The organism is Methanospirillum stamsii (assembly GCF_003173335.1).
Classification (GTDB): Archaea; Halobacteriota; Methanomicrobia; order Methanomicrobiales; family Methanospirillaceae; genus Methanospirillum; species Methanospirillum stamsii.
The window spans coordinates 1-53,001 of the sequence record NZ_QGMZ01000021.1; the positions used below are offsets into that span (position 1 = coordinate 1).

The 53,001-nt window shown below is 41.0% G+C and carries 53 protein-coding genes and 1 pseudogene; 35 read left to right on the forward strand and 19 right to left on the reverse strand.

What is annotated here, in order from left to right:
• The first annotated feature begins 321 nt into the window (after positions 1-321).
• The 3 genes from DLD82_RS11070 to DLD82_RS11080 all read left to right on the forward strand — a co-directional run bounded on the left by DLD82_RS11070 (position 322) and on the right by DLD82_RS11080 (position 4,343).
• Complete coding sequence (locus DLD82_RS11070; RefSeq protein ID WP_109941189.1) at positions 322-3,387, forward strand: PAS domain S-box protein; 3,066 nt, start codon at positions 322-324, stop codon at positions 3,385-3,387.
• 469 nt (positions 3,388-3,856) lie between these two features.
• Entirely contained in the window at positions 3,857-4,165 is a 309-nt protein-coding gene (locus DLD82_RS11075; protein WP_109941233.1) for a nucleotidyltransferase family protein, read from the forward strand.
• Positions 4,155-4,343: a HepT-like ribonuclease domain-containing protein gene (locus DLD82_RS11080; protein ID WP_109941190.1), complete on the forward strand. Its 189-nt coding sequence runs from the start codon at positions 4,155-4,157 to the stop codon at positions 4,341-4,343. The genes DLD82_RS11075 and DLD82_RS11080 overlap by 11 nt, the downstream gene beginning before the upstream one ends.
• Before the next feature lie 50 nt (positions 4,344-4,393).
• Here DLD82_RS11080 and DLD82_RS11085 read toward each other — a convergent pair whose 3' ends face one another.
• The gene (locus tag DLD82_RS11085; RefSeq protein WP_109941191.1) at positions 4,394-5,242 is read right to left on the reverse strand and encodes a hypothetical protein; all 849 of its coding nucleotides are present in this window, start codon (positions 5,240-5,242) and stop codon (positions 4,394-4,396) included.
• 162 nt (positions 5,243-5,404) lie between these two features.
• Between DLD82_RS11085 and DLD82_RS11090 the strand changes: the two genes are divergently transcribed.
• Entirely contained in the window at positions 5,405-6,034 is a 630-nt protein-coding gene (locus DLD82_RS11090) for a type 1 glutamine amidotransferase family protein (protein WP_109941192.1), read from the forward strand.
• A gap of 252 nt (positions 6,035-6,286) precedes the next feature.
• Here the strand turns inward: DLD82_RS11090 and DLD82_RS18625 are convergent, their stop codons facing one another.
• Positions 6,287-6,445, reverse strand: coding sequence for a hypothetical protein (locus tag DLD82_RS18625; RefSeq protein ID WP_181391387.1), 159 nt, complete (start codon positions 6,443-6,445; stop codon positions 6,287-6,289).
• 309 nt (positions 6,446-6,754) lie between these two features.
• On the opposite strand from DLD82_RS18625, the gene DLD82_RS11095 reads away from it, so the two are divergent.
• From DLD82_RS11095 to DLD82_RS11105, 3 genes are all read left to right on the forward strand, one after another.
• The gene (locus DLD82_RS11095) at positions 6,755-7,090 is read left to right on the forward strand and encodes a nucleotidyltransferase family protein (protein WP_109941193.1); all 336 of its coding nucleotides are present in this window, start codon (positions 6,755-6,757) and stop codon (positions 7,088-7,090) included.
• A 363-nt stretch (positions 7,091-7,453) separates the two neighbouring features.
• Positions 7,454-11,824 (forward strand): PAS domain S-box protein, encoded by a 4,371-nt coding sequence (locus tag DLD82_RS11100; RefSeq protein ID WP_109941194.1) that lies wholly within the window; start codon positions 7,454-7,456, stop codon positions 11,822-11,824.
• A gap of 125 nt (positions 11,825-11,949) precedes the next feature.
• Positions 11,950-15,021: a PAS domain S-box protein gene (locus DLD82_RS11105; protein ID WP_109941195.1), complete on the forward strand. Its 3,072-nt coding sequence runs from the start codon at positions 11,950-11,952 to the stop codon at positions 15,019-15,021.
• 34 nt (positions 15,022-15,055) lie between these two features.
• Here the strand turns inward: DLD82_RS11105 and DLD82_RS11110 are convergent, their stop codons facing one another.
• Positions 15,056-18,523 carry a PAS domain S-box protein gene (locus DLD82_RS11110; RefSeq protein ID WP_109941196.1) on the reverse strand — a complete coding sequence of 1,156 codons (3,468 nt, stop codon included), beginning with the start codon at positions 18,521-18,523 and terminating at the stop codon, positions 15,056-15,058.
• Between DLD82_RS11110 and DLD82_RS11115 the strand changes: the two genes are divergently transcribed.
• Together DLD82_RS11115 and DLD82_RS11120 are read left to right on the forward strand one after the other, a co-directional pair.
• Entirely contained in the window at positions 18,505-18,987 is a 483-nt protein-coding gene (locus tag DLD82_RS11115) for a helix-turn-helix domain-containing protein (protein ID WP_181391388.1), read from the forward strand. The two genes, DLD82_RS11110 and DLD82_RS11115, sit on opposite strands and share 19 nt — an antisense overlap.
• A gap of 23 nt (positions 18,988-19,010) precedes the next feature.
• A pseudogene (locus tag DLD82_RS11120) lies at positions 19,011-19,538 on the forward strand (IS630 family transposase); the annotation flags it as partial.
• Here the strand turns inward: DLD82_RS11120 and DLD82_RS11125 are convergent.
• Complete coding sequence (locus tag DLD82_RS11125) at positions 19,512-20,084, reverse strand: response regulator (RefSeq protein WP_109941199.1); 573 nt, start codon at positions 20,082-20,084, stop codon at positions 19,512-19,514. The pseudogene DLD82_RS11120 and the gene DLD82_RS11125 sit on opposite strands and share 27 nt — an antisense overlap.
• 327 nt (positions 20,085-20,411) lie before the next feature.
• Between DLD82_RS11125 and DLD82_RS11130 the strand changes: the two genes are divergently transcribed.
• Both DLD82_RS11130 and DLD82_RS11135 read left to right on the forward strand, forming a co-directional pair.
• The gene (locus DLD82_RS11130) at positions 20,412-20,837 is read left to right on the forward strand and encodes an HI0074 family nucleotidyltransferase substrate-binding subunit (RefSeq protein WP_109941200.1); all 426 of its coding nucleotides are present in this window, start codon (positions 20,412-20,414) and stop codon (positions 20,835-20,837) included.
• Complete coding sequence (locus tag DLD82_RS11135) at positions 20,824-21,126, forward strand: nucleotidyltransferase family protein (protein WP_109941201.1); 303 nt, start codon at positions 20,824-20,826, stop codon at positions 21,124-21,126. Before DLD82_RS11130 ends, DLD82_RS11135 begins: the two co-directional genes overlap by 14 nt.
• Before the next feature lie 324 nt (positions 21,127-21,450).
• Here the strand turns inward: DLD82_RS11135 and DLD82_RS18255 are convergent, their stop codons facing one another.
• Complete coding sequence (locus DLD82_RS18255) at positions 21,451-21,630, reverse strand: hypothetical protein (RefSeq protein ID WP_146199766.1); 180 nt, start codon at positions 21,628-21,630, stop codon at positions 21,451-21,453.
• 144 nt (positions 21,631-21,774) lie between these two features.
• On the opposite strand from DLD82_RS18255, the gene DLD82_RS11145 reads away from it, so the two are divergent.
• The 4 genes from DLD82_RS11145 to DLD82_RS11160 all read left to right on the forward strand — a co-directional run bounded on the left by DLD82_RS11145 (position 21,775) and on the right by DLD82_RS11160 (position 24,232).
• A complete protein-coding gene (locus DLD82_RS11145) occupies positions 21,775-21,999 on the forward strand; it encodes a hypothetical protein (protein WP_146199767.1) in 225 nt (74 codons plus the stop codon).
• A 77-nt stretch (positions 22,000-22,076) separates the two neighbouring features.
• Positions 22,077-22,316 (forward strand): hypothetical protein, encoded by a 240-nt coding sequence (locus tag DLD82_RS11150; RefSeq protein WP_109941204.1) that lies wholly within the window; start codon positions 22,077-22,079, stop codon positions 22,314-22,316.
• 3 nt (positions 22,317-22,319) lie between these two features.
• Positions 22,320-22,733 (forward strand): type II toxin-antitoxin system VapC family toxin, encoded by a 414-nt coding sequence (locus tag DLD82_RS11155; RefSeq protein WP_109941205.1) that lies wholly within the window; start codon positions 22,320-22,322, stop codon positions 22,731-22,733.
• 164 nt (positions 22,734-22,897) lie between these two features.
• Positions 22,898-24,232 carry an ATP-binding protein gene (locus DLD82_RS11160; protein WP_181391389.1) on the forward strand — a complete coding sequence of 445 codons (1,335 nt, stop codon included), beginning with the start codon at positions 22,898-22,900 and terminating at the stop codon, positions 24,230-24,232.
• Positions 24,233-24,327: 95 nt separating this feature from the next.
• Here the strand turns inward: DLD82_RS11160 and DLD82_RS18630 are convergent, their stop codons facing one another.
• From DLD82_RS18630 to DLD82_RS11170, 3 genes are read right to left on the reverse strand one after another with little or no spacing between them, the layout of a single operon-like run.
• The gene (locus DLD82_RS18630) at positions 24,328-24,501 is read right to left on the reverse strand and encodes a hypothetical protein (protein WP_181391390.1); all 174 of its coding nucleotides are present in this window, start codon (positions 24,499-24,501) and stop codon (positions 24,328-24,330) included.
• Positions 24,502-25,053, reverse strand: coding sequence for a hypothetical protein (locus DLD82_RS11165; RefSeq protein ID WP_109941207.1), 552 nt, complete (start codon positions 25,051-25,053; stop codon positions 24,502-24,504).
• Positions 25,054-25,087: 34 nt separating this feature from the next.
• Positions 25,088-25,591, reverse strand: coding sequence for a hypothetical protein (locus DLD82_RS11170; protein WP_109941208.1), 504 nt, complete (start codon positions 25,589-25,591; stop codon positions 25,088-25,090).
• A 413-nt stretch (positions 25,592-26,004) separates the two neighbouring features.
• Between DLD82_RS11170 and DLD82_RS11180 the strand changes: the two genes are divergently transcribed.
• The gene (locus tag DLD82_RS11180; protein WP_109941210.1) at positions 26,005-26,247 is read left to right on the forward strand and encodes a hypothetical protein; all 243 of its coding nucleotides are present in this window, start codon (positions 26,005-26,007) and stop codon (positions 26,245-26,247) included.
• Positions 26,244-26,513 (forward strand): type II toxin-antitoxin system VapC family toxin, encoded by a 270-nt coding sequence (locus DLD82_RS11185; protein ID WP_109941211.1) that lies wholly within the window; start codon positions 26,244-26,246, stop codon positions 26,511-26,513. Before DLD82_RS11180 ends, DLD82_RS11185 begins: the two co-directional genes overlap by 4 nt.
• A 63-nt stretch (positions 26,514-26,576) precedes the next feature.
• Here the strand turns inward: DLD82_RS11185 and DLD82_RS11190 are convergent, their stop codons facing one another.
• Positions 26,577-28,493: a tetratricopeptide repeat protein gene (locus tag DLD82_RS11190; RefSeq protein ID WP_109941212.1), complete on the reverse strand. Its 1,917-nt coding sequence runs from the start codon at positions 28,491-28,493 to the stop codon at positions 26,577-26,579.
• 99 nt (positions 28,494-28,592) lie between these two features.
• On the opposite strand from DLD82_RS11190, the gene DLD82_RS11195 reads away from it, so the two are divergent.
• A complete protein-coding gene (locus tag DLD82_RS11195; RefSeq protein WP_245920422.1) occupies positions 28,593-30,323 on the forward strand; it encodes an ATP-binding protein in 1,731 nt (576 codons plus the stop codon).
• A gap of 30 nt (positions 30,324-30,353) precedes the next feature.
• Here DLD82_RS11195 and DLD82_RS11200 read toward each other — a convergent pair whose 3' ends face one another.
• Positions 30,354-30,485: a DUF45 domain-containing protein gene (locus tag DLD82_RS11200; RefSeq protein WP_109941214.1), complete on the reverse strand. Its 132-nt coding sequence runs from the start codon at positions 30,483-30,485 to the stop codon at positions 30,354-30,356.
• Between the two features lie 271 nt (positions 30,486-30,756).
• On the opposite strand from DLD82_RS11200, the gene DLD82_RS11205 reads away from it, so the two are divergent.
• The gene (locus tag DLD82_RS11205; protein WP_109941215.1) at positions 30,757-30,999 is read left to right on the forward strand and encodes a hypothetical protein; all 243 of its coding nucleotides are present in this window, start codon (positions 30,757-30,759) and stop codon (positions 30,997-30,999) included.
• Positions 31,000-31,225: 226 nt separating this feature from the next.
• A complete protein-coding gene (locus DLD82_RS19585; protein WP_369333093.1) occupies positions 31,226-31,405 on the forward strand; it encodes a type II toxin-antitoxin system VapC family toxin in 180 nt (59 codons plus the stop codon).
• Positions 31,406-31,429: 24 nt separating this feature from the next.
• Here DLD82_RS19585 and DLD82_RS11220 read toward each other — a convergent pair whose 3' ends face one another.
• A complete protein-coding gene (locus tag DLD82_RS11220; protein WP_146199768.1) occupies positions 31,430-31,723 on the reverse strand; it encodes a hypothetical protein in 294 nt (97 codons plus the stop codon).
• Between the two features lie 512 nt (positions 31,724-32,235).
• On the opposite strand from DLD82_RS11220, the gene DLD82_RS11225 reads away from it, so the two are divergent.
• The gene (locus DLD82_RS11225) at positions 32,236-32,493 is read left to right on the forward strand and encodes a nucleotidyltransferase family protein (RefSeq protein ID WP_245920423.1); all 258 of its coding nucleotides are present in this window, start codon (positions 32,236-32,238) and stop codon (positions 32,491-32,493) included.
• Positions 32,494-32,829: 336 nt separating this feature from the next.
• Here DLD82_RS11225 and DLD82_RS18950 read toward each other — a convergent pair whose 3' ends face one another.
• Positions 32,830-33,039: a hypothetical protein gene (locus DLD82_RS18950; RefSeq protein WP_219968361.1), complete on the reverse strand. Its 210-nt coding sequence runs from the start codon at positions 33,037-33,039 to the stop codon at positions 32,830-32,832.
• 143 nt (positions 33,040-33,182) lie between these two features.
• Between DLD82_RS18950 and DLD82_RS19450 the strand changes: the two genes are divergently transcribed.
• Positions 33,183-33,275: a hypothetical protein gene (locus DLD82_RS19450; protein WP_342764572.1), complete on the forward strand. Its 93-nt coding sequence runs from the start codon at positions 33,183-33,185 to the stop codon at positions 33,273-33,275.
• Between the two features lie 98 nt (positions 33,276-33,373).
• On the opposite strand, the gene DLD82_RS11240 is transcribed toward DLD82_RS19450, so the two are convergent.
• From DLD82_RS11240 to DLD82_RS11250, 3 genes are read right to left on the reverse strand one after another with little or no spacing between them, the layout of a single operon-like run.
• Positions 33,374-35,569, reverse strand: coding sequence for a DEAD/DEAH box helicase (locus DLD82_RS11240; protein WP_245920424.1), 2,196 nt, complete (start codon positions 35,567-35,569; stop codon positions 33,374-33,376).
• Positions 35,570-35,587: 18 nt separating this feature from the next.
• On the reverse strand, positions 35,588-36,916 hold the full coding sequence (locus tag DLD82_RS11245; RefSeq protein WP_109941220.1) for an ATP-binding protein: 1,329 nt from the start codon (positions 36,914-36,916) through the stop codon (positions 35,588-35,590).
• The gene (locus DLD82_RS11250) at positions 36,913-39,813 is read right to left on the reverse strand and encodes a tellurite resistance TerB family protein (protein WP_109941221.1); all 2,901 of its coding nucleotides are present in this window, start codon (positions 39,811-39,813) and stop codon (positions 36,913-36,915) included. Before DLD82_RS11250 ends, DLD82_RS11245 begins: the two co-directional genes overlap by 4 nt.
• A 245-nt stretch (positions 39,814-40,058) precedes the next feature.
• Here DLD82_RS11250 and DLD82_RS18635 point away from each other — a divergent pair, with 245 nt between their 5' ends.
• The 4 genes from DLD82_RS18635 to DLD82_RS19365 all read left to right on the forward strand — a co-directional run bounded on the left by DLD82_RS18635 (position 40,059) and on the right by DLD82_RS19365 (position 43,063).
• The gene (locus tag DLD82_RS18635) at positions 40,059-40,196 is read left to right on the forward strand and encodes a hypothetical protein (RefSeq protein WP_181391391.1); all 138 of its coding nucleotides are present in this window, start codon (positions 40,059-40,061) and stop codon (positions 40,194-40,196) included.
• Positions 40,197-40,346: 150 nt separating this feature from the next.
• Positions 40,347-42,023 carry an AIPR family protein gene (locus tag DLD82_RS11255; protein ID WP_109941222.1) on the forward strand — a complete coding sequence of 559 codons (1,677 nt, stop codon included), beginning with the start codon at positions 40,347-40,349 and terminating at the stop codon, positions 42,021-42,023.
• 229 nt (positions 42,024-42,252) lie between these two features.
• The gene (locus DLD82_RS11260) at positions 42,253-42,462 is read left to right on the forward strand and encodes a type II toxin-antitoxin system HicB family antitoxin (RefSeq protein WP_109941236.1); all 210 of its coding nucleotides are present in this window, start codon (positions 42,253-42,255) and stop codon (positions 42,460-42,462) included.
• A 469-nt stretch (positions 42,463-42,931) separates the two neighbouring features.
• Positions 42,932-43,063 (forward strand): hypothetical protein, encoded by a 132-nt coding sequence (locus DLD82_RS19365; RefSeq protein ID WP_281268005.1) that lies wholly within the window; start codon positions 42,932-42,934, stop codon positions 43,061-43,063.
• A gap of 187 nt (positions 43,064-43,250) precedes the next feature.
• Here DLD82_RS19365 and DLD82_RS11265 read toward each other — a convergent pair whose 3' ends face one another.
• A complete protein-coding gene (locus DLD82_RS11265; RefSeq protein WP_219968363.1) occupies positions 43,251-43,874 on the reverse strand; it encodes a KilA-N domain-containing protein in 624 nt (207 codons plus the stop codon).
• A gap of 249 nt (positions 43,875-44,123) precedes the next feature.
• Here DLD82_RS11265 and DLD82_RS11270 point away from each other — a divergent pair, with 249 nt between their 5' ends.
• On the forward strand, positions 44,124-44,408 hold the full coding sequence (locus DLD82_RS11270) for a nucleotidyltransferase family protein (RefSeq protein WP_109941223.1): 285 nt from the start codon (positions 44,124-44,126) through the stop codon (positions 44,406-44,408).
• A gap of 138 nt (positions 44,409-44,546) precedes the next feature.
• On the opposite strand, the gene DLD82_RS11275 is transcribed toward DLD82_RS11270, so the two are convergent.
• The 3 genes from DLD82_RS11275 to DLD82_RS11280 form a co-directional block, all read right to left on the reverse strand.
• Positions 44,547-45,782, reverse strand: a complete 1,236-nt coding sequence (locus DLD82_RS11275) for an RNA-binding domain-containing protein (protein WP_109941224.1) — start codon at positions 45,780-45,782, stop codon at positions 44,547-44,549.
• Between the two features lie 259 nt (positions 45,783-46,041).
• Positions 46,042-46,290: a DUF3467 domain-containing protein gene (locus tag DLD82_RS18265; protein WP_146199769.1), complete on the reverse strand. Its 249-nt coding sequence runs from the start codon at positions 46,288-46,290 to the stop codon at positions 46,042-46,044.
• 4 nt (positions 46,291-46,294) lie between these two features.
• The gene (locus DLD82_RS11280) at positions 46,295-46,756 is read right to left on the reverse strand and encodes a PadR family transcriptional regulator (protein ID WP_109941225.1); all 462 of its coding nucleotides are present in this window, start codon (positions 46,754-46,756) and stop codon (positions 46,295-46,297) included.
• A gap of 116 nt (positions 46,757-46,872) precedes the next feature.
• Here DLD82_RS11280 and DLD82_RS11285 point away from each other — a divergent pair, with 116 nt between their 5' ends.
• From DLD82_RS11285 to DLD82_RS18955, 8 genes are all read left to right on the forward strand, one after another.
• On the forward strand, positions 46,873-47,415 hold the full coding sequence (locus DLD82_RS11285; protein WP_109941226.1) for a hypothetical protein: 543 nt from the start codon (positions 46,873-46,875) through the stop codon (positions 47,413-47,415).
• A 186-nt stretch (positions 47,416-47,601) separates the two neighbouring features.
• Positions 47,602-47,760: a hypothetical protein gene (locus DLD82_RS18640; RefSeq protein WP_181391392.1), complete on the forward strand. Its 159-nt coding sequence runs from the start codon at positions 47,602-47,604 to the stop codon at positions 47,758-47,760.
• 274 nt (positions 47,761-48,034) lie between these two features.
• Positions 48,035-48,367 carry a hypothetical protein gene (locus tag DLD82_RS11290; RefSeq protein WP_109941227.1) on the forward strand — a complete coding sequence of 111 codons (333 nt, stop codon included), beginning with the start codon at positions 48,035-48,037 and terminating at the stop codon, positions 48,365-48,367.
• Positions 48,364-48,651, forward strand: coding sequence for a hypothetical protein (locus DLD82_RS11295; RefSeq protein WP_109941228.1), 288 nt, complete (start codon positions 48,364-48,366; stop codon positions 48,649-48,651). The genes DLD82_RS11290 and DLD82_RS11295 overlap by 4 nt, the downstream gene beginning before the upstream one ends.
• Positions 48,648-51,806: a hypothetical protein gene (locus tag DLD82_RS11300; RefSeq protein ID WP_109941229.1), complete on the forward strand. Its 3,159-nt coding sequence runs from the start codon at positions 48,648-48,650 to the stop codon at positions 51,804-51,806. Before DLD82_RS11295 ends, DLD82_RS11300 begins: the two co-directional genes overlap by 4 nt.
• Positions 51,803-52,129 carry a hypothetical protein gene (locus DLD82_RS11305; protein ID WP_245920425.1) on the forward strand — a complete coding sequence of 109 codons (327 nt, stop codon included), beginning with the start codon at positions 51,803-51,805 and terminating at the stop codon, positions 52,127-52,129. The genes DLD82_RS11300 and DLD82_RS11305 overlap by 4 nt, the downstream gene beginning before the upstream one ends.
• Positions 52,130-52,222: 93 nt before the next feature.
• A complete protein-coding gene (locus DLD82_RS11310; RefSeq protein ID WP_109941231.1) occupies positions 52,223-52,468 on the forward strand; it encodes a hypothetical protein in 246 nt (81 codons plus the stop codon).
• 208 nt (positions 52,469-52,676) lie between these two features.
• A complete protein-coding gene (locus tag DLD82_RS18955) occupies positions 52,677-52,973 on the forward strand; it encodes a hypothetical protein (protein ID WP_109941232.1) in 297 nt (98 codons plus the stop codon).
• Positions 52,974-53,001 lie beyond the last annotated feature (28 nt).

Below are 53,001 nucleotides of genomic sequence, written 5' to 3' on the forward strand. Positions count from 1 at the left end.
CCATATTTCTCCATGATTATAAAATTTTGATGCCATCCATACCTGGCATCCGGTAATCAGAACTGGGTGTATCATAAGATAATAAGGCTCATGAAAAGAGCAATAACCCATTAGATTTTTTGGTAAACATTTAATTAGAGTGATGAAGTATAGAGATACATTCCACAATTGGACCGGAATAATACCACCACGATTACATTAGTTTATCACATCCCTGTACCTACAAAAAAGAAGCAGAATATCCGGATTATTCTCCCATCCGATAGTAGTCTGGATGTATGGCCGAACGGACAGACAATGCAGGTATAATCGAATCAAAACATGATATCAATTATCTATGCAGATGATAAAGTTGGCCTGCTCCGCTTAGGGAAACAAATCCTGGAGCAAAATGATGAATTTTCCGTTGATACCTGCATAACGATACAGGAAAGCCTGGAAAAGATTATCCATCATACCTATGATGTTATCATATCCGGATTTTCGAAACCTGGCATAGACGGGATTGCACTTTTAAGAGCAGTCAGGGAGAGGTCAAGCATCCCGTTCATCTTTCTGAAAAGCCCTGATAATCGAGAAGACCTCCTTGAGATATTCCGAAGTAATGCAGATATTTTTCCCTGGAAAGAAGGCGATGAGGAATCACTGTTCCTCATCCTAGCCCTGAAAATCAGACAATTAGTACAGAGAAATCAACCGGAAATCAGCGTGAGTGGTCTTAAATCCGAAGTAGAGACACTCAGGCACCGGGGGGCAATGCTTCGCATTCTCAATGAGATTATCTCTGAGGTAAATAATGCTCAAACTATCTCAGATCTCCTGGAAAAGGTCCTTGATAAGTCAATTCGTCTCTTAAACTTTGATGCAGGGGGGATATATTTCGTAGACACTGATTCACGGACGGCTCATATTGTTCATTCACAAAACCTCCCTTCCGGGTTTATTGCAGAAGTTGATGATGTATCAATCGATAAAGAACCCTATAAGACGATGTTTGTGAGAAATCAACCCCTTTTTATCGAAAATTACGCCCGGGTAAGCCCGGAGCGTTCACAGAAATATGGATTGTGCTCAATTGCAACGCTCCCCCTCATGGCAGAAGGAAAAGCCATCGGGGTGTTAAATATTGCCAGTTTTAGACGATATCTCATCAGTGATGAGGAAAAGGAGACACTCATCTCAATAAGCAGGGAACTAGGCAGTGCGATAGGGCGGCTTTTTGCCGAAGAAGAAAAAATTAAGGGTGCACAAAATATCAGAACCCTGTTTCAGTCAATCGATGATATTATCTTTGTTATCAACCTGAAAGGAGATATCGTAGCCATGAATACCGCTGCAGAGGAGAGATTATCCTATTCAAAACAGGAACTCATCGGCAGGAGTATTCTTACCATTCTTGATCCCGAAAAAAGAGAAGAAGCACTCAAATTCTATGACAAACTGATCGATGGAACCGGGAAGGATAATTCCATCCCGATCATTTCAAAGAATGGTGCCCGTATCGAGGTAGATACAAAGATTACACGGGGAAAGTGGGATGACCAGGATGTTCTCATCGGGGTGAGCAGGGATGTCACCGAACGCAGGCAATTTGAGGAAGCATTACAAAAGAGCGAACGCCAGTTAAATGAAGCACAACATCTCGCAAAGACCGGCAGCTGGGAACTGGACATCCCTGCAAACTTTCTTACATGGTCTGAAGTCATCTTTGAGATATTTGAAATTGATCCGCTTCAATTTGGTGCATCATATGAGGCCTTTTTAAACGCCATACATCCGGATGACCAAAAAGCAGTAGACGATGCCTATTCTGATTCATTACAAGAGAAAACACCCTACCAGATTGAACATCGTCTGCTCATGCCGGATGGCAGGATTAAATATGTTCAGGAACGATGCGAAACAAAGTATGATGATTCCGGAAAACCCCTGTCATCCCTCGGAACAGTCCAGGATATAACCGAACTCAAAGAGACAGAGAAGGCTCTCAGGCTATCCCAGGAAAAATATTCAAAATTATTCCTTTCCAGTCCGGATGCCATCATCATTTCAGATCTTGATAGTGGGAGAATCATTGAAGTAAATGAAGCATTTTCGCTGAACATGGAGTATACTCCTGATGAATTAAACGGAAAGAACACCATAGAACTTGGTATATGGGGCACAAAGGAAGAACGGGATAAATTAATTTCCCTAATAAAAAAACAGGGCAGAGTAAGAGGATTTGAAACGATTACCCATGCGAAATCAGGAAAGCGCTATTTCGTATCGATTTCTGCTGAAACAATTGCAATAGAAGGTAATAGGTTTCTTATCAGCACCATACGTGATATAACGAAGCGGAAACAACATGAGATAGCTCTGAAAGAAAGTGAGGAGAAATACCGGAATGTTGTTGAACAGGCCCGGGACGGTATCGTTATTGTTCAGGACCTCAATCTGGTATTTTCAAATGAAGCATTTGCCCGAATGACCGGATACACGATTAAAGACCTTACCGGACTTGATTTTCGAACGCTCTTCCCACCAGATAAACAGGAAAAGATTGCAGAGGTAATACAGAACAGACTGGCAGGAGAGTCATTACCCGGAATGTATGAAACAACTCTCCTTCGATCCAATAACTCTGAAATTCCGGTTGAGGCGATTGGAGCATTCATTACATATCATGGTGCTCCTGCAGATCTTATCATCATTCGGGACATTAGTGAGCGAAAAAGACTAGAAATTTCTCTCCTGGAAGCATTGCAAAAACTCAAAATTCTTACCGGAATAACAAGGCATGACATCATCAATGATTTGAATATCATCACCGTATCACTGGATTTAGTGCTTGGCATGGACATGTCACCACAGCAGCAGGAATATATTACCAATGCTCTTACTGCAGGAGAGACCCTGAAAAATACCATCGAATTTACCAGGGAGTATGAGGACTTCGGATCTCTGTCCAGCAGGTGGGTACACCTTGCATCTATCGTCGATGCTGCACGATCTGATGTGTATCTCGGAGAAATAACGGTTGAAATTTCTATCTCTTTGGACATTGAAATTTTTGCAGATCCCATCATCCAGAAAGTCTTTTCCACGTTATTTGATAATTCTATCAGACATGGCACTACCATCTCTGCAATCCGGGTAAAAGCACAGAAACAGAAGAAAAACCTCGTTATCGTCTATACTGATGATGGGATAGGAATTGAAGAGAAGGATAAGGAGAATATCTTCAAGCACGGGTTTGGAAAAAATACCGGAGTGGGGCTTTACCTTGTCAGAGAACTTCTATCCATCACCGGACTTAAAATTAGTGAAACAGGAAAACCAGGGGAGGGTGTCAGATTTGAAATTGTTGTCCCGAATGGAACATTCAGATTTCAAAAGCATTAACTACCGAGGTTATAAAGTATTGCCAAAAACTCTCCTGGTCACGATAATATAGAAATTACGTGCGAATACTCGATTTGTGGCCCTCATTTTTCCCAAATCGAACTATCTGCACAATAAAAGACTCCCGGATGATAATCAATGAACTCACGTTAAAATCTGGAGGCAATAAATGTAACCTGGACTCTGTAAGTTTTGCGAAGGAACCATGATAGAAAGAAAAACTACAATACACTGCCCATGTTCCGGATCAAGTAATCATTATTAAGGATGTGGCTGTTTATATGTACAAACGATGTGGGATAACAAAGGTTTTCTTATAATGTCTCATATCAAACCGATAAAATCATGGATGATGGTTATGTCGGAACAATTTATGTCTGCCCTTTTACAACATGAAAAATCGAAATTTCTGCCATATTTTACTGATTTGAATGAAAACGTATTATAGCAAAAAATACCTTAAATGCTTATGAAATTATCTGAAATTCCATCTGATATTCATTCAAAAATTATCCCGCATTATCACATTACTACGATATGGATCTTCGGTTCAGCAGTCCGTGATGATTTCTCTGATGAAAGTGACATAGACATGGTTGTAGAATTCGAGCCTGATGCACCAATAACCCTACTTACTCTTGCCTCATTACAGAGCGAACTGGAGAAGTCGTTCGGAAGAAAGGTGGATTTAATCACCCGGAAAGCAATCGATGATTTTATGAACCCAATTCTCAAGCAAGAGGTATTATCATCTATGGTGAAAATGTATGGAACGTGATATTTCACTCCTTGTTGATATCAAAACGATGTGTTCTGATGCCATCTCCTTTCTTGGAGATCGAAGTAAAGAAGAGTTACAACAGGATCGGCAATTACAGTATGCCCTCATCCGGTGCCTGGAAGTGATTGGTGAAGCAGCAAAACTGATATCACCAGATACAAAAAAAAATTTCTAAATGATAAACTCATTTACCCTGCCGGACAATACATCATTTACAAAAAAAGTTTAAAGGGATTCTGCACTCGTGTTTGAGGCACAATATAAGCAATCTTCACAATGTCCTTCTTTATATGGCTCAGTTGGATCCGGATTCTCTTTTATAAATTCTGCAAGTTTCTTTACCCCGACATCTGTTGACATAAGCCCGGCACCGGAGATTATATACTCATGACAAAGGTTTGGATCATCACAGAGCTCGGTTCCATGAACCCCGATATACCATTCAGACTGATTGACCTTCAGCCCACAATCACACACAGCATAGGGAGATGCCAGACGGTCGGTGGAAATATCAGCATTGATATCCTGGGGCAAAACCGTACAGGGAGCATCCCAGCAATCTGCCCAGACGCCTTCTCCGGTCTCATTCATACATGGTTTCAGATACACGTCTCCGGAATAACCATAGGGAGTATTGTTCGGATCAATCTCATTCTTTGGAAGCGGAGCTGCATGGGCGAAAGAATACGTGGAGGTAATCTGTCCGACTGAATACCCGGCCTTTATCATCCAGTCACCATACTCGTCCATGTAAATACCGACCGGCTCCCAGGTATCACAGGATTTGCCAATTGACGGACCCTTCTCTACCGTACAGGAACACCGCATCTTCGTTGGATCATCCTGATCTGGGACACAAAATGCAGTATTACACAGAGCATACGGCTGTGTGCATATACTGGAAAATAATCCTTCCTCTTCATCAGAAGATGAAGACACATCAGCATTCTCATCGAGACTTTCATCCACACTCTCATTAACACTCTCATCATCAGTTTCTTCCGCACACACAACGGAAAAAATACCGAAAAAAAGCAATACACCTAAAAATAAACAAGCGGTAATGTATTTCATAGTCAAACCTCAACCAGAAGAGGTAATAAGCAATCTTCTCACGTACTATAAAAAATATCGCAACTGAGTTTTTCATAATCCGGATGAAGAATGAGCGGGAAAAATACCTGTAAGAGATTCAAATGAGCAATATTAACAACAAACAGGTATGACTAAGTAATAATGACTCCTCTTGTTTACCTCTATGTCCATGATACCATGGCAGACTGGGAACCGGCTTTTCTTCTCCCTGAACTTGTATCAGGCCGGTTTTTTAAAGATCCGGACCAGCGGTACCAGTCCCGTCTCTGTGGCCGGACATTAGATCCGATAACCACCATGGGAGGAATCAAACTTGTCCCGGAGATAACATTCGGCGACATACAGCCGAAACAGGGCAACGTCCTCATCCTTCCCGGATCAAATACCTGGATGGATCCGGTGCAGGACCAGGTGCTTGAAAAAGTCAGGGGATTTCTTGAAACTGATATTTTAACCGGTGCAATCTGCGGAGCCACCATGGGACTTGCACGAGCCGGACTCCTCAATAACCGGCCACATACCAGCAATGACCTTGCAGTGCTCAAAACCTATTGTTCCGGATACACCGGAGATGAGTATTACATCTCAAAACCTGCAGTCACCGACGGGAATCTCATTACCGCATCCGGTTTTGCAGCGGTTGAGTTTGCCTATGAAATACTGAAAAAACTTGGAGTCATGCGGGAAGAAACAATTACCGCATGGTACAATCTGAACGTCCAGAAAAAACCTGAATACTTTTACCAGCTCATGGATTCACTGAAAAAGTAAGTCCTACCCCCGGGAGAATCCTACGGCATTATATATCATATTAAAAATATCCGTAATTCTTTCATAATCAGGAAGAATAGGATTATTTTAAATAATTTTTAAATTCTTCTACTGGAATTGTTTTTGGTTTAAAGAAACGTACTTTTTCAAGTTCATGAGGTATCCGGTAATTTTGTAGAGTTTTAATAATAGTTAGATACGAATGTTTTTCAATACAATCAAAAAATACACACGTGTCAAGAAAAACTGATTTTACCATTGAATGGATTTGAGGCGATTCATCTTGTCATCAAATTCTTCTTTTGTCACAACGATTGCAACCATGCCTCTCTGTGTTGCTCCTCCATATGGCAGCATACCTCTTTTATACGGTTTACCAATATTTTCTTTGGGATCAACCTCTCCGGACATATATAATAATTGCAATTATCTGACATGAAAGTAACTCAGAAATAACAAAAAATACTATTACCAGATTATGAATTCACTCGGAAAGTAAACCCTAACCCCTGGAATTCAGCAATGACCTAATATGCCATTGAATTCCATACGATGATAGACAATTATATAGAGAGATCTCTGTAAGATGCGACATAGGATTTTAAAAGCAATCCCAACGAGGTATTTCACATACGAATCAAAGGAAAACTATCTGTAATCCTTCCCATTTATGAATATTCGAAGATGAAGGAGGATCTTCACAAAACCTAAAGGAGAAATATGACCGCAATCCAGATACATTCAGCCCTTCCTTCTATTATTGACCAGATTACCTATAATTTTGCCCCGACAAGTATCATTCTCTTTGGAAGTTATGCACTTGGGTATCAACAGAAAGACTCAGACCTTGACATTATGGTGGTGCCCCCATACAAAGGAAAAAGTCTGGATAAATCAGTAGAGATACTATCATCGCTTTATCCTTATCCTGATGTTCCAGTCGACCTGATTGCCATAAGTCCGGAAGAGATGTCCAGAAGATATCATGAAGGAGATCCTCTCATCCGTGAAGTATGTACATCCGGAGTGATTTTATATGAACAAGACGGCCCTTGAATGGCAGCAAAAAGCAAATAATGACCTCCTAACAGCAGAGCGGAGATCATCGTCTTAGATAATCCAAATTATGAGTAATAATTTTTAACCGGCCATCTGATTACAGGATTTGACCCTTCACCAAACACCTCTTTCCTCCCGGACACCTCACAGGCATGACAACTCTTAAGCAAAACAGCCATCAGGTTTTTTACCTATAAATATCAATATCCCAGATACCGGAGATCTAAAACCCCACGAACCAGTATCTGTAATTATTAAAATTTTAAGATACATCAAGAGGAGAGCCAGAAATTACAGAATAACAAAACCTTCAGAACAGTCATTGACGAGTATTTATAATTTTTTGTTCAGGCTGGTTACATGACCGATGAAATACGGGTTCTCTATGTCGACGATGAAGAATCACTCCTTCATATAGGCAAAATATTCCTGGAACGACAATCCGGATTAAAAGTAGATACATCAATCTCTGCCACACAGGCACTTCACCTCCTTGAAAAAACCAGATTTGACGTCATCGTCTCCGATTACATGATGCCCCGGATGGATGGTATAGAATTTTTAAAAAAAATACATACATTACACCTCGATATTCCGTTTATCCTGTTTACCGGGAGAGGCCGCGAAGAAGTCGCAATAGAGGCTATCAACAACGGTGCTGATTTCTATCTCCAGAAGGGAGGAGATCCCAAAGTTCAGTTTGCTGAACTTGATCACAAGATTCACCAGGCAGTAGCCAGAAAACGAACCGAACATGAACTCATTGAATCAAAAAAACAACTCTCTGATATCATAAACTTCCTTCCGGATGCAACGTTTGCCATCAACCGGGATGGCATCATCATCTCATGGAACCGGGCCATTGAAGACCTGACCGGACTCTCTGCTGACCAGATGCTTGGAAAAGGCAATTATGAATATGCTCTGCCTTTTTACGGGGAAAGACGGAAGATCCTCATAGACCTTATCTTCGAATCTGAGGATAAGATAGCACAAAGATACTCCCATATCATCAGACAAAAAGACCAATTAATAGCAGAAACTACACTTAACCTGCAGGAAAGGGGAAGGGCCACATTTGCATTAAAAGCAAGCACACTCTATGATAGTTCAGGTGAGATTGTCGGAGCCATCGAATCAATCAGAGACATAACCGAACAGAAACAGGCAGAAGAAAAACTCCATAATGCATATGAACAGATAGCACAGCGGGAAGAAGAACTTCACTCCCAACTGGAGATGCTTGCCGAAAGTGAGAAGAAGACCCGGGAAAGTGAGACAAAATTTCGTTCAATATTTGAAAAATCCCTTGATGCATTCATGCTCACCGAAGATGGCCGTCTGGTAGATTGTAATGAAAAAGCCCTCCATCTCTTTGGATACCACGATTATGAAGAGATGAAAGATATGCAAAGTTTTGAAGCTTCTCCAAAATTCCAACCGGACGGAGAAGATTCAAAAACAGGGGCTGAAAAACACATTCAAAAAGCCTTTGAACTCGGAGAGGATAAATTTGAATGGATCCATAAAAGAAAGGACGGGAGCACATTTCCCGCAGAAGTTCTCCTCTTTTCCTTTGAAATAAATGGAAAGAAGTATCTTCAGTCATCTATCCGGGACATAACCGAACGAAAACTTGCAGAGATTGCTATTCAGGAGAATGAAGAAAACTACCGGAACGTGATTGAATATTCTCCATTCGGGATGCATTTTTACGAACTCTTAGATAATGGCGATCTCATCTTCACCGGTGCAAACCCTGCTGCTGATACCATCCTGGGCATGGATCACAGCCTGCTTATCGGAAAACCATTGGAAGAGGCATTTCCTGGTCTTGTGGACACACAAATACCAAAGAAGTATCGCCAGATAGCAAAAGAAGGCGGATTCTGGCATGATGAACAGACATATTCTGATTCAGGGGAGATTCATGGCTCATATACCATGCAGGTCTTTCAGATTCAGCCGGGAATAATCGTCGCTGCCTTTTTTGACATCACCGAACTGAAACGGGCAGAAAACGCATTAAAAGAGAGTGAAGAAAAATATAGAAAACTCTTTGAAGAGAGCAATGATGCCATCTTTATTGCTGATACCACCACCCGAAAATTTACCGATTGCAACCGGAAGGCCGAACTATTGACCGGATATTCCAAAGAGACCATCCTTTCCATGGTTGTAGATGAACTGCACCCTGAAGACCTCCGGCCGGAAATCATCCATGCATTCAAAAAATTCGTGGATGGATATACCGAGAGTATTGAATCATGTATTCTTACCCGTGAAGGCAGTGCGGTTCCGGTATCAATTAATGCCTCAGTGGTTGTTATTGGAACGAAAAAATATCTCATCGGAATAACACGGGACTTAACCCTGCAAAAAGAGATAGAGAATGCCTTCCGGGAAAAAACCATTGAAGTTGACAAATTCTTCAACATCAGTCTTGACCTCTTCTGCATTGCTGATACCAATGGAATATTTCACCGGTTAAATCCTGAATGGGAGAAGACTCTTGGGTATAATCTCTCCGAACTAATGGGAAAGCGATTTTTGGATTTTGTCCATCCGGATGATATACAAAAGACAATTGACCAAGTTTCAGATTTACGTGATCAAAAGGAAGTAGTCAATTTTGTAAACCGGTACCGGCACAAAGACGGTACATACCGATGGATTGAGTGGCGATCTGTTCCACGAGGGGAGCGGATTTTTGCAGCAGCCCGCGATATAACCCACCATTACCTTGAAGAATACTACATGGCAGGTCTGAATTCACTCAAACAGGATCTGCTTGTTATGCAATCCCTCGATGAAAAACTGAAAAAGATAACGGAATGTTCAAAAACCCTGTTTAATGCAGATTGTGCCAGGATATGGATTGCAAAACCTGGCGACCGCTGTAATGAGGGATGTAATTACTCAAAACCTCCGGATACCAGTTGTGATATCTCTGTTTCATGCCTCCACCTGGTTGCTGATTCGGAAAAGGACACCTGCCTGACCAGAAAAGATGACCGGATACCGTTTGGTGTATCCATAATAGGAAAGATAGCAACCGGCACCTCCCCTTCCATTATCATCCCGGACGTGAGCAATTCTCCGCCGGAGTTGGAATCAGACCTGACCGGAATGCCTGAACATACTTCGTTTGCAGGATTTCGGCTTCTCTCATCAGACGGAAATCTTCTCGGCGTACTTGGTATGTTTAGTAGTGAGGAGATAAGCGAAGAAAAATCCGTCTTTTTACACAATCTCGCATCCACAACGTCCCAGGTGATACAGACATCACAAGCGGAAGACGCCCTTCGTGAGAGTGAAGAAAAATTCAGACAACTCATAACGCTAGCTCCTGTTCCCTTCTGCCTGGTAACTTCAGGAGATATGATTGAGTACTGTAACGAACGTTTTGTTAAAACCTTTGGGTACACGGTTGATGATATCCCCACCTTACACAACTGGTGGGAACGTGCATATCCTGATGAAGTATACCGCCAGGAAGTCATGAATAATTGGATATCCCGGGTAAAGGAGGCATCTAAAGAGGGAGGTGACATTGAATCTTCAGAATATTATATCACCTGCAAAGACGGCACGACAAAAAATGTCCTCATCGGCGGAATAGCAATTGAGAACATGTACCTGGCCGCTTTTATCGACATTACCGAGCAAAGACAGGCTGAAGAAGCACTCAGGGATAGTGAATCACGATACCGGACCATTATTGAAAATATGCAGGATGCATTTTTCAGGATTGATAAGAATAGCCGGATTATTATGATAAGTGGATCTGCAGCCCGGATGCTTGGGTATGGATCAGAAGATGAACTGCTCGGCCTTTCGGTGTTATCAATCTGGCATAATCCTGATGACCGGAAACGGTTCATAAAAACCATGAAAGAGAATAATAACGTAGTACATGACTATGAAGCAGATTTTGTCAAAAAAGACGGGACCAGATTTCCAATCTCGATGAGTGCCCATATCAATTATGATAGTCAGGGTAACTTTACCGGAACCGAAGGACTCGTTCGTGATATCACCGAACGGAAAAAGGTTGAAGAAGCCCTGTTACTTACCAATAAAAAACTGAATCTTCTTTCAAGTATCACAAGGCATGATATCAACAACCAGCTCCAGATCCTATTAGGATATCTGGAGATTTCAAAATCATACCTCTCTGAACCTTCAGAACTTAAATCGGTCATTGCAACAGAGGAGAGGGTTGCTCATACCATAGCACGTCAGATAAGGTTTACCAAAGACTATGAAAACATGGGAGTTGCACTCCCTCTCTGGCAGAACGTGGCACTAATTATTGCAGATGTGATAAAAGATCTGCCAATCAGGGATATCAGTATCACCGTCGAAGAAAAAACCCTTGAGATCTTTGCAGATCCCCTCCTTGAGAAGGTTTTTTACAATCTCATAGAAAATGCCCTGAAATACGGCGGAGATACCATGACAGAGATCCGTATTTTCAGCAGACAGGAAAGAAATTCCCTGTATCTATTTGTAAAAGATAACGGATCCGGAGTTACTCCGGATGATAAACTGCAACTTTTCACCAAGGGATTTGGTAAAAATACCGGGCTTGGCCTCTTCTTATCAAAGGAGATCCTGACCATTACCGGTATCAGCATTACCGAGAACGGTATCTTTGGAGAGGGTGCCCAGTTTGAGATTTTGGTACCGGAAGGAGGATTTCGCATCCTTCGGATGAAAAACACATAGTCACTAGCAGCACACCCGGTTTTTTCCGAAAAACTGGCATCGGACTGACTGATTTTTCTTTATCAACAGGGGTTAAAACCTAAAAGTTTAACACCTTATATGGAGAGCTATATCATATCACACTCATGCCAGACTCCCCCCTTTCTATTCTCTATGTGGATGATGAATCTCTGAATTTGATTGCAACCAAAGAATATCTGAAGTCACGGGGATTCATTGTAGATACTGCACAGTCCGGAACTGAGGCGCTTTTAAAGACAACCGAGCACCAGTATGATGCCATCATCTCCGATTACCAGATGCCAGGCATGGATGGTATCGGACTGGTAAAGGAGATCCGGAGCAGGGGGCTGGAAACTCCGTTTTTACTATTCACCGGACGGGGAAGAGAAGAGGTTGTCATAGAGGCAATAGACAGCGGGGTGGACTTTTATGTTCAGAAAGGAGGCAATCAGGCCTCACAATTCAAGGAACTGATCCATAAGATTGGGATTGCCGTCCAGAAAGTCCGTGATAGCAGAGCTCTCCAAAAGAGTGAACTGAGATTTCGTTCGCTCATTCAAAACTCATCAGACATTATCAGAATTCTTGACCGGGACGGAATTATCCGGTTTGACTCTCCATCCTCTGCAAAAATCCTCGGGTACCCGGAAGGCTCGCTCATTGGCAGATCTGCCTTTGATTTTATTCATCCGGAAGACCGGGAACAGGTCTGGTCGGACTTTCAGGATGTCTGTAATGACAGAAATAACCATGAACCTACAGAATACCGTCTGAAAAAAGAAGATGGAACATATCTCTATGTTGAATCGGTCGCTCTATCTCTCCTTGATAACCCGGAGATACAGGGTATTGTAACAACCACCCACCCCATTCATTCCCTGAAAATGGCTGAATTCAGGATGAAAAAGGTAACTGACGATCTTGCAGCAGCATATGAGGAACTGGCATCGAATGAGGAGGAACTCAGGGTAAGTTTTGAAATGCTGAAAGAGCAGGAACTGGCCCTTTCAGAGAGTGAAAGTAAATTCCGGAACATGGCTGAGCGATCCTCTGACCTGATAATCCTCATTGATAAAAACTTCCTCCCCGTTTATATCTCCCCTTCCGCCCCCTCGATTATCGGGTATGAGTTGGATGATTTTATCGGAAAAACTGCATCGTACTGGGCACAGACAATATTCTCCCCAATGGGCCCGGAATTTCTCAATTATGCCCACCGGACCATGAAAGGGGAATCTTTCTCAAACCTTGAGCTGAAGATCCGAAAAAAAGACGGCTCACTCGCATATATCAGTGGAAGTGCAGTTCCAACCGTTCACGAAGGCATCATTACCGGAATTCAGATATCAATGCGGGATATCACAAAGGTTAAAACTGCCGAACTGGCACTCCGGGAGAGTGAAGAAAAATTCCGCCGTTTTGCCTCCAATGCCCGCGACATCATCTTCCGGATGTCACTACCGGATGAAAATTACGAGTATGTAAGTCCTGCATTAGAACAACTCACCGGTTATACTCCGGAGGAATTCTACGAAAACCCGGCATTATTTAGCACCCTGATTCATCCGGACTTTACAGAGTATGTAGAAAAACAGAAAAGAGATCTCCGGAACGGTCAGGTGCCTGCTACGTATGAGTTCAGGATAACTGACCGGTCAGGAAACACCCGGTGGTTAAACCAGAGAAATGTCCTTGTCACGGATAGCCAGGGAACTCCGGTTGCCCTTGAAGGCATCGTAACCGATGTCACCATACAGAAAAACACCGAGTTAAAACTCCGGAGAAGTGAACAACGGTTCCTTGCAACAACCATCAATGCCGGATTCTGGGTTTGGGAAGTGGATGCAGACGGGACATATACCTACTCAAGTCCTGCAGTGGAAGCAATCCTGGGGTTAAAACCGGAGGAGATTGTCGGAAAAGTCCGGTTTTTTGAACTCTTTGAACCATCTGTACTGGAAGAACAGATTGAAGTTGCCAAAAAATTATTCGGCTCACAAAAACCCTTCTCAGATTTTATCAATCTGAACCAGCATAAAAATGGGAAAACCATCATCCTGAAGACCAGTGGCACACCGGTGTTTGATGAACAGGGAACCTTTACCGGATATTGCGGGGTTGACCAGGACATAACCACAGAAAAGGAGGCAGAAGAAAAGATACGGGAGAGTGAGGCACGGTACCGGTTACTTGCAGATAATGTCCATGATGTCATCTGGACTACCGATGAACGAATGAGAATCACCTACATCTCACCTTCTGTCACCGACTTACTTGGGTATACTCCTTCTGAAATGCAGAAGTTGCGATTTAAAAACATTCTCTCCCCCCAATCCTATGAACGGATAGTCAGTCATCATTATTTGTGGATGGACCAACTTATGGACAACAAACGCGTTCCTGACAAAACAGTTGTAGAATTAGAGTTCATCCGCAAAGATAAGACCCGTGTCTGCACAGAGATAATGATACGGCCGGTCTATTCAGGAGATCTCTTTTCAGGCTTTGTCGGTGCTGCACGGGACATAACACGAAGAAAGCACACTGAAAGAGCTTTAAAGGTTGCAAATCACCAGCTCAGCCTGCTGACCAGCGTCACCAGGCACGATATCCTCAATAAAGTCTCGGTAATTTTTAGTTATCTCTCTCTTGCTGAACTTGAATACCTGAGTCCAAAAACTGCTGATTACCTTCGGATTATTACCATGGCTACCGAAGATATTCAGTCGAATATTGAATTTACCCGGGTGTACCAGGACTTAGGCTCACAAGAACCCCAGTGGTTTATCCTTGATTCAGTGATGCCAAGGTCGGTCCCGCCAGTCTCTATTCATTACACAACAGAACTTCACCAATTCTCGTTATATGCAGATCCCATGCTTGAAAAAGTCTTTTTTAACCTTCTCGATAATTCCATCAGGCATGGAGAATCGGTATCTGACATCCAGGTTTCAGCACATGATTCAGAACAGGGGCTTATCATCACCTGGGAAGACAATGGAACCGGCATCCCATTTGATCAAAAAGAAGAGATTTTTGAACGCGGTGTCGGGAAAAATACCGGATTCGGACTGTTTTTGGTCAGAGAGATATTGCTTCTTACCGGCATTACCATACAGGAGACCGGAGTTCCGGGAAAAGGAGCCAGGTTCGAGATAAAGGTACCAAAAGGAGTATACCGGATAATTTCATAACTCCCCTGCCAGGTGAGTGTTAACAGGCTAATGGTTACTGGGTTATCCGGTACGACCCGGAGGGGACTACTATCTCAAATCTTGCCCCTTTTCCATATGTTCCGGTCTCTTTTATGGTGATGTTTGTGAGCGATAAAATTTCCCGGACCAGAAACAGACCATGACCGGTGTTCTTTCCATACCCCCTCTCAAATATTCTCTCTTTTTCTTCGGGGAGGATTCCAACTCCGTTATCTTCATAGATGATAGTCAGTGATTTATTTCTCTCTTGTGAAAAGACAGATATTTCAGTTACATGCTCACCATGTCTGATTGAATTGTCGAGTAAATTATAAAAAACCCGCTCCAGCATGGGATCTGAAAACAAGGATATCCCGGAGGTATTATCAGAAAAATGAACCGTATCAGGCACTGATGATATGGGAAGAATTGATGAGAGAGAGAACCAGAGAGGTTTTTGTGATCCGAGATCCTGGTAGACCCGTGAAAATTCAATCTGTGTCTGGATTTTTTTAATCACCTCAGTCATCTTCTGCACATACTCTAATATTGCAGGATTATCAGATTCCATCTCCAAAAGCCGGAGATATCCATAGAAAACAGATATTTTATTCAGAATATCATGCCGTGTTATGCTTGAGAGAAGGTTTAACTGACGATTTGCATTTAAAACCGCCTCTTCGATAATTTTTCGTTCGGTGATATCCTGGTTGGCCCCGTGCGTCTTTACCAGGTTCCCATGTTCATCAAAAACCGCCCTGACCCTGACAGAGATATTACGAACCTCACCATCCCTCCTGATAATCTGGTGCTCAAAATCAGAGATAAAATCAGGATCAGAGGCCTCTAACGTCCTGCGGGCCTCCTCAAGTAATTTTTGAATGTCAGATGGATAAACAAATTCACGGGTATACCTTTCAGCAGTCATTTCATACCCGCCCTCTCTCTCTGCCGTAGTTCCATACATTGCATAAAACCGGTCATTCAGGGTAAAAAGCTGTGATGCAATGTCATACTCCCAGCTTACAAGATTTGCCATCTCCATCGTTTCGGCAAGTCTTTTTTCGTTTTCTATGAGAACCCGTTCAATTTGTGACCGCTCAATGTCTGCTCCGGCTTTTCCTGCAATGATATCAATGATCTCCTGAACCGAAATCCCCGGATTTATTGGACTGTATGAGAGGATACACAAAACTCCAATGATATCACCCTCCGAATTTTTCAGCGGTGCTCCGATATACCCCCTGAAATCCCGGTTTATTATCGCCCTAATCTCAGGATAGACTTCTGTGACATTGTCAGGATAAAATGCAAAACCTTCACTAATGGTATCGACACATGGAGTGCCCTCAAGCCGGAATGTAAAATTATCAATCTTCTTCCCTTCAAAAATCATCGAAAGGGCTTTTACATACTTTCTATCCGGGGAAAGCTCACCAATCATGACACAATCGGCAAAAAGCCATGTACTGATACTTGACACAATCCGATCCAGAGATTTGATACCTGTCGCTCCGACCAGACCGGTGACCATAGCATTTATGGCCGATTCTGCAGCCTTCTCTTCGGTGATGTCACGAATAATCGAGAGCATCGTAGGTACCTGATTGAGATCAAACAGAGAGACACTGATGTCAATTATCTTTTCCTGGTTGTCAGGTGCGATATAGTGTGTCTGAAACGCAGCATGTCCGGTTTTTGTGATCTTCCGCATCATTGCCGGAGCCCGGGCTTTCATCTCCGGAGTATCAAGATCGATGAGTCTTTTGTTTTTCAACTCTTCATCAGACATCCCAAGAATTTTTAAGGCAGATTCATTTGCATCATAAAATGTTCCCGGACCATGAGAGGTAAGTTCGTTCATCATAATCCCTTCATGGGCATTTTTCATAATTAAACGATATCGCTCCTCTCTCTCCCGCATTGCAGCCTCATTCTGCTTTTCCTTTGTAATATCTTCAACGGATGAGAGGATCTGGGGCATCCCCTGGATCATGATAATACTGGAAGAGAACCTGCAGGTTTTTATTTCTCCGTCCTTTGTTCGACATTTCAGTTCCCTTCCCCGGACATGGTAATTCTCCCGGATATCTTTTGAGAATTCTGCAAATTCTGATTCATTTACAAAAATATTCAGTTCAGAAGGGGATTTTCCTATCACTTCTTCGCGGTTGTACCCGGAGTTCTGGAGAAATGCATCGTTCACATCGGTGAAAAATCCGGTACCAGCGGACACAAGCGTTAAGGGGATTGGATTTCCTTTAAACAAGGTCACAAATTTCTCTTCAGAAATACGGAGCTGTTGTTCTATCAGTTTATTCTGAGTGATATCCCGCATCGAAATTTGGGTTCCGGAAACGATACCATCCCGAATTATCGGAATTGCATACAGATTGACAAATATTCCGGTCCCGTCCTTTTTAAAGATTTGAAGCTCCTCATTTTCGGTGGGAACAGCACCGGTAATCTTTTGGATAATATCTTCGCAATTGGGGAGGTCATTCGAAAAAACCGGTGCACAAGCTGAATCAACAGATCTTCCAATCAGTTCTTCGGGAGTATAACCGATAATAGTCTTTGCAGATGGTGAGACATACGAAATATTCCGCTCTTTATCCAGGATGATGATAAGATCCGGAGACCGTTCTGCCATTCCACGGAACCGTTCTTCATTATCCCGAAGAGCTTCTGCCATATTTTTCTCCTCGGTAATATCCTGCGAAATTGCACCAAACCGGTATCCTTTATCGGTTTTCATGAGAAAAACCGTCTTTCGGGTGATCAATCGTCTCCCATCAATACTGATGGCGTTAAATATCCTCGGGCCTTTGAAACCTGCTACTCCAGTCGTTAATGCACTCTTAAAAGATTTTGTAATATGGTTCAGGGTATTTTCATCCTTATCTTCAGGTGGAATCAGTTGAATCATAAGATCCCAGGCGGTCATCCCGATAGCGTCCTCTTTTCTAATTCCAAAGATTCTTTCAGAAGCAGGATTCCACTCGATTACTATCCCATCTTCATCAATGAGTGAGACTGCCTCACTTGTCGCTTCAAAAAAGGAACGAAGTCGCGTTTCACTCTCGTGGAGTGCACGTATATGCTGCATCCGTTCGGTTACGTCACTGGTAACCCCACGAAATCCGGTAATGACCCCGGAGGAATTAATCAGGGGATATGACCTGCAGTTAAGAATTTTATAACTTCCATCTTTATGCACCGCCGGAACATCAAAGGTTGCAAGGCCGGGTTTTCGGTTACTTACATTGTTAAAATAGTTCTGAAGTAATTGTTGTCCGTCCGGGTGAAGAATGGAAAAGAATGAACTCCCGACCAGTTCATCCGAACTATACCCGACAATATCCTCACATCTCGGACTTACATAGGAGAATACTCCGGTAAGGTCAATTTCCCAGATATAGGGAGCGACATAATATTTTATTAATAATGACTCCCCAATATATTCATATGCGGCGATTGAAAGTGGTAAATGCTGAAACAATGGCTATCATAATACAATCAGAAATTATGACAAATGACGAATCACGTTATAATCATCGTTTACATGGAGTATTACTTGTTTCAAAGGGATATTCTTGTTTAGAAACTGCAAAAATTTTGGGTCATACGGTAAAAACCATTGAGAATTGGGTAAATCAATTTAATGAGGATAGTTTTCAAGGTTTAAGAGATGAAAAAAGAACGGGAAGGCCTTCTTCTCTCTCAAACCAACAATTAGAAGAAATCAAGCAAATTTTAAGAAAAGACCCAATATCACTTGATTATGAACAAAATCTCTGGGACGGGAAACTGCTTAGTTATCACATTGAAAAAACGTATGGAATAATGATTAGTGTTCGCCAATGTCAAAGACTGTTCCATAAATTAGAGTATCGTCAGGTGAAACCCCGACCAATCAGTTCAAAATCAGATCCAAAAAAACAGGAGAGTTTTAAAAAAAACTAAAACGTAAATTCCAAAGCGGAAAATATGAAATTTGGAGTTCAGATGAATGCCATTTTCAACAAAATGGCACTCGATGTAAAATGTGGATTCCAAATGATATTAAAAATCCTGTTGTGAAACAAGAACCAACGAGAAAAAAAGTCAGTGTTTTTGGATCAGTCAATGTTTCTGATGGTAGGTTAGTGTATTCTTTGCAACAAATTTTCAATGCAAAAACCTTTTTAGATCATTTAAATCAAATTCTCGAATATAAACCACCAAGAAAAAAAATTTTGTTGATTCTAGATAATGCAAGATATCACCATGCAAAAATTTTACTTCCCTGGCTTGAAAGTAATAAGCGAAGTATAGAACTTCTTTTTTTACCCCCATATAGTCCTGAGCTGAATCCGATTGAACATGTGTGGAAACGAGAGCGCTACATAGGGACGCACAATCGGTTTTTTCCTACTATTACTGCCCTAAAAGAATGTGTGACCGATGTATTTGATAGATGGGCTGAGCCAAATATTGAATTACGTTCTCTATGCGCAATTAATTATGTCGTTTAGTATAGCATCAGGGGTGGTTTCAACAAGTGCACGAAACTTGCCCTCACTCTCCTGTAAGGCTTCTTTGGTCCTTACCAGTTCGTTAAACTGCTGCAGTTGTTCAGTTTCAGCCCGCCTTCGCCGCACCGCCTGTTTTATCTTATGAGCCAGTTCAACAAATTGTGCCTTTGGTTCTCCACCCTTTTGAATGTAAAAATCTGCTCCGTTATTAATGGCTTCAATGGCGATCTCTTCACGGCCTCTTCCGGTAAAAAGAAGGAAGGGAATATCACCATATTTCTCCCTGATGACTTTTAAAAATGCAATGCCATCCATGTCCGGCATCTGGTAATCTGATACAATAGCATCATAAGAGCCGATATGAGGAGAGTTTATCGCCTCATGAACTGAGGCTATCGTCTCAACGGTAAATCCACCAATCCGCTCCAGGAAGAGTTTTCCAATAAAGAGAAGGTCAGGTTCATCATCTACGTAGAGAAGAGAGATATTATCTGTGTGATTTGTTTGTGATTGAGTATTTATATCTGCCACATCCGGAGTGAGCATAGGTTATTTTTCTCCATTCTTGTCTCCGGCCAATTGTCCGGAGAAATATTTAGACATAGTGATTGGAAGAGCAGTCTATTAACCCTTTTGAGAGAGAATTATCCCCATAGTTTATATATATACAAAGGTAAGGTCCAATATTTTTAATTTTCATCCGTGAGATCCGGGGGTTAACAGACTTATCCGGCTTTGCTTTTGGTGATTACGATAAGACCTGACGTCACTGAACCGACTCATATCCTGATGAAAGGGAAATTTTATCGGTGTTATGGAAAGTTTTGATGAATTCTCAATACCTATATCTGTTTATTGTGAGAAGCTCTATAAATGCTTGATCTGACATCACTCAAAAAGGCAATATCTTCTATGAATAATGCAATTTTGGTCTGTCAGTATAAAGATAATGCCTGGAATGAGCAGAATAATGTCAGAGAAGTAATCGAGGCCGGAGTTATTCAGAATTTTGAGTTCACGTATGAACTTTCATACAAATTTATGGTCCGGTGGATCTCACTTAATATCTCCCCGGAGGCAGCATCACCCCTGACAAAACGGGATATCTTCAGAACTGCAGCACGAAAAGAACTGATTTTAGATCCAACACTCTGGTTTACATTTACCGATGCCAGGAATATCACTTTTCATACCTATGATAGAAAAAAGGCTGAACAAGTCCTTCTCCTGGCCCCTGCTTTGCTTGAAGAAGCATCATATTTATATTCGGTTCTGGAGAGACAGAATGCTGAGCCTTGAACCGATATATCTCGAGGAGATCCTGACCATCCTGAAGTCTCATCTGAAAAATTGTGACATTTTTGCATTTGGTTCACGGGTTTCAGGCACATATCAGAAGTTTTCAGATCTTGATATAGTGATCAAAGGGACGGACGAGATTTCTCCGGAAGTAATTAACTCCTTAAAGGAGGCATTTTCCCTTTCTTCGATACCGATATCTGTGGATATCGTTGATTATCATGCCGTTTCTGATCAATTCAAATCGGTCCTTGATAATTCTGAAAAAACCCTCCTGATAAGGCTTTAAAATTCCGGATATCAACCCCTCATTTACTTCATCCGAAAAATTCACCTCTGTAATCGAGGTTGAGGCTTCGTGAAATTACCACAGGTTTCCTCACAAATTTTGATAAAAAAATATACGAATAGGATATTAAAACCAGAACGGATATATTTTCATCCAAAGGTCACCTATGGACATCAATTCATCCATACTCTTATCATCTTAAGGGTGAATACTCCTCCACGAAAACCCCGGACCTGACTGGAAATCCATACCAAATGATGTAAGATAATCAAGAATCCGGCAGTCTGATCTCAAAATCCGATGAATGATCTCCCGATCCGGAGTTTATGGAGGTATCATGATAAACACGATGGTTCCTGATAACCTGCCGGTCCCGGCTCTCCGGTTTTTAATCTTTACAATCCTGATTCTCTCCTGCTTCATTTCATCAGCATTCGCTGTATCCCCTGAAACGCTGATTGCTGCCCTTCCAACTGCATCGGATATAACACCCGGGCTTGACATGAAAAATCCACCCGGAATTACTTCACAATCCGATGATCCCAACTATTTGTAACCAATTATGTTACCGGAAAAGGGTGGTATGAAATCCGGTCCTATGGTTCTTTTGGAAAGATTAAGGATGACTCCGTTGTAGAACGGATGGTCATGGAGCGATTTGAGGCCAGGTATCATGAGGAAGAACTGGTTGATCTTCAGGCATTTTATCTTGCAAACGAGGATCTTTTCATTAAAAGCTTCATGTGGGAATACCGTGATAAACTTGACCTTCTGGCTCGTACGTGCCAGGACCTGGTAGAAGGAAAAATCGTCTCCAAAGTGACATATACACCAAAGCGGTGGGATATCCTCCCTCCGGAACTGAAAGAATGATTATTAGATAATAAATTATCCTTTTGAAGATCAGAAATGCATAACCAGTTTGAGTGACAATCTAAACAAGAGGAAGAATGGAAACGGTAATTTCGGAAGACAAGGATTTAATTGTTCCCAGAGAAATATGGAGAGAGGCTGATTTTTCTCCAGGTGACCATGTTATGATATCAGTAGTGGATGGGAAAATAGTCATAATTCCTGAAAAAAATACCATTGTGGCAAAATTTAAGGCTCTAGCCGAAAAGGTTCAAATTAATGATTATCAATCTGATGAACAATACGATTTAGAATTACAGGAACGATTGGATCTTTAAAGCATGTATTATATCGATGCAAATGTCTTCATATACGCTGCAATAGATAACTCCGATAAAGGGAGATGGTCTCGTGATGTTCTTCAAAGAGTTGAAAATAATAATATTAAGGCGATTACATCATATCTGACCTGGGATGAATTTACCTATGCTCTTTTAAAGAGGATTAACCGGGCTGTTGCAGAAGAATATTCTTCCTTTCTCTTTGAATTACATGATTTGTCATTTATCCCGGTTGATGAAAAGATAATAAAATCAGCCGGATATTTCTTCTCTCATTACAAATTAAAACCTCGTGATGCCATTCACATTGCAACAGCGATGAGTTTTGATGTGAAATATATGATATCAGAAGATTCAGATTTTGAATCGATTCCATTGATAAAAAGAATGTGGATGAACGATACATGGTTTTAAGAATGTTCACCAGATAGACCATAGTTTTATCTGTCCGGAGAAAAAGCCCTGTCTTTCAACCACGGCGGGATTTTTTTACCCCTTAAAATTACCAAACATTGGTAATAATTACCCCCTATTTTAGCCAAAGTATTTATACCCATATCATCAATATCAAAAGACACGTGTTTCGAACGATAACCTCTCATCTGGTATCCTGGAAAAAAACCCACCGGACTCCTCTTTTAATCAGGGGTGCAAGACAGGTAGGAAAAAGTTTTAGTGTTGAGGAATTTGGCAAAACCGAATTTGATAAAGTGATTTCTCTAAATTTTGATTTAAATCCGGGTTTAATCAAAATATTTGACTCAAGAGATCCCGATTCCATAATCACCCAGATAGAACTCTTATTTCGGGTGAGAATCACAAAGAATTCACTCCTATTTCTGGATGAAATACAGGAATGCCCAAATGCGATAACTTCCCTTCGGTACTTTAAAGAATTACGCCCGGATCTTTTTGTAATAGGAGCTGGTTCACTCCTTGAATTTGCATTTACCGAAGGTATCCGGATGCCGGTTGGAAGAATCCAGTTTTTAAATATGTTTCCTCTTTCCTTTTATGAATTCATGAAGGCAATGGGCGAAGACAATCTCATATCTTACCTCAATACCATTTCATATTCCGATTCTATCCCTCCGGCAGTTCATGAACAGCTCCTCGTGCTTCTCCGGACATTTGTTATTCTTGGAGGAATGCCTGAAGTCATCGTTTCATATATTGAGACAAAAAGTATACTGGAGGCTTCCTATGTTCAGGATTCACTTATAGAAACATATAAACGTGATTTTAGTAAATATGCCAAATCATCAGAATTAATTCATCTCCAGACCGTTTTTTCTGCTATCCCCCGGATGGTATCAGAACAGATAAAATACGTAAATATTGACCGGGAATCAAGATCCCGAGAGTTAAAGACGGCATTACACCTCCTGACCCTTGCCCGGGTGATAACTCCGGTCTTTAGTACTGATGCATCAGGACTTCCCCTTCGGGCGAAACTTTCAAACCGTCAGAAGTTTATTTTTCTGGATATCGGACTTATGCAGCATCTTTGTGGATTAAATGCGGAAATTTTAAGCCAGAAAGAGATGATGCAGATAAATAAAGGAAATTTAGCAGAACAGTTTATCGGCCAGGAATTATTGGCACTCGAAGATCCCTATATCAGTTCAGAACTCTATTTCTGGGCACGAGATAAACAAGGTAGTTCGAGTGAAATAGACTTCTGCATTGCCAGAAAAGGAAGAATATATCCGGTAGAAGTAAAATCGGGAACGACAGGAAGATTGCGTTCGCTTCGAATATTCATAGAGGAGAAAAAACCACCATTCGGAATTCGGTTCTGGGAAGGAGAACTCTCTTTTCATGATGATATTTTATCAATACCGCTCTATATGGCCGGGGAGTCAGGTCGGCTTATCGATGAAGTGTTTGAGGCAGAAAAAAATCATCTCTGATCTGAATTCTCCCTAAATCCCGGGTTATTTAATGATATCTCCGTCATGGTACCGTCATCAGCAGGAATATAAAAAAGACAGGATTATCTCCTGTTTTATCTCCGGACCAGATTATCTATCACCTCCACCTCCCCGGATTCATCAGCCCGGAGATAACAGAATACATCCTGTGCACTCCGGATATGCCGGATATAGAGGTATAAGGTGCCAATCCCGTTTATGACAGAAACCAGAATTGAGATATACCCGATTATACTATCAACACTCATTTATCCTCCGAAACGTATCCCCTCGGTCAGATTGAGGTTGCCGATAGCATCACTGTCATGAGTTATCGTCCGGTTCAAATCCCGTGACTCTGCCCTTACCAGTATGATACCTGACCCGTTTACCATGGTAACGGCATCATTTCCCGGAATAAGATCCCTGGTCGATACATACTGTCCGGACTTCATCAGTCCCGTATACCAGATCTTCGAATCAGAGGGAGTGTTGCTCTCCGGAAGGCTGAATACACAGAGGTTTTGCTCTCCTGCTATGCCGGAATTTTGGGTGGTATACTCATCCATTCCGATTGGCCCGGAAGACCGGGCATTGGTGCTTGTCCGGACCTCTCCATTGTCTTTTACCTCAAGGTTCCGGAATAATGCTGCGATATCGGTGGTAAAGAGATGTGCTGCATAGGTCTGACCCTGGCTGATAACCGACGAAGAGACCCATGATGCCCCGTCACAAACAATACTGGACGATATCGAATCCTGAGCGGCAAATCCGGTTACCAGCAGACAAAAAATGCCCGTGAGGGCATATATCCGATTCATTTCTCACTTCCCGGAAAAAAGAAAAGAGAAGGAATCAGGCCAGAGCAGGAACAGTGTCGGCCCAGGTTTCTATGGCGGTCAGGATGCTGTCTGATTCGAAACTGGAGATACTCACCCGGTCACGTTTGAAGGCGACGTTATAGAGTTCTCCGGTTTCGGTGTGACATTTCAGGGTGACTGAAAAACTGTCCTCCGAACTGTCATGAGATGCAGTCCCGCCCATTGCACTTGCCATTGCGGTATTGGCAAGCACGGTTGAAACGAGGGTGTCAAATGCTCCGGATGTTCCGGCCCGTATGGTTACATACCCGACCTGTTTTCCTTCCGTGTTCTCGTATACCACCTTTCCGGTGTAATACTCGGAACTCTTCTGGACTGCCGAAAGGGTCTCTCCTCCGGAGGTATAGGGTGTGCAGTTCCATGGATTGTCGGTGATAATGCCACTGACGATGGTGTTCATTGCTTCCTTACTTGCAAACGGGCTGGCGAGAACCCGTTCTGCACTTTTTACGGTTGATTTAGTTACAAAATCTGCCATGTTCGATGTTTCCCCTGTCACAGGTGTGACATACAGTATTGGACGAGAGTATATATGTCCAGGAAAACGAATGGCAATCGGGAGGAGGAGAGGACAGGGTTTAGGGAACCGCTGGGTTTGATGAGCGATGGATAGAGAAATTGTGAGGTCCTTTGATGCTCAATAATATATGTCGCTTTCCGGTATCCGGGGATTTCAGATGTAAAAGACGGTGAAAAAGTATCTGATTTGACATAATGAAAGATAAGATCATCTGAACCAGGGCAAATTGAGATCCCGATAATTTCTCAAAGAAAAAAACAAAACCTGAAATGATCCAATCAAACACATTAATTTATGTGATTGGAAAATAATGATATTATTATCCGGATATACTCCAAACCAAAATTTATTGAGATTATCAGAGGTGAATAATGGGAGCAATAACAGTGAAAGCGATTTATGATGGTTCATCATTCAAAGTACATGAACCACTTGATCTGGAGCCAAATACTGAATATCTCTTAACAGTGGAAAAAAAATCCTCTGAAAAACCAGTTCATACAATAGAATTTTTAATACAAAATGCAGGAACAATTTCTGGTCCTTCAGACTTTTCTGAAGAACATGATCATTATCTCTATGGAACACCCAAAAAGAGTAGAAATACAGAATGAAATCGGTGTTTATTGATACTTCCTTTGTGATTGCAATGTTTACACCGGAGGATAAATATCATCAAAAAGCATTAGCGATATCTCACGATCTTTTTCAGTATCAACAAATATGGATTACTGATGCTGTTCTCTATGAAATAGGAAACAGTTTTTCGAAATCAAAAAAGACACCTGTTGCAGAGTTCATTCGAGATTGCTATAAAACTGAACAGATACAAAATAAGTTTGTTCAGGAAGAACAGAATAAAATGCCATGTGGGGATTAATTCACATGAGTTTATGTAACCATGCATAGCCAGGGGGTAAAAATTGAGGATTATTTTATTCCCTTATCCTTTCATTTTATTCAGGATTTTGCCCTTTAGCCGGATAATATCCCGGTTATTCTGATTCAATGCCAACCCCGTGTTCACTGACTTCAGTGCATCAGAAAACCGTGACAGTTCATAGAGGATATCAGCCCGGACCTTCCAGACCTCTTCATCATCAGGTTTCAGGGTGATTATCTGATCAAATAATTCGAGAGATTTTTCATATTTTCCTTCCGAGATCAACAGATCAGCAAGTCTCATAAACATTTCCGGATCTTCCAATCCGAGTTCTATTGAACGGAAATATGCCTCGGTTGCTTTCTCTGATTCACCCGTCATCTCGTAGCAATACCCAAGGTTATCCCAGATTGCAGGTTCTTCCGGAATTAATTCAATCGTCTTTAAATAAGCTTTAATTGCCTCTTTCTGATTGTCCCGGCAACTTTCTATCCATCCTAAATCCCACCAGACGTCCTCATTATCAGGTAACTCACCAGATAAAAACTCAAAAATTTCATATGCATTCTCATACTCTTCCAGAAGACCAAGAACATATCCTTTATGGATAAGAGCATCATAATTTTTCGGGTTTTTTTCGAGAACACCTTCAATTATCTCCAGGGAATCCTCATACTCCTCTTGTTCTTCAAGAACGGATGCCAATGAGAGGAGGAGATCTTCATTATCAGGAGCAATCTCTAATCCTTTCCGGTATGCCTCTTCTGCCTCCTGAAAAAGTTCGAGGTCTTCATATATTTTTCCAAGAAGTTTCCATCCATTCTTCTCATTCGGATGAGTTTTCGCATACCATTGTGCGGCAATCAGTGCCTGATCAGGGAGTCGATTATTGGAAAGAGTGTGAGCCATATCATAGAGTAAAGGGGATTTTTCTGAAAATGCATCTTCTGATTCGAAAATTGCCTTCGCTTCATCATACCTTGTCAGGGTCATTAAAACCTGACATTGAAGCACACGATACGTCCAGGGAAGAGTTATTTTCATCTCCGCTTTTTTCAGCGAATCTAATGCTTTTTCGAAATCTCCCTCCCGAAAATATGCCATTCCAAGAAAACAATAAAAAAATGCGTTGTGAGGGTACTGCTTCGCTCCAGAAGAGAGGATCTCTATTGCCTTTTTATTCTCTCCGGTCTGAAGTTCAATAAACCCTCTATAATATAGTCCTCCTTCCTGATTTCTCTCCTCCTTCGTGAGGGATGAAAGAAGTTCTTTAGCATCCTCAAATTTTCCATTCCTGACAAGCATCTCAATTCGTTCAATACACCTGATTTTTGAGGTTTTGATAAGATGAATTAACCTATCCTCACAGACTTTGGCTTCGTCACATCTCCCCAGATGACGAAGACAGATATTCCTCTGCTCAAGAATTTTTATATTATTGGGATCCTTTTCAAGAAACGTGTTAATACGAACCAGGAGATCAGATGGTTCGAGCGTATGGCTCAGGGCTTCAAGGTATGAAGGTATATTCCGGCCGCTATTCCCTTTTAAACCTGAAGCCTTCTCAAATGCTAAAGCCGCATCCGTATACTGACCGGTATTAAGAAAGGCAACCCCAAGTCCATTCCAGGCATATGATGAATCCGATTTATGTTTCAGGTAGGTATTCAGGCTCTCGATACCGTTTTGATAATCTTTTCCTTCTAATTGCGATAATCCCAGATACAGATACGCATCATACTCTGTAGGGTTAATCCGGAGTGCTTTCCTGCAGGATTCGGCTGCTTCAGAAAAAAGGCCACATCTGAGCTGAATACATCCCTGAAGAGTAAGAATAAATGGATCGTTTGGAGCAAGATTGTATGCCTGATTGATAAGTTTCAATGCTTCCTGATTTCTGTCCTGAGAGTGGAGATTTATGGCTTTTTGCAGAAGATCTCCAATTTTCTTTCTCGGTGAATTTTTTATGAGTGGCATTTTCCCAAACCATTTAAATCAATACCCTTATCCTTTAACCATTTCTCTATTCACTATAAAGCCTGGTGGAATTCAATAGTATTACTGATGAAAAGGCATATGACTGGGAAAAAGAAAGAATATACCATAGACAGGGACTGTATGATTAAGAAATTCCGGGTAGGTACTGACGATTTTAAAAAATTATGTGACGAAGGGGGATATTTTGTTGATAAAACTCTCTTTATCAAAGAGATAATTGATGGAAACGAAGTAACCCTCATTCCACGCCCCCGGCGTTTTGGTAAGACCCTCAATATGACGATGATGCGGTACTTCTTTGAACGATCAGAGGAGAGCCGTGCCTACCTTTTTGATTCGTGTGCTATTGCTGATTACCCTGAATATATGAAGCATCAGGGACAATATCCTGTTATTTTTATTAGCTTAAAGGATCTTAAAAGAGATTCGTATGATCACTTTATCAAGGCAACAAAAGCTGAGATTGGGAGATTATACAGAGAATTTTTACCAATTAGTGAATCCTTACCTGAAGCGATCAGGGACCGGTATCTTCGTATTTGTAAGGAGGAATCACCAGAACATGAACTTTATAACAGCCTGAAAGAACTTATCTCTCACTGCTACCACTTTTACAAAAAGCCGGTCATCGTCCTTATAGACGAGTATGACTCCCCCATGATAGAAGCCTTTTCCAAGGGATATTACAATGAAATGACGGATTTCATGCGATCATGGCTTGGAGCAGGATTAAAACCGGAGCAGGGCCAGGTTCTCTACCGTGCTGTCATCACCGGAATTCTTCGAATTGCCAAAGAGTCCATCTTTTCTGATCTCAACAATCTGGATGTCGCAAGCCCGCTTATGATCGGCCCCTATGCAGATAAATTCGGGTTTACCGAGCAGGAGGTTTCCCGTATTCTGACCGCTTTTGAGGTCGAAGGCCATGCAGACATCATCCGGGACTGGTTTGATGGATATTCGTTTGGTGGTCACATAATATACAACCCCTGGTCTCTTATCAGTTATATTCAGGCAATTCCAAACCCTCCGTCTCCGAAATGGCTGAATACTTCTTCGAACGCCCTCGTATATGAGGAACTTACATCAGGGGGGCTTTTGATAAAACGGGATCTTGAGTTGTTGCTTTCCGGGGAGGAACTTAGATATCCTCTCTCTGAGAATATTACCTTTGGAGATATCGGAAAAAATCCGGTAAATATCTGGAGTTTACTCTATTATTCTGGTTACCTGAAGGCAGATGACCCAAAATTTGCAGAATATGATCCAAATCTTCTAACGTATGCCCTTTCTATTCCAAATCGGGAGATTTTTCTTGCATACCGGCAGTTTGTGAATCGGTTATATGAAACTGGAACTATTAGTGCCGGGATTAAAGATTTTATCTCTTTTTTTCTCGAGAATAAGACCCCTTCTGTCCTCGAGCAGACGCTTTCCGATCTGATCCTGGGCCTTGTGAGTGTGTATGATGTGGCAAAACTCCCTGAGGCTGTCTTTCATGCTTTCGTTCTTGGGCTGCTCGCAAATCTTCGGAATGTATATGAAATTCGATCCAATGTCGAAGCGGGATATGGCAGGGCCGACATCCTCATGATCCCGAAGACCGGATCATATTCAATCGGGTACATTATCGAATTTAAGAGTGTAAAAAAGGAGGGAGACGGAGTGAAAGCAGCATCTGATGGTTTGGCCCAGATACGGGAGAAGGAGTATATGGCTGCTTTGCTCCATGCAGGGGTACCCATGGAGAAGATAGTAAAACTTGCCGTTACGTTGCAGGGAAAGAAGGTAACGGTGAAAAAAGAGTAAACTCATTTTACTTTTTATTCGAAACCAGGATCATTCCTGCCAATCATCGTGCCCTAACGGTGCCTCGTTCAGTTCATTCCGGTACATCTGCCACCGGGGCATATGCCGGGTAAGAATTTCACGAAACCGATCATTATGTTTTTTTCTTATTTGTTGGGCCATCTCATGAAGGGATCATACCGTGTTAAATCGATATCTATCCGGTTACTTGGTTAACAAGAGGTGAATATGTTTAAAGATACCCTTGACAGACTGTGTCATCAGTGATTTTTCACTTCACTCAATCGGAGTGATTCTGGTAAGAAAGGGGCGAAAGGAATTTTTCAAAGCATTTGTCAAACAACACCCTCTATAATGCAGGATAGTAGTTCTTACCCAGGACAGGTAATAATAATACATCAAACGCAAATCTAGTATACTAAGTCCCATGAATATGATTGAAGTGATTATTGGAGAAAATGGAGAGATAATTATTCCCGATAAGATGAGAAGAAACCTGGATCTTTTTCCCGGAAAAAAAATTTTTCTCTATGAGCAGGATGATTCTATACATATTATTCCATCAGAAAGAAAGGCCTCCAGTAAATTTTCTCAGTTTGCACATCAACATAATCGGATATTAAACATTGATTCTGATAGTGATTATGATGAAATGCTCCATGAGAGAGTCGGATAAATTATGTATTACCTTGATTCCAACATGGTCATTTATGCATCAGGTGACTCTGGAGTAAAAGGTGAATGGTGTAGATCGGTAATTTCCATGATTGAAAATGGATCGGTATCTGCATGCACCTCATATCTTACCTTTGATGAATACTTCTATAAAATCAAAAAAGAGTTTTCTCATGAAGATGCGGTAAAATTGTCTGAAATATTTCTATATTGCTAACCTGAAATTTATTCCGGTTGATGAAAAAGTAATAATATCAGCACATCAACTCCTTACAGAATTCCGTATAAATCCCAGGGATGCACTGCATGCTGCAACAGCCTTTCTTGCAGGATGCAGGCATCTGATTTCCGAAGATAATGATTTTAACCGGTTTTCATTCATTACTAAAAAATGGATGGAGTTATAACTTTAAAATTTTCTAGTTAGAACGTTAAAATAATCGAGAGTTGGAATAGATGTTATACGCATCAAGGAGTATCTCGGTTGGAATTCCTTTCTCTTTTAACCTGCTCTGGATGAAGGGTTCGTACTCTTTTCTGATGTTTTTGCAGAGGTTTTGTTTCTCCCGGTCTTTATCTGTGTCGTGTGCAAGTCCATGCGGGTCTAAAAAGACTACCTGTTGGTGGCCCTCCCGTATCATCCAGAAGATGTAAGTCCGGATAAAAGTCAAGCGGTTTCGAAGAGTCCGACTCCCAGCCGTGCATAGCTTTGGAGGAGGAAGCATTCATACCCGGAGTACCGGTCTTTTCAGATGTTAAGTATCCGGAAAGGTCCCGGACAAACTGTTCTTCTCCCTCGTTTATTCCAAGAGGTTGTATGGTGAGGATCTCATTTTTCCGGTCCAGGCGGCAAGGAGCGGCTGGTAAAGGTGGCGGTCCCAATATACGTTTCTGATGGATGGGTTATTGAGAGCACCGAATATCTCTGACTTTTTGATATGGAGCCATATCTTTTCAGATATAGTAAGTTGTCGATAAGATGCCCGTTATTTTTTTTCAAAGAGAAAGGCCGTCTTCTTTACAACTGATGACCTTTGCCTGGAATAATGAGAAGAACCTCTTATGCTTCAATTATGTGTGATAATTCTGATATGTCATAGTATGAGGTCGATTTATTTTATCTGATTACCGGGAGATCTATTATCACTATAGAGAAGAAATATTCATGTTATACCTTACTTTCTGAATTCATTAAACAGGCAGATACTCAATGGATGTACTTAGGGAAATCAATATTATGCTTCCGGATCTAAAAAGAAGATTTGGAATATCGCGTATTGGTGTTTTTGGCTCACAGATTACCGGTAATGCATCTCCGGGAAGTGATATTGATATCCTTGTCACCTTTGAGGAAGGAAAAGAGACCTTCGATAATTATATGGATCTAAAATTTTTTCTGGAAGATAAGTTTGGAAATAGGGTTGATCTTGTCATTGAGGATAGTATAAAATCCAGATTGAAAGACAGAATTATTAAGGAAACGGTTTTTGCATGAGGGACTGGATATTATTATTAAAAGAACCTCTGATGATACAATTATATGTGATAATCCAGTTACTTGGTTAACAAGAGGTGAATATGTCTGAAGATACCCTTGCCCAGATCCATCAAAACGGTCATAGTATTATTTCGTGAACTTGGGCCAGTTGATGCAGTGAGATTTTTACATCTCTATGATAGAGGTCATGGGGATTACACTAAAGAGAGATCCGAATGGTTAGTTAAGGATCCGGATGTGTTTCTTTCAAACTTTTTAGAGTGGAAAGAAAAAAGAAAAGAAACATCAAATCAACTCTGATTTTCATTCAGTCATTTTTTTACTTGAACAATCTTACGACATCTGAACTATCGGAAGTCCCTCAAATATCTCCCGGATATACCCGGAATTTTTCTGATACACCACATGGCTCTTCTTAGGCATTCCCCGGAATGTTTCGTTCACCCTCTTTTGGTCCGTGAACTGAAACGACAGATCCATAGCCTCTATTATGAACGCTCCGGTCTCTCGATAGATAAGAATGCCTTTTCTGCCATGGCTCACGATAAAGCCGAAAAGATTTCACCGTATTGAATATTAGAAATCCCTATATCTATGAGTTTCTTGGTCTCAAACCCCAGGAGGTGATGGGAGAGTCTCATCTTGAGGATCATCTCCTTGACAAACTTTAGGAGTTTCTTCTTGAAATGGGTCATGGATTCTGGTTAGAAGGGAGGCTGAAACGAATCCTGATTGGGGATAGTCATTATTTCGTTGATATGGTGTTTTATCACCGGTAATGATACTCAAGAACCTTGGAGTCTAATAATATGTCCACTCCCTCTAATTTGCTTATCTCCATACCCTACTAAAAACTCCGCTCAGGATCCATTTAGTATTATTTTGGGATCTGTTGCTCAATTAGTTTTTCACAAATTTCCTTAATATCGCTGTCCAAATATTTCACTGCATATGATGATGCGAGAAGTACATCTGGAATATATTGATCATATTTTTCATGGACTAAATCTCCAATTTTTTGAGATATTTCAATTAGAGAGGGCATATTTTCAGGTAAATCAGAATAAAAATCAATGATATCCTCCAAATCCGAACTGGAAAATTTTAACGCCATATCATAATTATTTGTATAATCTATATCAAATCCCTTTGATATAAACCCAATTTTTGCAATTGTACGGTTTTTCGCTGTACCTGTCCAGGTAAACCAATAAACATCCTTTCCATCAACTACATAATTTTTAGATGCCAACTTTGCATCATGAGCTGTTGTACGGGCCATTTGAAGCATTTCTTGGGCTTTTTTATCCAAATAAGGAATTTTTTTGTCAGAGAGGAGAATTTCTTTCATTTTTTCAACAATTTTTGGATGAATATCAGGTAATTCTGCTCCAAAAAATTTTGGGACTTTAGCCCCAAGAGATGGAGTAACCAATATTTCCTTTTTTTTGTAATCAATATTGATGATTTCCCATCTTTTTCCTGCCAATATTAAATATTTCCTTCCTTCTAAGCCAGGAGTATGGGCAATACTGCCAATTCTTCTTCCCTGATTTATGACATCCATGTCAGAAGAGGTCTGAAATACAGCATAAAAATCAATTTTTTTTACAATCTCTTCTCCTTTCAATCCAAGAATAATGAGATTATCAGGAGTCTGTTCAATGAGATCAGCATTTTTCATTGTTCGGATGATAGAAATATAATCATCTTTAAGGATAGAGGGGAATGCACCATTTTTGACTAATATTTTATAAAGATCGAGGAGATTTATTCCTCCTTTTTCTTTTATGACACTCAAAATCTGTTGCACAAAAGTTGAGTAATATTGATAATGAGCATGAGGAGGTTCATACCATTTTTCTAGCATTAATTCTGACATTGCTATTGCTCGGATTAAATTAGGGAATAATCGAGAAATAAGATCATCTGACTTTTTTTCGGTGATGAACATTATCATCTCTGAACTTTCTCCTTCTCCTCTACCACTACGTCCCAATCGTTGAACCAGTGAATTAACAGACCAAGGTGTTCCCACTTGACCAATTCGAGCGAGATTACCCACATCTATTCCCATCTCAAGGGTACTTGAAGTAAAACATGAAGTCAATGAATTAGATTTTAATTCTGATTCTGCATCTTCACGTTCGGATTTAGAGAGAGAACCATGATGAATCATAAAAAAGTCAGGAGAGCCGTTCTTCTCAAGATGGTGATGAACTAAATCTGTCATCAATTCTAAATTTTCTTTAGAATTGATAAAAATCAGGGACGATTGTCCATTAAAAAACAATATTATATCATTAATTATTTTATGAATAAAATTGTTATCATCGTCTTCATTTGGTTTTGTACTGATAGTACTCTTTTCTTGAAAATATCCTTTAATTAAATATCGGATGTTCCGACCACTTTCAGAATCATCGATGATATCCACAGATTCAGGATTTGTCGGCATCAACCATTTTTTAACAAGATCTGTATCACCAAAAGTGGCGGAAAGTCCAATAATTCTAATAGGAGATTTCCTAAATTGTGCTATTCTGGATAATAAACTACGAAGGTGGGCCCCTCTCTCTACCCCAATAAAAGAATGCATCTCATCAATAACGATATAGGACAATCCAGAAAAAAGAAGTGAAAGATCATCAGAGTGGTTAATAAATAAAGATTCTATTGATTCTGGTGTAATGAGAAGAACACCAGATGGGTTCTTAAGGAACTTTTTCTTTTTATCTGACGAAACATCCCCATGCCATTTAAACACAGGAATACCGGATAGATCACAGAGATGTTCCAACCTTTGAAATTGATCATTGATAAGAGCTTTTAATGGACCGACATATAACGTTCCGATTCCACTATTCTGGTTATCAATAATTTTGGATAATATAGGGAGAAATGCTGCTTCAGTTTTCCCAGCTGCAGTGTTTGCAGAAATTACTAAGTGATTAGTAGAGTTGTAAATTGCATAAATTGCATCTCTCTGAATTGGACGAAGAATTTTCCAATTCATCTGGTTTAATTTCTGTTGAATTGTCGGATGTAATAATGAGTAGGCAGGTGGAATCATTTTATCGGAAAAACTGAATTATAATTTCATAGAAACCAATTCATCTTCATCATCATCTTTTAAAAGTAATTCTGAAGAATCAGTCTCATCTTGCTTTGGATTTGATTCTTTTGGCAACATATTCAATATTTCCTGCCAGGATTCTTGAGAATTTTGTTCAATAACAGAAAGAAATCCTACAAATTTTTTTACACTGTCACCTGGTGTCATATAAAACTCGGAACCAAGTGTTTTAGCACAATAATTCATAAAAGCGGTAATTCCCTCATTGGGGATCAGGTATTTTTCGGAATCACCAAAAGCATACACATTACGAATATTATGAAATAGGACATAGGTGTCTTCTGGTGTCAGATTTTCAAGATGGATTACTGGTCCTGAATAATCTTTCCTTCCATGTTGTGCAAACTCATTTTCTGAAAGTCTTCGAGCTAATGCTTCATAACTCATTAATCCTCGTCTTTTATCTGATAGGAATTCATCAATTCCGGCAAACATAAATCCGATATTTTTCACATTTCCCTGAAGTGAATCATTAAGAATCCTCAGTATCATCTCATAATTGGCATTTCGAGCTTGAGAACTATTTAGGCGATGTGAAAGCACTCCCATTTCATCGATATTTATTAGAATACCCTGATAACCTGCCATTCGAACGAAAGAGCCCCATAATTTTAAATAATCATATATTGTTGAATCGTTGATTATCGTCCTTACTCCCAAATCATGATATGCCTCTGTTTTTGTAGAATATTCTCCACTCAACCATCGAATACTGGAACTTTGAAGGACTTCATTTTGTGAATTATATCCTTCATAATATTTTGCAACAACTGTAGCGAAATCATACCCGGAGACAAGATCCTGAAGAGGTTTTAATTTGTGATATATAGATTTAGTAACTTCAATATGGTCTTTTCCTTCTTCTCTTATAGTAAAATCCAAATCAGAAATCCATTTTTCTACAATACTGACCATTGCTCCACCTTCTGGTTTTGCTTTGGTTGACATATTGTGCATAAGTTCAGCGTATAGTTGCCGGGCCTGGCCATTAGATGCATGAAGTCGTCTATCAGGAGTAATATCTGCTTGAGTCACAACTAATTTCTGTTCTAAAGCAACGGTTCTACTTAAATTCAGAAAAAAACTTTTCCCGGAACCATATCGACCAATGATAAATCTAATTGTGGCACAATCATCTTTGATTTTTGCGATGTCCGAAAGAACTGCTTGAATTTCATCGGTTCTCCCTACCTGAATATGATGTAGGCCGATCCGTGGAACAACTCCGGCATTAAGTGATTGAATAATTGCGGTTCGTTCTCGTGGTTTGATTGATATAGTCATATTATGTCCTCCAAAATTTTTGCTCTGATATCAAAATTTAATGAAATTTCTTCTTCATCTGTATTTTCAAAAAGATAGTCCCCGTAATTCTCATCAGACCAGGTATTTATCTCTTCAATTGTAGCATCCAACATAAATCGATTATTTCTGCAAATATTCTGTAATTCCATTTTAGACAGTGAACTAGGTTTCGTCACATCTTTTAAGAATGGAATATATTTTGGATGAAGTCCATGATTATTGATATTGGAAGAATTATCAAGTGTTTTAGGAGAGTCAATTTCAATATTGTTTGATAAATCACTGTCATTATTAGATAGATTAGAACCATCTTCAATATTGTTTTCTTCTGAAGTAAGCGAATCGTGTAGAATTTTTTGGACTTTAAGCGTTTTATTTAATTTATCATCTACTAATTCTAGATTTAAGACAAAAGAGGGTTCAATAGGTGCTGGTTGTCCTATGACCTCTCCTTCTCTCATAGATAAAGAGCGAGAAATTTGTATAGGTTGTTCAGATGAGGATTTAGGTAAATCAAATGGGAATAATGTTTGAATATCATCCTTCCCAAGACCCATATATTTAAAAATCTTATTTAATGACTTATATTCATTCGGCTCAAGATATCCATCTGCAGAAGCCATATCCCGAAGATACTCTGCTACGATTATTCTATTATTCTCATTCAGATGTTCCTTTAATCGTGTACCCAACCTTTCTAGTGAAGGAGGGCTTGTATTGAGAATCTTTTGATATAGTTTAAGACAATCGACATCTAATTGAGTTAGTTCAGAGGATCCAAAAATGAACCGTTCAAGATGGTCTTGTTCTTCTAATGATATTTTTCCATCCACGAGAGCAATACTCATTCCTAGTTCGAGAATAAAAGCAGTCGATGGATAGGCTTCCGATGTAAATATACTTTTATCAGGTAATGGATACATTACGACATTATCGTCCCATCGATATGGTGTTCCTGTAATACGAGGGTCTGGAATGAGGATATATCCGATTTCTCGAGCAATATTGAACAATTGCCTGCTTTGAGTTGGTGTAAGGCGATCTCTTTTTTCAATTTGGTTTAATGTTGCTAGAGAACTGATTGAAACATATGTTGCTTCTCCATCATAATTAGATGAAGTAAATATTAGATCCCATTTTGATTTATCTGGGTGATCAATCTCCTTTTTTAAAATATCAGGTAGTGATTGATATGCCTGTGCTGTTAATTCCTGTTCTCCCTTTCCTATCTTTCGGGAAGCATTATTTAGTTCTTCAATTGATTCACTCCAAATTATGAATATTTTCTTAAATTGACTCTTTTTTCCGAGAGGATTAGTTATCTCAACACTTTCTAATTCTCTATCTGAGGAGTAACTTTGATAATAAGGGAGTAATGAAGGGCTTGCGGGTCGATATTTCATTAAATAATTTCTTGCTGATGGTTTGAGTATCAATCCATTAGGATATTGCGATTTGAATTTTATTTCAAATAATCTTTTGAATTGAGGGGATAACTTTTGAGTAATTATTGATTTAGGAGTGTCCTGAATTGTATTTGCGAGAGAATACGCTATCTCCCAATCGATTGGTTTACTATTTTCTGTATACCATGCAAGTAAAACAAGAACTTGATCATGTGATAAATCAAGGAGGTTAGGGAAAAATTGAGTAAAATTCTCCTCATTTATGCTAGAAAGATTTTTTGCTGAAATGTATGCAATAAACGATGTTAGATACGAGTTAAAAGATCCGGAAAAAGTATATCTCTTAAGTAATGAATTAACTTCCTGAATAATTATTGGGATATCCTTATTTTCAATAATTGCTCGATATTCTAATCCATAAAAAAACAAAAATGCATAACCAATATCTGATAATTCCGCAGATCTTCCACTTGAGAGCCAAAGAAGATAATTTGCTCTCTGATCATTACTGATATTTAAAAAGCGAGGCCAGTATCCTAAAGAACCTTTAGCTTCACTTTTTGGTGTTCCAATTTGAAGATTCAAATTGATGCATGAAGCTTCTGTGTTTTCAGAAGGATTACTAGTCCAGTAGATTAGAGGATTTAGAATAAGATAATTGTGTATTTGAATTTCCTTTAAATCGCCTGCCCAAGTGAGCACATCGGATTTGAGAGAGGGGGTTTCTTTGGTAGTAATGGTTTTGTTTATTTGAGGGGAATAATTTGTTTCAGAATAAGTAGTTTTTTTTACTGAAGGAGTTTTTGGACGCAATAAACTGGCACGATCATTAGATAAATTAACTTTATAATAAATGGAATCGCGAAAATCTCTCCTGGGTCTTCCAATAAAATTGTCAGACGAATGGATACTATCGTTTGTCTGACTATTGTTATTAGAAACATTAATGGGCCCTTCAAAAAATTTTTCAACAGGTTTGATTAACAAATCATTATGAAGATTGTATCTAGTTATCTCATTATTTTCAAATCCTGATCCTCTTTGAACCACCTCTTTAGGTTTTATTTGTGTTTCTGTATGAATAATATTTAGAGAATTGGGTTTATTAGGTGTCTCAAGAACCTTTGGTTTAGCATCATTTTTCTCAGGGATTGCTGTTATGGTTTTATGGGGATTGATTTCTTCATTTACAAATCTGTTTCTATATATGATATAGTAAGGAACGAAAATAACCCATAAAAATATTGTTAATATCCCGAAAACTATAGGATTTGGTCCAATATTGTTGTTTTCTTCCCTGATTTTTATTGCATCAAAAAATATTATTCCTGCTTGACACAGAATTAAAAGAAAAAACAATCCATAATTTATTAATAACGATATAAAACTAACCAGGAATAATATTGCTAGAACAGTTCCACAATCAGATTTTTTCCCAATACATGACCATCCCTTTAATTCATCCGACAAAATATCATCTCAATATGTATATTGAACATTTAGAGTGAATATCCTTTAAATCATTCTTTTTGAGTTGATAATAATATACCCTCTTTGATACCTGAAAAAAATTAATTGTTCAAATTTAAATCAAAAATATCAAGGTAGAGAACCACGCATTCTGAATTATATTGATTGATCCATTTATACAAAAGAGCATTATATTGGGTGTGTTCACTCATAAATCCCGATATCAATCCGGAACTACCTCTATAGTGAAGACCAGTCTTCCGGTGGAGTCATATACCGATGAAAAGGTGGAGAAGAAAGCGGAGATCATGTATGAACATGTCTACCGGGTGTATCCGGAAATTCCCTCGCCCTATTATGGAAACGAGCAATATGAATTTTGATACCAGATTAGAGAGCTTTCGGGAGATTGCGGATATCATGAATGGGAACGGGGGAGAGAAAGAAAAAGATATGCAATAGAAGAGCCATATTGAACTATACCGATACAAGACTCATTAAGATAATGATCTGGACAACAGGAAGAACACTCAATGAATATTAATATCGCAATCATCGATCAGCGTCTCACTAAGATCTCTGAACAGATCCGGGACCAGGCGAAAGAAGAGCTGGGGATTACTGATGAAACCCGCTTGAAATCATTAAGTTTTGTCTTTCTCACCGTAAAGACCGTCCTGGATCTGACCGATGAGGAGACCTTTGACTGTCTGACTGAAGGCTCCGGAGATTTTGGCGTTGATGCAATACATCTTTCATTCGAGTGTGATCAGGAGATAACCGTCACCCTGTTCCAGGGAAAATATAAGCAAAACTTAGAGGGCAACTCCAATTTCCCGGAGGATGGGATCAGTAAACTCATCCGTGCAATCTGGGCACTCTTTGATCCATCAACACCCCTTGATTTCTTAAACCCACGATTATCCACAAAAGTTGAGGAGATCAGGTCTCTTATCCGTGATGGATATATCCCCCAGATTCGGGCAATCGCATGCAATAATGGAAAGATATGGAATGATATCGCTAACCAGGAGATCCAAAGGGCAGATCTAGGGGACCAGGCGGTATTTGAACATGTGAACCATGATCGGCTGGTAGCCATCCTGCAGGCAGCAAAACCAGTACATGATACCCTTCAATTCACCGGAAAGGCCTTGGTTGAAGATTTCAATTTTTCGCGGGTACTGGTTGGGCGGATGGCAGTGTATGAGATATATTCGCTTATCGAACGCCACGGAGAGAGACTCCTTGAAAGAAATATCCGGCGGTACCTGGGGCTTTCAGGAAACCGAGTGAATGAGGCCATACGAGATACCTTACTCTCTGAAGAACGAGGAAATTTTTACTTTTACAATAACGGGATCACCCTGACCTGTGATAAATTTCTCTATAATGCATTTCAGAGCGGCGATTTCCCGGTAAAGGTTGAGAACCTGCAGATAATCAACGGAGGACAGACCTGCATGACAATATATAAAACACTCATGCAGACATCTCCGGACATAATCCCCCAGGATGCCTTTGTATTAGTCAGACTGTACCAGTTACCAAGTGAGAATGAGGATCTTGTCCGGCAGATAACCTATGCAACAAACAGCCAGAACCCGGTAGACCTCCGAGATCTCAAAGCAAATGATACCATTCAGCGCCAGTTGGAGATGGATATACAAGAAATTGGGTTTACCTATAGAAGAAAGAGAACCGATTCACCCTTAAAACCAACCGATATTTCCTCTGGAACTGCAGCTGAAGCAATTCTTGCCGTATGGAGAAAGAAGCCACATCAGGCTAAATATTTTGTCAGGGAACACTTTGGGAGATTATATGATCAGATATTCAGAGATGACATCAATGGTGCTCAAACCATCCTTGCTGCACTCATCTATCGTATCCCTGAAGCAAAACGACGGAAACTAACCGACCAGGATCCCCCATTCCTGCGATATGCATCTGCTTTTATTGCAATGCAGATGGGAAAATATCTTCTAAGAGATTTGGGATGCCCCGTTCATAGTCTGACTCATCAGAATTTTTCCCGGGCAAAACAGTTGCTCGACGAAAAAGGCTCTGAATACCTGAAGAGAAGTATCGTGTCGATTGATACTGCATTGAAAATGCTTTATGGAACAACTGATATTTCACTTCAACAACTCGCTGCTACCTTTCGAAGAGGGGACCTGATTGAGATACTGGACCGTCTTGAAGAATGATTAGAAGGAAGGTGAAATACTCATACCCCATATAAAGAGATAATCTGACGGTGTTGGCTGGTCATTGTTTATTTTCCGGACCCGGATGTTCTGGCAAACGAGATTATTGAGAACATCAAAAGCGGCTTTAGAGAGCTTTCGGGAGATTGCGACTATCTTGAATGGGGACGGAACACAGGAAATTCTGTTAAGGGAAAATTCAAATCATCCCTTAACCAAGGATGAAAACATGAACCGATATAAATTTTCAGTCATTATTGAAAAGGACGAAGGAGGCTATTATGCATTTGTTCCAGAATTGAAGGGATGTTACACCAAGGGGAACTCACATGAAGAGGTATACGAACGGATACAGGATGCTATCAGACTCTACGGAGAAGAGCCGATTGTATGTAGTGAGTCGGTCCATCAGTTTGAACACAAGTCTTACCATGGATAATGGCAATTAATCCATTCACATCCCCGGATCACTGCTGACAAACTCATCCCGATTCTTGAAAAGAAAGGCTTTACTCTTATTCGACGAGTGGCAGTCATAAAATATATCAAAGTGATAAACAGGTACGAGTGACAGTACCTTACCATTCCGGAGAAATTCTTCATCAAAAAATCCTATAACAGATTATCATCGATGCTGATTTATCATCTGATGTTCAAAGTGATTTTAAATCCAAATATTCTGTTATTTCCGGGACATTTGATATTCTAACCTGATATGTCAAAAATACTAATGGACCTTATTTGCCCAGTGGAGAAGAACCCCGCCGTTATAGGGAATCGCATACTTCTGTCCGGTTGAGTACGACGAAGGGACATGAAATTACCCTTCTCATAATACCGGGAGAAGAACTAATGAATATAAGAAATTAAATGAACGATGCTGACGGGCAATCTCCGGGGTCAGAACCGTGCTGCCATCCCGGACCTGGTCCGGAGGGCTTCGATATGAACTTCTCAACCGCAGCCCGCTTCTCATTCATGATCTGGAGAATACCATAGTTCAGCTGATCATCGGTCTGGAGCTGAAAGAGCTAGCGTAAGAGACGCTCTAGGTTCTCGATATCCTCCTTCTCACCTGTAACTCCTCGCCATACGCTGATCTCACTTCCCGTACAAATAATTCATCATTCTCTTTCATCGGTTTCGTTATTTCATCTCCTCGATCTCTGTTAAACTCAAATCCTTTGTAAGTAACTTCATCTGGTGAATGGCAATCAGGTTCAGTTTTTATAATCGTTCCTGCTGGGTCAGGTTCTCATAGATAAAATGGGCATTCAGATTCTCAAGATTGGACAGGCAGACAAGTTGAGAAATATCTGCAAAATCCCTGATATTCCCCTTTTTGTCAGGGCTTGCTGTTCTCCATTCCTTTGCCGTCATCCCGAAAAGGGCCATATTCAGCACATCTGCTTCAGATGCGTATATCCTGCTTATTTGTGCCCCGGTCAGTTCATCAGGAATGAGATTTTTTTTAATGGCGTCGGTGTGGATCCGATAATTAATCCGTGCCAGGTTTCTCCGGATATCCCAGCCAAGTTGCTTCCGTTCCTCATCCTTGAGCCGTTGAAACTCCTTGATAAGATACAGCTTAAACTCAACCGATATCCATGAGGCAAATTTAAAGGCAATATCCTTGTGAGCATATGTCCCTCCATATCTGCCTGATTTAGAAACAATCCCTATTGCATTAGTTTTTTCTATCCATTGCTTGGGAGTAAGAGTAAAACTATTGAGTCCTGCTTGCATTCTAAACCCATCGAATTCGATGGGGTTAAAATTTGGGTTATTTAAATGTCCCCATATGCCGATGAACTCAATGGTATTTCTGTTTCTTAACCAATTTTGAATAATATAATCTGTACGCTCTGCATCCTTGTATTACGCAATATCAGTAATGCAGATATAATTCGCCCGGGACAATCTTCTGCACAACCCGGCGGTTCCCCGGAATGGATATCATCTCCAATTGCGATTAAAACTCTACATAATCCCCAAACAGTACTCATCAGATCCCCGCCACTGTTAATCGCAATGTAAAAACAAATACCTGAATACCTGCATATAACCAAATAATATCACGGTTGATATCTAAATTTACATATGGATCCTCTCGCCCTTCTTCGCATCCACGAACCAGAACTTAAGCAAAGGTTCGGAGTAGAAAAAATCGGAATCTTTGGTTCTTTTGTTCACTGTAATGAACGTGAGGATAGCGATGTCGATGTTCTGGTAACTTTTGAGAAAGGAAAAAAAACATTTGACAATTTCATGGGGATAAAATATTACCTTGAAGAAATATTTCATCGAAAGGTGGATCTTGTCACAGAAGATGCCTTAAAACCACTCATTCGTGATCCAATACTAAAAGAAGTCGTCTATGCCTAGGGAACAATCACATACCCGAAATTTCAGATCGCCCCAAAATTATGAAGAAATAAGTAATTTCTTCCAAGACACCCTCATAGTTACTCTAAAAATTGACTTGAGAAAAAAAGGAACTGGATTGGCTCAAAGTAATTCGGTTCATTTTTTCCGGAGCAGAACAATCCTCAAATAATCCTCAGTCGCATCAAAGACAGGGTCGGTCAGGTTCTCAGATCGCATCAGAGGAATAATTTTCGTCCGGACGCCCATTCCCCTGCTTTCAACATACCCGTAATCCCGGAGCATCTCTACGATGAGAGGATTTCTTGGAGAACGCTGTCCCGCAATCATCTTCTCAACCGTCATGGAATTTGGAAGAGAACCAGGACTTATGAATTCTACCCGGTCAGCATACCTGCTCACTTCAATATCAACAGATCTCGTCCAGTCACGGTGGTAAAATGCATTGATTATTATTTCCCGGATAGCATCACGGGGATAGAGCCAGGTTTTAACCCTTTGAAAGCCGTCTGAAAGGGATGATTGTTCGAGAGTGATAAAGGGAGAGATAATCTCAGAAAAACGTTCAATAAGGCCGGCGTCTACAAGAGTTCTGGTCCCATTGGTGTCTATCAGATATCTTCCGGTGAGTGGCCCGTCTAAAACAGTATCAAGAAGGGTATGGTATGTTTTATCATCAGAATCATAGACGATCACCCGGAGGCCGGCCTGCGGTAAAAATTTCCGGGGAGAAATCCCAAAAAGGACGAGGCCGGCAATTGTACAGATTATTCGCTCATCGGCTGCACGGGTCAGTAGACCAAAACCTAAAAGACGCTGGATCCATGCTTCTTCGTTGTCCGGGATTTCAGGATCCCTGATTATTATTGAGAGATACTCACGAATCCGGACAAGGTCCAGACTCTGAAGACTTGTCCCGGGAACAGGGAGAAGTTCAGGATGTAAAATTCCTCCGGCAGCAAAAAGGCGGGCCTGCTGCTCCCGGGTCGCCAGCCGGGAAGTAGAGCCGGCCCGGATATAGATCTCTTCCCGACCATTATGCCTGAGGACATAGGGTTTTGAAGTTCCCTCTGGGAATGAGATAACTGCTACCCGTTTTCCGTCATCCATCCGGATAGTCTCATAAAAGGGAAGGATCATGGGATGGACATAACGGGCAAAAACGGTATCAATCACCCAGGGTTCAAGATCTTCCCGATTTATACCACTAATGGCTCCGTCATCCTCGACACCAATCAGAATCATTCCTCCCTGGTGATTAGCAAGGGCTACTACTTCTTTACCAAGTTGTTCAGGCCTGATGTCATCCTGAATAAACTCTACTCCGGAATTCTCCCCGTTCGCGATTATTCCGAGTAATTCTAGTTTATTCATAATTTTTATTCTCTTTTACTGATTTCTGATTCAATTAAATCAGAGGTTTTTTCAAACCTGCTGTGAGTTGAAAGAATTTCCCCTCAATTCCGGATAATTGTAATCATGAAATACCTGATAAACCAACCACTGCTATGAGATATGTTCTCAATTATCTTCAATAAGATCAATGTTTAATGTGATAAACCGATATAACGCTTCGAAGATTACACCCGAACCTATGATAAACGTAGCCGGAAATTTTTTAAAATTATGTAAATTAGACCTTGGATTTTCCTTTACCAGCCTCTAAATTTTTTTCCTGAAGAGTAGATAAAATTGCATTCGCCATAAGCCTGGCATGTTCATGTGTCATATAAACCCTGATTCCTTCAGTAACCAGTTTTCCATCCTTAAAAAGCCCGGGTAGTTCCATAAAATCGAGGGCCATGTCATTGTTACTTGCCTGGATATTAACGGAATTGCAATATCGTGTGAGAATAATGTTAGTTATTGGATCTTTTGTCATGATATCATCTATTATATGAAGTTACAATTTTCTTACACTGCGTATATTTTACGAGATCTGTAGCAACAAATACAAATTTGCCAGTTTCATCGGTCGCACTTTTTTTGTTCTTCATTTTTTTAACAGACTCTGGTAATATTAATTGTTCGAGAAATTCAAGGTACTTTCTTCCAAGGTCTGTAACCTCATACCAGGTTGCTCTTTTATCTATCCATTCATCCCCTTCTTTGATATATCTGCGAACCAGACCACCTTCAACTAGATCTTTCAGGACCGGATAGAGATCATTATTACTATTTTGATTGAATTCATTCCCTATCTCACCAAATCTTTTCTCTCCTGTTTCCAAAAGAAAGAGAAAAATCGCCCAATGCTTATCATCCTTAAGAGCCATCGCCGGTAGACGGATTTCAAGGGGAAGCATATTGCTATAATGAATCACCATTCGCCCATCCAATACCATCATACACCTCAGTCAAATTTTTCTAACCAATATCTCAGTAGGTAATAGATCAGTTAGTATATACTAACTTTGGTAAAACCAAAACTCTCATTTCTATGAAAAACATGTAATAATAAACAATGAATCATAGGCGGTTTGAAGAATTAGCAATTCTGAAACAAAAAACCAGAATAGGTATCTTTGGTTCATTTTTTGAAGAGCATAAAAAAGACCTGACAGATCTTCAGCATTATATACATACCAACTTGGGCTATAATGTCAGAATCTCTGAAAACCTGGAAAATGACGCTCCGCGCTCTAACCCAGATAAATACATACGCGATTACTCTTTATCAGAACTACTCATCGAAGACAGCCATATCCATATCCTGATCTTTTCTTTCCCAAAAGACACCGATCCTCATCATCTCAACCAATCGGCAACCATGGAATATACCATGATCCGGGAGAGAAAAAAGCCATATGTGGTTGTTCTCGTGGAGGAAGGTCTTCAGAAAAATATTCGAAATAGTTTTGGAGGAGTTATGAAGGGATCGTTAAAGATTGATGGTTCCGGGTTTGAATATGAAATTATCGAATTCAAAATAATCGAAGACGCCTATTCTGAACTCACCATGATTCTCTACAGATTCATGAGAAAGATTTGGCATACCCATTATTAACTCAGGGATAATAACTCCACATCCATTTGCCCACACAAACCCACAACGGTTATATACCCTTACTCAGATCTCAAAAAAATTAACCCACATACCATTCCCGGATCATCCTGAAACCTCTCCGTTTAATACCATTTAAATATAAATTTTCACTTTCACCCCCTTTACCTGAAGTTCAAATACCCGTTCATGCAACCAAAGAGTGAGGTTTCCCCCAGGACCTCATCCGAATCGACACCCCTCCCGGAAAATCACCTGAAAGGATTCCAGACTGCTGCTCTTCTTGAGAACCTGACAATATTTGACCGGAATTTGGATCCCATGCAAAACAGGATAAAGGGGTACTGAAAAACCCTCTAAGAAGACCCGGAATTACCGGGGAACTGCAATGACTAAAAAAACAATTATTTTTATCAAACCTGATCCTTCCAGGAGAAGTCATAAAAAGGCACCATTAATCTGCTAAATCGAGGAAAAACATGCGAAAACGAAAACGAATAAAAAAAGCATACCCCCGCCATTTTTCATCGCTTGGAGGCTTCGGAAATCAAGCAGGGGTAATTCATATATCTCTCATTCACCGGATAATATCATTTCTACCAAACAAAGCCGGGGTGCACCAATGAAAGATCAAAACCGGACCGGCCGGATTGCAGTCTGGTCTGCCATCCATGACCTAAAAAGCCAGGGATACCTTGCCGACCGGTGTACCGGAACCAGCCGGACCTTTGACCTTATCGCCTGGAAATCCACAACCATCCTGGCTCTATGCATCCGGACCGCAAGAAAACAGGACATCACCCGTTTTCACCAGGAAATATCCAGAATATCCGCACTCATAAACCAGAAGCAGGTTCCGGGAACCATCGAATTCTGGCTGTACCACCCAAATGGAAAGACCAGATACCGGATAATGCCCGGTGGAGCCATGCTCATCAGGGAGGCTGCCGCATGAACTCACCATACCGGACAGAAGTCCTGTCAGCCGCCTTTGCAGCGATAAAACCTGCAGACACCCTCATCTCACGGCGGAGCATCGAAACCGAGATAGAAGTGCACCCCGGTCTGTACCCGGTACTCTCCGGACAGACCAGAATCGGACGAAGAACCAGCATCACCAGGGTCATGAACACCCTCTTTCCCCCGTGGAGCACAGAAACAGCAAAAAAACCCTACTCTAATGTCTGGAAAGTCCGGGCACATATCTATGATACCGAACATACCGGAGGAGAGGCATGACCGGGGAAGAGCATATAAAAACCGGACTCTCTGTTCTCTTTTCACCCGGACAGGTCGTAGAACTTCGTTCACTTGGAGACCATACCAGGTACGGATACTACACCGACATGGACAGACTTGCAAGAGATGCAGCCGTCATCGATAATATGCCCGGAATATCAGGGATATACGTAACACTCAACCAGGTAAACCCGGCACTCCTCTCCCGGTGTGCAAACAGAATTAAGACGGCAGGAAAAAAAGAACCCCAGACCGGAGACGGAGACATCACAAACCGATGCTGGCTCCCGATAGACATCGATCCCCTCCGGCCATCAGGAATCAGTTCATCTGACAAGGAGCACACAGCGGCTCTCAATCGGGCAGAAATAATCCGGGATTATCTCTTTGGACTTGGCTTTCCTGATCCGGTCATGGCAGACTCCGGAAACGGAGCCCACCTCCTGTACCGGATTGACCTGCCAAATGACCCGGAGAGCAGCGATATCGTGAAAGGGTGCCTGAAAACACTTGACCTGTTCTTCTCCGACACCGACTGTGCTGTTGACACCTCGGTATTCAACCCGTCCCGGATATGGAAACTCTACGGCACACGATCACGAAAAGGTGACCATACCGATGAACGGCCACACCGGGTATCAGAAATCATCCATGTACCAGAGGCAATGTCTGTTGTCCCGGTATCCTCTCTCATCCAGCTGGCATCACAATTACAGACGGATACCACGGACAAAAGACCGGCAGAAGGGATGAGTTCATCCGGAAAACCAGACCTTGCAGCCTGGCTAACAAGATATGGACTTTCGTATACCGAAAAACCATACCAGGTAGGACGACTCTTTATCTTTGACCAGTGTCCGTTCTCTAATGCCCATAAAGACGGTGCATATGCCATCCAGTTTGCTAACGGAGCCATCTTCACCGGATGCCACCACAACTCCTGCGGAGGAAACACCCAACGGTGGCATGAACTCCGGGGCAGGTTTGAACCACAAAAGGAGGAGCCAAAACCGAAACGGGACTTTGAATCCTGGAAGAAGAGACAGATCCGGGACCGGGCTTGTGCAAAAGCCGAACGGGATGGGATGCCGGAGAAGACCGGGAACTCATTAGATACCGCCATGCAGGCAACAATTCCCCTTACAACCGGCGATCCAAATATTCATGACGAAGCAATCCGGATACTCCGGGAAGGAGACCCGATCCGGTATATCCTTGACATTTTCACCCGGATGCATGAAGGAGACGAGATAGTCGCAAGGTGTCTTCTCATGTCCCTTGCATCAAGGTTGGTTGTGAACTCTAACGGGCTACATGTTCTTGTCACCGGAGAATCCGGCAAAGGAAAATCCCATGCCTTTGAGACCATGCTTGACCTCATTCCACAGCAGTTTCGGCTGTCCGGCGGGCTCAGTAACAAGGGACTTTTTTACACCCACGAAATCCGGAAAGGAATGGTAATCTGTCTTGATGATGTCAGCCTCTCTGAACAGATGCAGGAGACACTAAAAGGTGTTACCAGTTCGTTCCATAAGCCATTCATCTACCGGACAGTGGACAAGGACAGAAACGGAATAACAAAAGTGATTCCGGAACGGTGCCTGTGGTGGGTTGCAAAAGTCGAAGGATCCGGTGATGAGCAGGTATGGAACAGGATGCTCACCGTCTGGATTGATGACAGCCAGCAGCAGGACGACAAGGTTCTTGCAAAGAAACTGACTGCAGCGGCAAAACCTGCCTCACGGGCACGGGAATTCGAACATGAGATCTCTGTCTGCCAGGAGATATGGAATAATATCAGGGAGGTCTCGGTAATCATCCCATATGCAGAAAATATCCGGTTTTCATCATCAAAAAACCGGCGAAACCCGACGATGCTGCTTGACCTCATCCGGTCGGTTGCTGCATTTCGCCAGTACCAACGGAGGTATGAAGACGGTAATGGGTTTATCGAGATTTCCGCAACAAAGGAAGACTTCAAAAAGGCGGTTGACATCTACCATCTCTTAAACGGGGTATCCGGTGCACAGATGACAAAACTTACCAGAAGTGAGTCTGTCCTTATTGATGCGATTAGAAACAGCGGCAAAACGGTATTTACGGTAAAAGATCTGCAGGATCTCGTGAGCAGGGCACACTCAACCATTACCCGGATGTTGTACGGAAGAGGTCCGAACGGGACTCATCATACCGGCCTTCTGGAGAAATGTCCGCAGCTATCTGTGTATGACCGATCGGAAACTCTGGAAGAAGGGATGTACAAACGGGGAAAGGTGTACACCTGGGATTTTGATATGGACCGGATATGGTCGTGTGGTGGTTCCTGCTGGCTGGATGAACCGGATTCCCATGAGGATGATGATGGTCCGGATGATAATTCAGATGGTAATTCTGACAATTGTTCAGATGATGGTTCTAGTAATTATTCTGATGATAGTCCTGACAATGTGCAAATGTGCACTCATGTGCACGGTATGTGCAGAGAGAAATGCACATTCAATCAGAACGATATGGAGTCTGCTCCGGAAAATACTTGCGATGCTGAATATTCAGGTACGAATGTGCATTCCGGTCCGGGTGCTATAGAAGACCAGGATGACAGAATAGTTCCCTCTATCGCTCCTGAAAATTATGCACATACTTATTCAAATAACTCAAAAATGTGTTGTTTTGAAAAATTAAGCGATGATTGTACTGAAACGAATGTGCATTCTGTTATGCACAATGGATGCACATCAGTGCACACTGTGCACATACCTTCCGGACCACCTCCGGGATCAGATACGAAGAGTAAAAAATTACGGTACCAGGATATCAATCCGGCCCGGTTTGTCCGGACAGATGAGGTACTGACCAGGAAGTGTGATTGTTGCGGGAAGAGAAGAGGAACCTATAAGGAACGGGGAAATCCAGGAGGTCCTGTGATCTGTGACCGATGTTACAGCAGGGTGGTTTCGAGGAAGGTCATGACTTTTACGGCACTTCCGGGAGTGCTGCCTCTTTCCGGAATGAAAAAGACGAACCGGAGTCTTGGGAGGTGCAGCCTTTGTAACCTGAAGGAGATTACCTGGTGGGATGAGGAGACGAAGACCGGACTTTGTGATTCCTGCTTCCAGCGGGAACGTGTTTTTACTCCGATATCCGGAGGTGTATGATGGGGTTTGTGATAACTTCAGAGCGAATCGCAGATCCGGTCAGGTATGAGAAGGTTGGCAGGCTTCTTCCCGGGGATGATGAAATGATCCGGGTGATGGTGGACGGGTTTGGAGAGGTGATGAGGATTCCAAAGAGTGATTTTGTGCTGCTGTGGAATGGGCTTTCTCCGGATGGGATGAGGCTTTCCGAGTCAGAAAACCGGGTAATATTGTCCGGAGAAGGTGAGGAGTATGTGGTGTTGACCAGGCAGGTCCGGGGAATGCTGGAGGGCTGGCCAAAGAAGAAGGCTGCGGTGTTTGTGATGAGAGAGAATACACCATAATGGTAACAAAGATCCGGGTCATATCAAATCTATGAGAAAGTCATTTTTCTAAATCGAAGATACACTGATTAACTCATAATGTAATTATGATATATGGAAATTCAAACAAACCTTCAATATATTTTTGATGATCGTGGCAATAAAACGGCAGTAATAATCCCTATTGCAATGTGGGAAAGCATGATTCAAATGAGTGATGTAAAGGTAACTCAGGCAAGAAGGAAAAATATTGATTTATTATTCGGAGCTTTGAAAGATAGTCCGGTTCTTGCTGATATTGAGGAATATTCTCAAAAAACACGTGAAGAGGGAGTAGAAAACACATGTAAAAATTTTTAAAGATGACCGATGGAGATATGGGGAACCTGGTGAATATATGAAAGGCAGTAAGGTATCATGATTCAAAATATACAATACATATATAATTGTGCAGGTCACAAAACCTCCTTTATTGTCCCAATAGACATATGGGAAAAGGTTCTGACACCCTGTGATAAGCAATCAAGAAGGGATGGAGAATGATAAACTTAATAGATATCCTGACTGAATGACTCTCTTACCTTCATCACCGGGACTATGTCTCGCATGTGGAAAAAATATCACCCGAAAATCCGCTGAGATTCATCTGATATCACATCAGAAACGGAAACCATCCAAACCTTCTGCTTATCTGATAGAGGTTACCGTTGAAGACCACCCTGAATATTGGATGTATCTCTCTTCTTACCCTGATACAACTCTTGAAGATATCGACCTCCTCCTCAAGGATTTGTGGATGGGAGATGACCACATAAGTTCATTTTTAATTGACCTAAGTTTATCGAATTATAACTCACCTTATTGAATTTATTCTCAAAATATTTTCATTCAAC

Coding starts and splice junctions, on each gene's coding strand:
- DLD82_RS11190 (WP_109941212.1), bottom strand. CDS start 28,493: ATGCCACTCATAAAAAATTCACCGAGAAAGAAAATTGGAGATCTTCTG.
- DLD82_RS11195 (WP_245920422.1), top strand. CDS start 28,593: ATGACTGGGAAAAAGAAAGAATATACCATAGACAGGGACTGTATGATT.
- DLD82_RS11260 (WP_109941236.1), top strand. CDS start 42,253: ATGAACCGATATAAATTTTCAGTCATTATTGAAAAGGACGAAGGAGGC.
- DLD82_RS11200 (WP_109941214.1), bottom strand. CDS start 30,485: ATGGCCCAACAAATAAGAAAAAAACATAATGATCGGTTTCGTGAAATT.
- DLD82_RS19450 (WP_342764572.1), top strand. CDS start 33,183: ATGGGTCATGGATTCTGGTTAGAAGGGAGGCTGAAACGAATCCTGATT.
- DLD82_RS11150 (WP_109941204.1), top strand. CDS start 22,077: ATGGAAACGGTAATTTCGGAAGACAAGGATTTAATTGTTCCCAGAGAA.
- DLD82_RS11205 (WP_109941215.1), top strand. CDS start 30,757: ATGATTGAAGTGATTATTGGAGAAAATGGAGAGATAATTATTCCCGAT.
- DLD82_RS11095 (WP_109941193.1), top strand. CDS start 6,755: ATGACCGCAATCCAGATACATTCAGCCCTTCCTTCTATTATTGACCAG.
- DLD82_RS11125 (WP_109941199.1), bottom strand. CDS start 20,084: ATGCTCACTCCGGATGTGGCAGATATAAATACTCAATCACAAACAAAT.
- DLD82_RS11130 (WP_109941200.1), top strand. CDS start 20,412: ATGCTTGATCTGACATCACTCAAAAAGGCAATATCTTCTATGAATAAT.
- DLD82_RS11070 (WP_109941189.1), top strand. CDS start 322: ATGATATCAATTATCTATGCAGATGATAAAGTTGGCCTGCTCCGCTTA.
- DLD82_RS11295 (WP_109941228.1), top strand. CDS start 48,364: ATGAACTCACCATACCGGACAGAAGTCCTGTCAGCCGCCTTTGCAGCG.
- DLD82_RS11305 (WP_245920425.1), top strand. CDS start 51,803: ATGATGGGGTTTGTGATAACTTCAGAGCGAATCGCAGATCCGGTCAGG.
- DLD82_RS11185 (WP_109941211.1), top strand. CDS start 26,244: ATGAAATCGGTGTTTATTGATACTTCCTTTGTGATTGCAATGTTTACA.
- DLD82_RS11135 (WP_109941201.1), top strand. CDS start 20,824: ATGCTGAGCCTTGAACCGATATATCTCGAGGAGATCCTGACCATCCTG.
- DLD82_RS11145 (WP_146199767.1), top strand. CDS start 21,775: ATGGAGCGATTTGAGGCCAGGTATCATGAGGAAGAACTGGTTGATCTT.
- DLD82_RS11270 (WP_109941223.1), top strand. CDS start 44,124: ATGGATCCTCTCGCCCTTCTTCGCATCCACGAACCAGAACTTAAGCAA.
- DLD82_RS11300 (WP_109941229.1), top strand. CDS start 48,648: ATGACCGGGGAAGAGCATATAAAAACCGGACTCTCTGTTCTCTTTTCA.
- DLD82_RS11165 (WP_109941207.1), bottom strand. CDS start 25,053: ATGAATCGGATATATGCCCTCACGGGCATTTTTTGTCTGCTGGTAACC.
- DLD82_RS18625 (WP_181391387.1), bottom strand. CDS start 6,445: ATGTCCGGAGAGGTTGATCCCAAAGAAAATATTGGTAAACCGTATAAA.
- DLD82_RS11255 (WP_109941222.1), top strand. CDS start 40,347: ATGAATATTAATATCGCAATCATCGATCAGCGTCTCACTAAGATCTCT.
- DLD82_RS18265 (WP_146199769.1), bottom strand. CDS start 46,290: ATGACAAAAGATCCAATAACTAACATTATTCTCACACGATATTGCAAT.
- DLD82_RS11290 (WP_109941227.1), top strand. CDS start 48,035: ATGAAAGATCAAAACCGGACCGGCCGGATTGCAGTCTGGTCTGCCATC.
- DLD82_RS11275 (WP_109941224.1), bottom strand. CDS start 45,782: ATGAATAAACTAGAATTACTCGGAATAATCGCGAACGGGGAGAATTCC.
- DLD82_RS11225 (WP_245920423.1), top strand. CDS start 32,236: ATGCTTCCGGATCTAAAAAGAAGATTTGGAATATCGCGTATTGGTGTT.
- DLD82_RS11310 (WP_109941231.1), top strand. CDS start 52,223: ATGGAAATTCAAACAAACCTTCAATATATTTTTGATGATCGTGGCAAT.
- DLD82_RS11100 (WP_109941194.1), top strand. CDS start 7,454: ATGACCGATGAAATACGGGTTCTCTATGTCGACGATGAAGAATCACTC.
- DLD82_RS18955 (WP_109941232.1), top strand. CDS start 52,677: ATGACTCTCTTACCTTCATCACCGGGACTATGTCTCGCATGTGGAAAA.
- DLD82_RS11220 (WP_146199768.1), bottom strand. CDS start 31,723: ATGCTTCCTCCTCCAAAGCTATGCACGGCTGGGAGTCGGACTCTTCGA.
- DLD82_RS11170 (WP_109941208.1), bottom strand. CDS start 25,591: ATGGCAGATTTTGTAACTAAATCAACCGTAAAAAGTGCAGAACGGGTT.
- DLD82_RS11075 (WP_109941233.1), top strand. CDS start 3,857: ATGAAATTATCTGAAATTCCATCTGATATTCATTCAAAAATTATCCCG.
- DLD82_RS11240 (WP_245920424.1), bottom strand. CDS start 35,569: ATGATTCCACCTGCCTACTCATTATTACATCCGACAATTCAACAGAAA.
- DLD82_RS11280 (WP_109941225.1), bottom strand. CDS start 46,756: ATGATGGTATTGGATGGGCGAATGGTGATTCATTATAGCAATATGCTT.
- DLD82_RS18640 (WP_181391392.1), top strand. CDS start 47,602: ATGCAACCAAAGAGTGAGGTTTCCCCCAGGACCTCATCCGAATCGACA.
- DLD82_RS11080 (WP_109941190.1), top strand. CDS start 4,155: ATGGAACGTGATATTTCACTCCTTGTTGATATCAAAACGATGTGTTCT.
- DLD82_RS18255 (WP_146199766.1), bottom strand. CDS start 21,630: ATGTCAAGCCCGGGTGTTATATCCGATGCAGTTGGAAGGGCAGCAATC.
- DLD82_RS11105 (WP_109941195.1), top strand. CDS start 11,950: ATGCCAGACTCCCCCCTTTCTATTCTCTATGTGGATGATGAATCTCTG.
- DLD82_RS11155 (WP_109941205.1), top strand. CDS start 22,320: ATGTATTATATCGATGCAAATGTCTTCATATACGCTGCAATAGATAAC.
- DLD82_RS11245 (WP_109941220.1), bottom strand. CDS start 36,916: ATGACTATATCAATCAAACCACGAGAACGAACCGCAATTATTCAATCA.
- DLD82_RS11090 (WP_109941192.1), top strand. CDS start 5,405: ATGACTCCTCTTGTTTACCTCTATGTCCATGATACCATGGCAGACTGG.
- DLD82_RS11285 (WP_109941226.1), top strand. CDS start 46,873: ATGAATCATAGGCGGTTTGAAGAATTAGCAATTCTGAAACAAAAAACC.
- DLD82_RS11180 (WP_109941210.1), top strand. CDS start 26,005: ATGGGAGCAATAACAGTGAAAGCGATTTATGATGGTTCATCATTCAAA.
- DLD82_RS11085 (WP_109941191.1), bottom strand. CDS start 5,242: ATGAAATACATTACCGCTTGTTTATTTTTAGGTGTATTGCTTTTTTTC.
- DLD82_RS18630 (WP_181391390.1), bottom strand. CDS start 24,501: ATGAGTGTTGATAGTATAATCGGGTATATCTCAATTCTGGTTTCTGTC.